Source organism: Shewanella sp. T24-MNA-CIBAN-0130, from assembly GCF_040310185.1.
GTDB lineage: Bacteria > Pseudomonadota > Gammaproteobacteria > Enterobacterales > Shewanellaceae > Shewanella > Shewanella psychromarinicola.
In genome coordinates this window covers 57,672-106,944 of record NZ_JBEOPP010000012.1, presented here as the reverse complement: position 1 = coordinate 106,944, position 49,273 = coordinate 57,672, and the positions used below count along the sequence as shown (strand labels likewise).

General features: G+C 43.3%; 37 protein-coding genes. 14 read left to right on the top strand and 23 right to left on the bottom strand.

Features of this window, described 5'->3' with window-relative positions; translation table 11 throughout:
- Window positions 1-64: 64 nt before the first annotated feature.
- Window positions 65-1,174 (bottom strand): YibE/F family protein, encoded by a 1,110-nt coding sequence (locus AAEZ02_RS07495; RefSeq protein WP_351122492.1) that lies wholly within the window; start codon window positions 1,172-1,174, stop codon window positions 65-67.
- A gap of 213 nt (window positions 1,175-1,387) precedes the next feature.
- Window positions 1,388-3,568: a bifunctional metallophosphatase/5'-nucleotidase gene (locus tag AAEZ02_RS07490; RefSeq protein ID WP_351122489.1), complete on the bottom strand. Its 2,181-nt coding sequence runs from the start codon at window positions 3,566-3,568 to the stop codon at window positions 1,388-1,390.
- A 740-nt stretch (window positions 3,569-4,308) separates the two neighbouring features.
- On the opposite strand from AAEZ02_RS07490, the gene AAEZ02_RS07485 reads away from it, so the two are divergent.
- Window positions 4,309-4,488, top strand: a complete 180-nt coding sequence (locus AAEZ02_RS07485; protein ID WP_351122486.1) for a hypothetical protein — start codon at window positions 4,309-4,311, stop codon at window positions 4,486-4,488.
- A gap of 174 nt (window positions 4,489-4,662) precedes the next feature.
- Here AAEZ02_RS07485 and AAEZ02_RS07480 read toward each other — a convergent pair whose 3' ends face one another.
- Entirely contained in the window at window positions 4,663-5,109 is a 447-nt protein-coding gene (locus AAEZ02_RS07480) for an AAA family ATPase (RefSeq protein WP_101034646.1), read from the bottom strand.
- 31 nt (window positions 5,110-5,140) lie between these two features.
- Window positions 5,141-5,863, bottom strand: coding sequence for a Sir2 family NAD+-dependent deacetylase (cobB, locus tag AAEZ02_RS07475; RefSeq protein WP_101030833.1), 723 nt, complete (start codon window positions 5,861-5,863; stop codon window positions 5,141-5,143).
- A gap of 360 nt (window positions 5,864-6,223) precedes the next feature.
- Here cobB and fur point away from each other — a divergent pair, with 360 nt between their 5' ends.
- A complete protein-coding gene (gene fur, locus AAEZ02_RS07470) occupies window positions 6,224-6,655 on the top strand; it encodes a ferric iron uptake transcriptional regulator (protein ID WP_101034645.1) in 432 nt (143 codons plus the stop codon).
- Window positions 6,656-6,736: 81 nt separating this feature from the next.
- On the opposite strand, the gene AAEZ02_RS07465 is transcribed toward fur, so the two are convergent.
- From AAEZ02_RS07465 to sdhC, 9 genes are all read right to left on the bottom strand, one after another.
- Entirely contained in the window at window positions 6,737-7,663 is a 927-nt protein-coding gene (locus tag AAEZ02_RS07465) for an AEC family transporter (RefSeq protein ID WP_351122482.1), read from the bottom strand.
- Window positions 7,664-7,991: 328 nt separating this feature from the next.
- Entirely contained in the window at window positions 7,992-8,864 is an 873-nt protein-coding gene (gene sucD / locus AAEZ02_RS07460) for a succinate--CoA ligase subunit alpha (protein ID WP_101030829.1), read from the bottom strand.
- The gene (gene sucC / locus AAEZ02_RS07455) at window positions 8,864-10,030 is read right to left on the bottom strand and encodes an ADP-forming succinate--CoA ligase subunit beta (protein ID WP_101030827.1); all 1,167 of its coding nucleotides are present in this window, start codon (window positions 10,028-10,030) and stop codon (window positions 8,864-8,866) included. The genes sucD and sucC overlap by 1 nt, the downstream gene beginning before the upstream one ends.
- A 75-nt stretch (window positions 10,031-10,105) precedes the next feature.
- Complete coding sequence (gene odhB / locus AAEZ02_RS07450) at window positions 10,106-11,308, bottom strand: 2-oxoglutarate dehydrogenase complex dihydrolipoyllysine-residue succinyltransferase (protein ID WP_351122479.1); 1,203 nt, start codon at window positions 11,306-11,308, stop codon at window positions 10,106-10,108.
- A 28-nt stretch (window positions 11,309-11,336) separates the two neighbouring features.
- Window positions 11,337-14,159 (bottom strand): 2-oxoglutarate dehydrogenase E1 component, encoded by a 2,823-nt coding sequence (sucA, locus tag AAEZ02_RS07445; RefSeq protein WP_335686238.1) that lies wholly within the window; start codon window positions 14,157-14,159, stop codon window positions 11,337-11,339.
- A 202-nt stretch (window positions 14,160-14,361) separates the two neighbouring features.
- Window positions 14,362-15,069, bottom strand: coding sequence for a succinate dehydrogenase iron-sulfur subunit (locus AAEZ02_RS07440; RefSeq protein WP_101030821.1), 708 nt, complete (start codon window positions 15,067-15,069; stop codon window positions 14,362-14,364).
- A 15-nt stretch (window positions 15,070-15,084) separates the two neighbouring features.
- A complete protein-coding gene (gene sdhA, locus AAEZ02_RS07435; protein ID WP_101030819.1) occupies window positions 15,085-16,851 on the bottom strand; it encodes a succinate dehydrogenase flavoprotein subunit in 1,767 nt (588 codons plus the stop codon).
- A complete protein-coding gene (sdhD, locus tag AAEZ02_RS07430) occupies window positions 16,852-17,199 on the bottom strand; it encodes a succinate dehydrogenase, hydrophobic membrane anchor protein (protein WP_101030817.1) in 348 nt (115 codons plus the stop codon).
- Window positions 17,193-17,588 carry a succinate dehydrogenase cytochrome b556 subunit gene (gene sdhC, locus AAEZ02_RS07425; RefSeq protein ID WP_101030815.1) on the bottom strand — a complete coding sequence of 132 codons (396 nt, stop codon included), beginning with the start codon at window positions 17,586-17,588 and terminating at the stop codon, window positions 17,193-17,195. The genes sdhD and sdhC overlap by 7 nt, the downstream gene beginning before the upstream one ends.
- Window positions 17,589-17,998: 410 nt before the next feature.
- On the opposite strand from sdhC, the gene AAEZ02_RS07420 reads away from it, so the two are divergent.
- The 6 genes from AAEZ02_RS07420 (at window position 17,999) to AAEZ02_RS07395 (ending at window position 30,029) form a co-directional block, all read left to right on the top strand.
- The gene (locus AAEZ02_RS07420) at window positions 17,999-19,285 is read left to right on the top strand and encodes a citrate synthase (RefSeq protein WP_101030813.1); all 1,287 of its coding nucleotides are present in this window, start codon (window positions 17,999-18,001) and stop codon (window positions 19,283-19,285) included.
- 488 nt (window positions 19,286-19,773) lie between these two features.
- A complete protein-coding gene (locus AAEZ02_RS07415) occupies window positions 19,774-21,201 on the top strand; it encodes an NfeD family protein (protein WP_351122475.1) in 1,428 nt (475 codons plus the stop codon).
- Complete coding sequence (locus AAEZ02_RS07410; RefSeq protein WP_335686240.1) at window positions 21,182-22,000, top strand: slipin family protein; 819 nt, start codon at window positions 21,182-21,184, stop codon at window positions 21,998-22,000. Before AAEZ02_RS07415 ends, AAEZ02_RS07410 begins: the two co-directional genes overlap by 20 nt.
- A gap of 623 nt (window positions 22,001-22,623) precedes the next feature.
- Window positions 22,624-23,697 (top strand): efflux RND transporter periplasmic adaptor subunit, encoded by a 1,074-nt coding sequence (locus tag AAEZ02_RS07405; protein ID WP_351122472.1) that lies wholly within the window; start codon window positions 22,624-22,626, stop codon window positions 23,695-23,697.
- A 12-nt stretch (window positions 23,698-23,709) separates the two neighbouring features.
- Window positions 23,710-26,961 (top strand): efflux RND transporter permease subunit, encoded by a 3,252-nt coding sequence (locus AAEZ02_RS07400; RefSeq protein ID WP_351122469.1) that lies wholly within the window; start codon window positions 23,710-23,712, stop codon window positions 26,959-26,961.
- Window positions 26,958-30,029 carry an efflux RND transporter permease subunit gene (locus AAEZ02_RS07395; RefSeq protein ID WP_351122466.1) on the top strand — a complete coding sequence of 1,024 codons (3,072 nt, stop codon included), beginning with the start codon at window positions 26,958-26,960 and terminating at the stop codon, window positions 30,027-30,029. The genes AAEZ02_RS07400 and AAEZ02_RS07395 overlap by 4 nt, the downstream gene beginning before the upstream one ends.
- A 158-nt stretch (window positions 30,030-30,187) precedes the next feature.
- Here AAEZ02_RS07395 and AAEZ02_RS07390 read toward each other — a convergent pair whose 3' ends face one another.
- Window positions 30,188-30,868, bottom strand: a complete 681-nt coding sequence (locus AAEZ02_RS07390; RefSeq protein WP_351122463.1) for an SDR family oxidoreductase — start codon at window positions 30,866-30,868, stop codon at window positions 30,188-30,190.
- Between the two features lie 313 nt (window positions 30,869-31,181).
- Between AAEZ02_RS07390 and AAEZ02_RS07385 the strand changes: the two genes are divergently transcribed.
- A complete protein-coding gene (locus tag AAEZ02_RS07385) occupies window positions 31,182-32,066 on the top strand; it encodes an MBL fold metallo-hydrolase (protein WP_351122460.1) in 885 nt (294 codons plus the stop codon).
- A gap of 456 nt (window positions 32,067-32,522) precedes the next feature.
- Here the strand turns inward: AAEZ02_RS07385 and AAEZ02_RS07380 are convergent, their stop codons facing one another.
- From AAEZ02_RS07380 to AAEZ02_RS07365, 4 genes are read right to left on the bottom strand one after another with little or no spacing between them, the layout of a single operon-like run.
- Window positions 32,523-32,699 carry a Trm112 family protein gene (locus AAEZ02_RS07380; protein WP_101030794.1) on the bottom strand — a complete coding sequence of 59 codons (177 nt, stop codon included), beginning with the start codon at window positions 32,697-32,699 and terminating at the stop codon, window positions 32,523-32,525.
- On the bottom strand, window positions 32,689-33,696 hold the full coding sequence (gene lpxK, locus AAEZ02_RS07375) for a tetraacyldisaccharide 4'-kinase (RefSeq protein WP_351122457.1): 1,008 nt from the start codon (window positions 33,694-33,696) through the stop codon (window positions 32,689-32,691). The genes AAEZ02_RS07380 and lpxK overlap by 11 nt, the downstream gene beginning before the upstream one ends.
- A gap of 16 nt (window positions 33,697-33,712) precedes the next feature.
- Window positions 33,713-35,515: a lipid A export permease/ATP-binding protein MsbA gene (gene msbA / locus AAEZ02_RS07370; protein ID WP_351122454.1), complete on the bottom strand. Its 1,803-nt coding sequence runs from the start codon at window positions 35,513-35,515 to the stop codon at window positions 33,713-33,715.
- 37 nt (window positions 35,516-35,552) lie between these two features.
- On the bottom strand, window positions 35,553-38,003 hold the full coding sequence (locus AAEZ02_RS07365; RefSeq protein ID WP_351122499.1) for a DNA internalization-related competence protein ComEC/Rec2: 2,451 nt from the start codon (window positions 38,001-38,003) through the stop codon (window positions 35,553-35,555).
- 76 nt (window positions 38,004-38,079) lie between these two features.
- Here AAEZ02_RS07365 and AAEZ02_RS07360 point away from each other — a divergent pair, with 76 nt between their 5' ends.
- Window positions 38,080-38,589 (top strand): DUF2062 domain-containing protein, encoded by a 510-nt coding sequence (locus AAEZ02_RS07360; RefSeq protein WP_101030783.1) that lies wholly within the window; start codon window positions 38,080-38,082, stop codon window positions 38,587-38,589.
- A 286-nt stretch (window positions 38,590-38,875) separates the two neighbouring features.
- Complete coding sequence (locus tag AAEZ02_RS07355; RefSeq protein ID WP_351122496.1) at window positions 38,876-39,067, top strand: siderophore-interacting protein; 192 nt, start codon at window positions 38,876-38,878, stop codon at window positions 39,065-39,067.
- Here AAEZ02_RS07355 and AAEZ02_RS07350 read toward each other — a convergent pair.
- The 4 genes from AAEZ02_RS07350 to AAEZ02_RS07335 all read right to left on the bottom strand — a co-directional run bounded on the left by AAEZ02_RS07350 (window position 39,052) and on the right by AAEZ02_RS07335 (window position 42,590).
- Complete coding sequence (locus AAEZ02_RS07350; protein ID WP_351122451.1) at window positions 39,052-39,294, bottom strand: DUF3624 domain-containing protein; 243 nt, start codon at window positions 39,292-39,294, stop codon at window positions 39,052-39,054. The genes AAEZ02_RS07355 and AAEZ02_RS07350 overlap by 16 nt on opposite strands.
- A gap of 88 nt (window positions 39,295-39,382) precedes the next feature.
- Window positions 39,383-40,624, bottom strand: a complete 1,242-nt coding sequence (gene lolE / locus AAEZ02_RS07345) for a lipoprotein-releasing ABC transporter permease subunit LolE (protein WP_124014283.1) — start codon at window positions 40,622-40,624, stop codon at window positions 39,383-39,385.
- Window positions 40,624-41,346: a lipoprotein-releasing ABC transporter ATP-binding protein LolD gene (gene lolD / locus AAEZ02_RS07340; protein ID WP_124014284.1), complete on the bottom strand. Its 723-nt coding sequence runs from the start codon at window positions 41,344-41,346 to the stop codon at window positions 40,624-40,626. The genes lolE and lolD overlap by 1 nt, the downstream gene beginning before the upstream one ends.
- A complete protein-coding gene (locus AAEZ02_RS07335; RefSeq protein ID WP_124014285.1) occupies window positions 41,346-42,590 on the bottom strand; it encodes a lipoprotein-releasing ABC transporter permease subunit in 1,245 nt (414 codons plus the stop codon). Before AAEZ02_RS07335 ends, lolD begins: the two co-directional genes overlap by 1 nt.
- A 157-nt stretch (window positions 42,591-42,747) precedes the next feature.
- On the opposite strand from AAEZ02_RS07335, the gene AAEZ02_RS07330 reads away from it, so the two are divergent.
- From AAEZ02_RS07330 to AAEZ02_RS07320, 3 genes are read left to right on the top strand one after another with little or no spacing between them, the layout of a single operon-like run.
- Entirely contained in the window at window positions 42,748-43,344 is a 597-nt protein-coding gene (locus AAEZ02_RS07330; RefSeq protein ID WP_101030763.1) for a hypothetical protein, read from the top strand.
- Between the two features lie 52 nt (window positions 43,345-43,396).
- Window positions 43,397-46,933 (top strand): transcription-repair coupling factor, encoded by a 3,537-nt coding sequence (gene mfd, locus AAEZ02_RS07325; RefSeq protein WP_351122448.1) that lies wholly within the window; start codon window positions 43,397-43,399, stop codon window positions 46,931-46,933.
- Window positions 46,923-47,915 carry a peptidoglycan binding protein CsiV gene (locus AAEZ02_RS07320; RefSeq protein WP_351122445.1) on the top strand — a complete coding sequence of 331 codons (993 nt, stop codon included), beginning with the start codon at window positions 46,923-46,925 and terminating at the stop codon, window positions 47,913-47,915. Before mfd ends, AAEZ02_RS07320 begins: the two co-directional genes overlap by 11 nt.
- 128 nt (window positions 47,916-48,043) lie before the next feature.
- Here AAEZ02_RS07320 and nagZ read toward each other — a convergent pair whose 3' ends face one another.
- Window positions 48,044-49,069, bottom strand: coding sequence for a beta-N-acetylhexosaminidase (nagZ, locus tag AAEZ02_RS07315; protein ID WP_351122442.1), 1,026 nt, complete (start codon window positions 49,067-49,069; stop codon window positions 48,044-48,046).
- Between the last annotated feature and the right edge of the window lie 204 nt (window positions 49,070-49,273).

Sequence of the window (49,273 nt, the reverse complement as noted above, 5' to 3'; positions counted from 1 at the left end):
TTGCCGATACACTCGGTGATACAATTAATGATAACTTTCAGAAATTAAAACCTGCAGTTTGAATTCACTTGAGTATATACCTAGCTAACCATGCGGTAAGTGGAATGGTCAGTACAATACCGACGCTGCCCGCGAGTGCATGGATAATTGCCAATGCGATAACCGGGGTATTGATAAACTGAGTCAGAGGCATGTCTAAACCCCAAACCATCATAATCGTGGTGAGAGAGCTGCCTGCAAAAGCCAAGATTAACGTATTCGTCATGGTGCCCATGATATCTCTACCAATATTCATACTGGCCCGCATCAACTGAGTTGGTGAGAGTTTTGGGTCGGTAATCCTAAGCTCGTTGTAAGCAGAGGCAATGGAGATGGCTACGTCCATAACCGCACCTAATGCCGATATCATAATGGCGACGAACATTAACCAGCGCACCTGCAGTACTTGATTGGATATATAGATAACATCCTCACCTTTATCTAGGTATATACCCGACAGGTGGGCAAATTCCCCGAAGACTTGCGCCATGATGCCTGCTGCAATAACCCCCAACAAGGTGCCACCCATAGCGCAAAAACTCTTGCGGTTATAACCTGAAACTAAGATAAAATTAACCACGATTTTGATACCCATCAAAATAATGGTGATAGGCACCGGATTAAATCCTGCGAAGATGCTGGGTATAAGCACCCCTATAATAAGCGCCGCGGTAAAGTAAAGTGACACGATTGAGTGAAATCCCTCTTTCTTACCAAAGGAGAGTAGTAGCAGTACAAAGGAAAATCCCATCCAATAGATGGCCGTTGAGCGCTTGTGGTTGTAAGCCCAATAGACTTTCTCTCGTCCGGTAATACGGATCATCATGATAAAGACATCACCTTGCTCAACCAGCACGTTGTGTTGGCGGCTAAGAGGATTTTGAATTTCGACTATCTTACCGGTTTCTGGACCTTCTAATATTTCCGCATTAAAGACTTGTTTACCCGTTAATATCGAAGGCACCCTGAGATCGGGTGCCAGTTCGTTGCTCACAACATCGGTCACTCTGGCTTCAACAAAACTCTGTTGCAATGATGATTTTGCTTTAAAGTTTTCACTCAAGCTGGGGGAAAAATAAAATATCATAGTTGAGATGAAGGTGATTAGGATGGCAAAGCGGTAGTCTTTTAACATAGGCAGTCTTTCATTAAAAAGCCTCAATAAAGTGAGTATGGTTAATATCAATTCAATTACATTCAAATTTAGCAATAGGCTTTGTTAACAAGGGCGTTCTTTAAAGCTTATTGCTAAACGTTAATATATTTCTGCAACTTCTGAAACGAGTGTTATTTGGAGCTAGAGCGGATAAAGACCCGTTGCCGGGCCTTTATAAATCGCATTTTTAGATTATGGAGCTTCTACGCAACCTTCATATACTTTATCTTGATCTGCATTATCCTTGTTAGGATTAGCAAAGTAGCTAGAAGCATCGTTGAAGTTTACTGAATGAAGGATCCCTGGGTATTTAGGGTTTTCTGGATCAATCTTGACACAGATCTCCTTATTCACAAGCTGAGTCCAAAGTGCTTGACCAGCGCCTTTATCAGTACGAGCGAGTGTAATGGCACCATTGGCTTGGTACTGCTTAAACTCCCAGTTGTTGTTGATGTAATCTCCAGCATTAACCGCCTTATTGGTTAGAACGAATCCAGTTAGCATGTCACGAATGGCGTAAGTAGTTTCGTTGACAGAGTCGTAGAATTTATCTTCTCCAGTGTCAGACACCCAACCATATTTCTTCACTTGAGAACCGTAACGGTAACTGTTAAGTGCTAATTTATAAGTTGCATTAGAATCAAATGGCTCACCATTGATTTCAGAAATATCAATGCGGCTACCTTCATTGGTGACCTTATAATTCTCGTCCATGGTGAGTACATCACCAGTGAGATCGACCACGAAGTTAATCTTGCCATCGAACTGATCATAGTTATATGACTTCGCGCCCTTACGGAATGAGACCGTAATGTCACCATCCTTGTATGGGTTGAAATAGCTGTATGACCATTCCATATAGCGTTTTAGATTTTCACCAGTAATATTGACACCTATTAAGGTGTTATCGTACTTGTACAAACGGGTAGAATCTTTCTTAGCGTAATCTTGATCGTCAATAAGGTTTGAACCATCAGAGAATAGCGATGCTGCCGAAATATCAGCGCCTGATTGTTGTAACTGAATCGCGTTGATGAAATCCATTAGCGGGGTATCTTGTACTTTGGCTGTATGGATAGTGGTATAGAGTCTGCCTACCTCGTTATTGATATCTTCATGAACCGCTTCATCAGCGCCGCCACCAGGGGTAAACACACCGACGACTTTACCAATCACTTCCTGCGCGTCAGTTTTAGCCATATCATCGACATATTGATACTGCGCACTTATATCGGTATCTTGCTCAATATTATATGTAGAAATATTCGCGAGTGTGGTATCCACCATCTCCCACTTGCCAGCAGCGTTCTTTTTAAGTTTGATATCAGCTTTGGCTAACGCAGAGCCCCATTTACCGGGTTCGATAATCTTAACGCTGTTTGTGCGATTAGATTCATCATAAACACCCGCAAGGGTTTTATCTTCAGCGGAGTGTTTTCCTTCTGCAGAAATATCTTGAGTAACAATATCGGCCCCAACCTCACTTTTAGTGATACTTTCAATATAGGTTGCGTGCTCGTGGCCTGCGATAATAACATCAAATTGATCTGCCATTGCAGCGGCAATTTTGTAAACGCCAGTGCCGCCACCAGAAGTTCTGCCTAGGTGGAAAGCACCAACAATAACATCAGGGTGGTGCTTTGCTATCAATGTATCAACAGCCGCTTGGGTTGATGCTAATTCTTCATCAAACTTAAGACCTTTGAAGTGATCCGGAGCAGAAGCTTCCCAATTGGGTATATTTGAAGGTGTTAGACCTACAATAGCCACTTTAGCGCCGTCGACTTCAAATACTTGAAAAGAGCGGATGTAATTAGTGCTGCTCTCTTCCCACTTGATGTTGCTTGATACCACGGCACCGTTGAAGTGAGCAAGGTTACGATCAATAAACTCTCTTTCAAAGTTGAATTCGTGGTTGCCAGGAACCCATAAATCATAATCTAAGGCGTTAAGTGTTGAAACAACCGGATGGGTTGGATGATCATTGAATAGCTGTGCAGAGTTACCTTGAACGGTATCACCGATATCAATCAAGATCATGTTGCTGGTTTTGGCTTTTTCTTCTTTAAGTAGAGTGGCTATACGTGTTAGGCCTGCATCTTTGTCTTCACCATCGATAGCATAGTCATAACCAAAGAGACGCCCGTGTAAATCGGATGTCGCAGCGATGGTAATCGTCACTTCACTAACATCTTGAATTGCACTTTTTACGATGATATCGGGTGTATTTGATAACGTCTTACCTTCAGCAACCGTAGACGAAATAGCACTATCTATCGGTTTATCTACGTAAACAATCTCGTCATCACCATTACAAGCGGTTAGTCCAAGTGCAGCAGAAATCACTACCGCTAATACTTTCTTATTTAACATATACATTACTCTTAAATTTGTCATTTAACCCCAGAAGACAATCCCTTCTGCCCTTTGTCAGCCTATTGTAATTATCCGTTTGACGTATTGTTCGCCATAGCTGACTAGTGTTCGAGTATAAGAACGTCACGTTTAAATAACGTGATATAGTGCAAACACTCTAATTAATGGGAGTGGCTGGATCACAATTCTGCAATCCATTTTGGAATATCGGATAAAAACAAAGCAGTAAATATTTTGAATTAGGCATTGACTTAGTCAAACGCCAAATTGAAGAAAAATTGACCATGATTCATGAAAAATCAAGCACTAAAGCACATCCTACCTGCGACAATGCGAATAAATAAGCCTTCGTTGAAGCTGAAGATAACTTACGTGTCGCGGTTGAAATCGAACACAAGAGCACTATCGAGTCCTTAACCCAACCTATTGGCGTTGTTGTGGCAAGCATGTAATGGTTTTTAACCTTGGTACACGATGACCCAAGAGATCAAGTTCTCTCTAATGCTCAAATAACACGAGCGCAGTTCAAGGCCGGAGGACGTTATGTTGAAGGCGATACAAGCCAATAGGTACAAAAAGAGGAAGGTGATCTGTCTTACAAGAACGTGACTTAGCGACAATATCATTTGTCGTGGCATCAAATAATACTGTGCGTTTAGGGCGGATTTTCTGGTACCCGTTCTGACCACATAGTGCTTGAACTACCAGATACCAACCATGATGCATGATCACATGATATGACTAAGCAATCACAACCAAATGCGATTGGCGGATATGATGCTATGGTTGACCCATCAGCTAATTATAACGGGGGTTTTAACACTATCGACAATGCAACTATTACATTAGACATTCGTTTTGAAACTCAAGACAGCGATGTTGCCGACAAGTTTATTAGTAATAATCAACAAGGCTAAATGGCGAAGTGACCGAAAACGGCTGACGTTTTAGCCAGCTTTGCAATCTATAGGATTGATTTAACCACTGCCTCGGTAGCAAAACGGTCTGTTTAAACCTATAAAAAAGCGCGTTATCCGCCTTTTTATTTTTGTGGCCTCACAACCTAGCCCCAACAACTCTCGTTCAAACAACTATTGTTCAAACAATTTGGCCATTTTTTTAATATGCACTAATGACACTTGATGTTGGTTTCGTTGCGCACAAAGTTGTTGATGCTTATCGTCATTTGGATGTCCCACCAGCACTAGGCTAACCTTATACCCTAACGCTTTCGCAGCCGCCTCGTAAGCCATAAACTCCCACTTCGCGATATTGGTATTATCACAAATAACCATAGGCTCATTACGCGCTAGCGCCTGAATAAATGCCGTTAAATTAGCCTGATGATATTGCGCTAATTTTTGCGGAATAAAGCGATATTTCCCTTGCTGATAAAAATAGCTATCTGTTGAGAACAGGCCATACTGACGGATATGAATCGCCTGTTCAACGCCTTGAGAAACAATAAATTGTTCAACCCAATATGACTTACCACTGCCTGGTAGGCCCCGCATAATAATCACTAACTTGGTTTGGATGGCATCTCCAGCAATCGAATCAATCAACACGTCACTCACTGCCAATCACTTTACCCGCTAAAATATCTTCAACTAGCTGAGGTAAAATCTCACCCGCTTTACCGGTAAAGTGATATTGAAACTGGCTATGACGATCTGCTGGATCTAGATTAACTTCCGCGGTTTGAGCACCTTGATGGTTGGCACTGTCGACAAAGCCTGCCGCCGGATAAACCGTACCAGAGGTGCCAATAGCAATAAATAAATCACAGTGGTCTAACGCATCGTGAATTCTATCCATACCAAAAGGCATTTCCCCAAACCACACAATATGTGGCCGTAAACGTTTAGCAGGAATACAACAAGTGCAACAGTTATCCACACCAAAAGGCTCACGTAATACAAATGTTTGTAATGATTGTGGACAACGGCCTTTTGCTAATTCACCGTGCATATGCAGTAATCGTTTGGACCCAGCTCGCTCATGTAAATCATCAACATTTTGGGTGATCACCAACAGCTCACCCGTAAATTCTGCTTCAAGTTTTACTAATGCCAAATGTGCCGCATTAGGCGCAACCTCGCCACTGTTTAATTGCTGCCTACGGGTATTATAAAACCGCTCGACTAACTCTATATCTCTGGCATAGCCTTCTGGGGTGGCAACATCTTCAATATGATGCTGTTCCCACAAGCCATGTTGATCTCTAAATGTGCTCATACCCGACTCAGCTGAAATACCTGCGCCGGTCAGCACGACAATTTGCCGGTACATTGTTTGTCCTTTATTGTGATGGTGTAACATAGAATGTCATTAACGTTTAATAACCATATCAAAAATACGCTCTCACGTTACAAAATGTTGTCATTCGACGGTCTAAAAATTCACATAAAATTCATTTTGTTGATGCCATAATAATAGCGGATAGCAAAATAGACACAATAATCCCTTAGTATAAGTAAGCTTATTGAGAGATCCTTAACAAATAATATCAACTTAAGTGGGTGTTTTACTAAATAATCTCTATATAGGTTGATAAAGCACCTTAAGAGGTTTATGTTTTTAAACTCAAGACATATAATGATTAGATTATCCACCGATGAACCGATTGGTTCTGCAATCAAGAGATTAGCAATGACAGATGGAAATCAAGCGCTCAAAAAAGCCGGATTAAAAATAACTCTGCCGCGAGTTAAAATTCTAGAACTGATGCAAGAACCAGAAAATCAGCACATCAGTGCAGAAGACTTATATAAAAAGTTACTCGAAATAGGTGAGGAAATTGGCCTTGCTACTGTATACAGAGTATTAAACCAGTTCGATGATGCAGGCATTCTAAATCGTCATCATTTTGAAAGTGGTAAAGCGGTGTTTGAAATGTCAACTCAACAACACCATGACCATTTGGTATGTTTAACATGTGATAAAGTGATTGAGTTTTCTGACGACGTAATTGAACGTCGTCAAGACGAAATCGCCATGCGTCATAATATCAAGCTGACTCACCATAGCTTGTATCTTTATGGTCATTGCACCAATGATACATGTGATCACGCTGACGAATAGTCAATATATAGGCAGCAAAGAAACCAGCAAATTTGCTGGTTTTTTATTGGTTAACATTTATCATAAGCTTCCAAAATTAAGTTAAAGCAACAATGCTAGCCATAAACTAAAACTAAGCACTGATAACAAGGTCGATAATACCACCGTGCTACCTAAGGTTGATTCATGCTGCTTAAGTTCTGTAGCTATCAGATAAGCGTTCACGCCAAGCGGCGAAGCACTCAATAACACCAACATCGCAGTGTTCTGAACCGCTAGCTGAAACACAAAATGCGCCATCATATACACTAACGCTGGCAATAAAATAATTTTCAAGCTGCTTGCCATTAATGCTAAACGCCAATGCTCACCTATTCGATAGAAACTTAAATTAGCGCCTAAAACAAATAATGCACATGCTAATGCAGGTTTGGCTAATAATGCCAAGCCATCATTAAGCTGCTCCCCCAAGTTAAGATTTAAGGCATTCGCTAGAATGCCTAGCCCAATACTCATCACCACCGGATTCAGTGCCATGGAACGAGCGAATCGTCGCCATGAAAACCCTTGGCATTGTGCTCGTGCAGCTAAGATAAAAGTCAGCGCGAACAAGGTGGCGCTATGAAAAGTAATGATCATAAATACCTGCCCTATCATAGCTTCACCTAATGCTGCGGTAATAATCGGCAAGCCGACCAACACAGTATTGGAATAACTGGCGCCTAATGCAAATACCGCACTGGCGTCACGTCCTTGCAGTGCTACAGGGCTAAAGTGGCGATTAATGCGATAGCCTATGGCAAACACCAACAGTACGGGTAAATAAAAAGCCAACAACGCAAATGGATCAATACTTTGTGCTAACGGTGCTGCCAGCATATTGATGAATAAAAACGCCGGAATACTGACATAAAAAGTGAATTTGCTAATCCCCGCAATGTGTTCTCTATTAAAAAAACCCGCACGCGTTAACACATAACCTAGAGCCACCATAGAAATCAATGGAAAAACAATACTAACAATGGTCATAAATAACCTCAGCCCGGGATAATAAACGGTTATCAAACAGTTCTTTGTGCAGCTAACTTCCTTGTATTGAGTTGCAATAGACTCGCTATTGACGCAGCCATTAACAGGTAAATTCATCTTGTTAGCAAACAAATGGCAAGTTTGAGTTGGAATATGTGGAGGTATTCTGCCTTTTAGCCATTCATCCCATCTCTTAACCCGAATTAAGATTAAGCATACTTATAAATTTAACTAACAACCAGATAGAGTTAACAAGATAACCGATCATTCAAGGTTAAAAAAGCAACAAAAAAGGCGCCTAAGCGCCTTTTTTCAGGAAGATAAAATATTACCAGCCTGTTTTAGTTCGTAGTGCTTTACCGATGTCAGCTAAAGAGCGAACCGTCGTTACACCAGCAGCCTCTAAAGCCGCAAACTTATCAGCAGCAGTACCTTTACCGCCAGCGATTATTGCGCCAGCATGCCCCATACGCTTACCTTCTGGTGCAGTGACACCAGCAATGTAAGACACAACAGGCTTAGTGACGTGTGCTTTGATGTATTCAGCCGCTTCTTCTTCAGCCGTGCCACCGATTTCACCGATCATCACAATCGCTTCTGTCTGTGGATCGTTTTGGAACATTTCCAATACGTCGATGAAGTTAGTACCAGGAATAGGGTCTCCACCAATACCGACACAAGTAGATTGGCCGAAACCTTCATCAGTTGTCTGCTTAACCGCTTCGTACGTTAATGTACCAGAGCGAGAAACAATACCAACTTTACCAGGCTTGTGAATGTGACCAGGCATGATACCAATCTTACATTCACCCGGAGTGATAACACCTGGGCAGTTAGGACCGATCATGCGAACGCCAGTTTCTTCTAGCTTCACTTTCACTTGCAGCATATCAAGTGTAGGGATGCCTTCAGTGATACAAACGATTAGCTCAATACCAGCATCGATGGCTTCAAGGATAGCGTCTTTACAAAATGGTGCCGGCACATAGATAACCGTTGCAGTTGCACCTGTTTGAGCGACTGCATCTTTAACAGTGTTAAATACTGGAAGACCTAGGTGAGTTTGACCACCTTTCCCAGGAGAAACACCGCCAACCATTTGTGTGCCATAGTCAATTGCTTGCTCAGAGTGGAAAGTACCCTGACCACCAGTGAAACCTTGACAGATCACCTTGGTATCTTTGTTAATTAAAACAGACATTATTTGCCCTCCGCAGCTTTAACAACTTGCTCAGCCGCGTCAGTTAGACTTGTTGCCGCGATGATATCAAGACCAGACTTAGCTAATACTTCACGACCTAATTGGGCGTTAGTACCTTCAAGACGAACAACCACTGGCACTTTAACGCCAACTTCTTTGACCGCACCGATAATACCTTCAGCGATCATATCGCAACGCACGATACCACCGAAAATGTTAACTAATACCGCTTTAACATTGCTGTCAGAAAGAATGATCTTAAAGGCTTCAGCAACACGTTCTTTGGTTGCTCCACCGCCAACGTCTAAGAAGTTAGCTGGCTTGCCGCCATGTAAGTTTACGATGTCCATTGTACCCATCGCTAGGCCGGCACCGTTAACCATACAACCTACGTTACCGTCTAAAGCAACATAGTTTAATTCAAATTTAGCCGCGTGCGCTTCACGTGCATCATCTTGTGATGGATCGTGCATTGCTTTGACTTTTGGTTGACGGAATAATGCATTACCGTCGATACCAATCTTGCCATCTAAACAATGAAGGTTACCTTCAGAGGTGATCACCAGTGGATTGATTTCTAATAACGCGAAATCATAGTCGTTAAACATGTTTGCTAGACCCATGAAGATCTTAGTAAACTGCTTCATTTGCGTTGGGTTTAACCCTAACTTGAAACCAAGATCACGAGCTTGATAAGCTTGAGGACCGGTTAGCGGATCAATGATAGCTTTATGAATAAGTTCTGGCGTTTCTTCAGCCACTTTTTCAATTTCAACACCACCTTCAGTCGACGCCATAAACACAACGCGACGGCTGCTTCGGTCAACAACTGCACCTAAGTACAATTCATTGGCAATGTCAGTGCAGCTTTCAACGAGAATTTTAGCCACTGGCTGACCTTTAGCGTCAGTCTGGTAAGTAACTAAGTTCTTGCCTAACCAGTTTTCTGCGAATGCTCTGATTTCGTCTTTACTGCTGGTAACTTTAACGCCACCTGCTTTACCACGGCCGCCAGCGTGTACTTGACACTTAACAACCCATAAATTTCCGCCAATGTGGCCTGCTGCTTCTACTGCTTCTTGAGCAGTATCACAAGCAAAGCCTTCAGAGACTGGTAAACCATATTCGGCAAATAAAGATTTTGCCTGATACTCATGCAAATTCATGATGATCTATCCATATACTTCAAATCAAATCCAACTGGCTCAATATGAGCCAGCGACGAGGTTTTATCTACTGACTTATAGATCAAGTAGCAGACGAGTTGGATCTTCTAAGAAGTCTTTAATCGCGACTAAGAAGCCAACTGACTCACGGCCATCAACAATACGATGATCGTAAGAGAGTGCTAGGTACATCATAGGCAGGATTTCAACCTGACCATTGACTGCCATTGGGCGATCTTTAATGGCATGCATGCCCAAGATTGCGCTTTGTGGCAGGTTCAAAATAGGCGTCGACATTAATGAACCAAAAACGCCACCGTTAGTCACAGTGAAGTTACCGCCCGTCATGTCGGCAACAGACAACTTACCGTCACGGCCTTTAATCGCTAACTCACGTACCGCTTTCTCAATTTCAGCTAGGTTCATGGTATCGGTATCACGTAATACTGGTGTCACCAGACCACGAGGTGTCGATACTGCAATGCTGATATCAAAATAGTTGTGATACACAATGTCATCACCGTCCATAGACGCGTTAACTTCAGGGAAACGTTTTAATGCTTCAGTTACGGCTTTGATATAGAAAGACATAAAGCCTAAACGAATACCATGGCGCTTTTCGAAGATTTCTTGGTACTGTTTACGAATATCCATGATTGGCTTCATGTTAACTTCGTTAAACGTGGTTAACATTGCCGTTGAATTTTTCGCTTCTAAAAGACGTTTCGCGATGGTTTTGCGAAGACGTGACATAGGAACACGCTTCTCACTACGACCTTCTAGTGGTGCTACCGGTGCTACCGGGGCAACAGGCGCAGCTTTAGCCGGTGCTGACTTAAGGAATGCATCAACATCGTCCTTAGTCACACGTCCACCCACACCAGAACCTTTAATTTTACTGGCATCAAGATTATGCTCAGCAATAACACGACGAACCGATGGGCTTAATGCATCATTAGACTCATCAGCAGCAGTTGCGGTAGTTGCGGCGGCAACAGGCGCTGATGCTTCAGCTTTAGTCACTTCTTGACCTGACACCACACCAGCGACAAAGTTAGCAATCACTTGTTCACCTAAAACAGTGTCACCTTCTTGAAATAACAATTCAGAGATTGAACCATCTTCTGGCGCAACCACTTCTAACACAACTTTGTCAGTCTCGATATCGACTAAGTTTTGATCGCGAGTCACCTGCTCACCAGGTTTAACATGCCAAGTAGCAATAGTTGCATCAGCAACAGATTCTGGTAATACGGGTACCTTAATTTCGATACTCATGGAAAACTTCCCTTATATAAATTATCTATTACGACAGTTTTAATGCGCTATTTACTAATGATTCTTGCTGATGTATGTGCAACCCTGGATAACCACATGCTGGCGCAGCAGAAGCTTCACGACCGGCATAAGTTAATTGAGCGCCTGCAGGAATATTAGCCCAGAAATGATGCTGACTACAGTACCATGCACCTTGGTTTTGTGGCTCTTCCTGACACCAAACAAAATCAGTAACATGTTGGTATGTAGCTAATGCCGCACGTAATTCCACATCAGGAAACGGATACAACTGCTCAACACGAATGAGGGCAACATTGTTCACATTCTCTTTGCGACGTTTTTCAAGTAACTCGAAATAGACTTTGCCGCTGCAAAATACAACGCGGTCCACTTGGCTGGCGTCTAAGGTATCAATCTCACCAATGATATTTTGGAAAGTGCCTTGTGCAAGCTCTTCTAAGCTAGAGACAGCTAATGGATGACGCAGTAAAGATTTAGGCGACATAACCACTAACGGACGACGCATTGGGCGCACAACCTGACGACGCAACATGTGATAAACCTGAGCCGGTGTTGATGGCACACACACTTGCATGTTGTGGTTAGCACATAATTGCAAGAAACGCTCTAAACGGGCACTCGAGTGCTCTGGACCTTGACCTTCATATCCATGAGGTAACAGCAACGTCAGACCGCATAAACGGCCCCACTTTTGCTCTCCAGATGATAAGAATTGATCTATCACCACTTGGGCACAGTTGACGAAATCGCCAAACTGCGCTTCCCAGATGTTTAATCCACCCGGTTCAGTAGTCGCGTAGCCGTATTCAAATGCCACCACTGATGCTTCAGATAATACCGAGTCAATAATGTCGATTGGCGCTTGTTCATCAGCCACATTACGCAAAGGTAAATAGGTGGTGCCGTCTTTCTGGCTATGTAAAATAGCATGACGATGGAAGAATGTGCCGCGACCAGTGTCTTGACCGGTAATGCGCACACGCTTGTTATCTTCAAGAATCGAGGCATACGCTAAGGTTTCAGCAAACCCCCAATCGAGTAATTTATCACCTTTGGCCATCGCGGTACGATCGGCGTAAATTTTGGCAACACGAGATTGAAGGGTATGGTTTTCAGGAATATCGACTAACTTATTAGCTAAGTTTTGTAGACGTTCCATCGACATAGCAGCCGCGTAATCTTCATCCCATTCACGATTAAGATAAGGCGTCCAGTCAACTGTGTTCAACGTCATTGGACGCCATTCTTTCACTACACAATCACCAGCATCTAATGCATCACGGTAATGATTAATTAACCCCGTCACTTCATCGGCTGGAATACTGTTTTCAGCGATTAACTTATCTGCATAGATTTTACGTGGCGTTGGGTGCTTTTTGATTTTAGCGTACATGAGCGGCTGTGTAGCACTAGGCTCATCCGCTTCGTTATGGCCATGACGGCGATAACACACTAAATCAATAACCACATCACGTTTAAACTCATTACGATAATCCACTGCAAGTTGAGAAATAAACGCAACGGCTTCAGGATCATCAGAGTTGACGTGAAAAATTGGCGCCTGAACCATCTTAGCGATGTCAGTACAGTATTCGGTTGAACGTGTATCAGCGTGGTTAGATGTCGTAAAACCAACTTGGTTATTGATGACAATACGAATGCAGCCACCGACTCTGAAACCACGTGTTTGAGACATATTAAATGTCTCTTGAACAATCCCTTGCCCGGTAATTGCTGCATCACCATGAATGGTGATGGGCATCACCTGTAAACCGTCTTTACAGCCACGGCGATCTTGGCGCGCGCGCACAGAACCAATCACCACTGGGTTAACAATTTCTAAATGAGAGGGGTTAAAGGCTAAGGCTAAATGGACATTGCCGCCGGGTGTTTCAAAATCTGATGAAAAACCTTGGTGATATTTTACGTCACCGGAACCGTTAGTGTCGCCATGCTTACCTGCAAACTCGTCAAACAGTTCAGCAGGACGCTTACCTAACACATTAACGAGCACGTTTAGGCGACCACGGTGAGCCATACCGACAACGATTTCTTTGGTACCCGCTTCACCCGCACGGTAAATGATTTCACGCATCATCGGAACCAGTGCATCACCGCCTTCTAAAGAGAAACGCTTAGCGCCAGGGAATTTAGCCCCAAGGTATTTTTCGATACCTTCTGCCGCATTTAACCCTTCAAGAATACGTTTTTTAACATCGTTATCGTACAGGGCTTTACCTAATGTGGGTTCAAGACGTTGCTGGATCCAACGCTTTTCATCAGTATCAGTGATATGCATGTATTCAGCACCAATCGAGCCACAATAAGTGCTCTTTAATGCATGAATAATATCAGCAAGCTTCATGGTCTCACCGCCCAAGGCGAATGACCCGGTATTAAACTGACGCTGCATGTCTTCAACGGTTAAGCCGTGGTAAGCAGGATCTAACTCTTGTACTTGCTCGCGTTTCCACAATCCTAATGGATCTAAATTGGCATTTTGATGGCCACGGAAACGATGGGCATTGATCAGTTGCAGCACTTTGACTTGCTTCGCATCTAACTCAGGATCGCTGACGCTGGTAGCGTTTTTTAAACGACCTTGTAGAGCTAAACTACGAAAATAGTCACGAACTTTAGAATGGGCTATTTCGGGTACTTCTATTGAGGCACCGTTAACCGGAGGGAGATTATCAAAAACAAGCTGCCAATCAGCAGACACTGATTGCGGATCTTCTTGATAGGTTTCATACATCTCTTCTACGTAGGTCGAGTTCGAACCACTTAAATATGACGACTCGAGCCAGGCTTTCATGATGCCTTGGTGCATTGTTATTCCTTTCAAACTTGATACACGTACTAGCCATAAACATAACAGTGAGTAACTTAAGTTACATCACACGTAGACTGAAATTATCTTAGCAAGATAACGACAGGAGGTATTGCATAAATACACAAAAGAGCCATCCTCAATTTTGAAGATGGCTCTTAACAGAGCTAATAAGTCAGACTATTTTGCTCTTCTTCATGCATTAAACAGCTCGCTTAAGTAACATTGACTTGATATGACCAATCGCTTTAGTTGGGTTTAATCCTTTAGGACAAACATCAACACAGTTCATAATGCCATGGCAACGGAACACACTGTAAGCATCATCTAGTTCAGATAAACGCTCCTCAGTGGCAGTGTCGCGGCTGTCAATCAAGAAACGATAGGCATGCAATAAACCGGCTGGGCCGATAAATTTATCCGGGTTCCACCAGAAAGATGGACACGAGGTTGAACAACATGCACACAAAATACATTCATATAAACCATCTAAATGAGCACGCTCTTCAGGTGATTGTAAATGTTCACGAGCCGGCGCCTTTTCATCATTGATCAGATAAGGCTTAATTTTTTCGTATTGCTTGTAGAACTGAGTCAGGTCAACGACCAAATCTCGCACTACTGGCATGCCTGGTAAAGGACGGATTTCAATTTTCTTCCCTTTAAAGGTCGATAATGGCGTGATACACGCTAATCCATTTTTACCATTCATGTTAACACCGTCAGAACCACACACACCTTCACGGCATGAACGACGGAACGCAAGCGTTGAGTCTTGTTCTTTCAGTTTAATTAACGCATCTAACACCATCATATCAGTGCCCTCAGGCACGTCTAAGGTGTAATCCTTCATGTAAGGCTTGTTATCTACATCAGGATTATAACGATACAATGCAAATGTTAATTTCATCTTTGCAACTCCTGCCTAATAGGTACGTTTTACCGGTGGAAACGCTTCACGTAATTGAGGTGTCATGTTGACATCACGTTTACTCATAGCTTGAGTCATTGGGTCATACAAGCTATGACATAACCAGTTGTCATCATCACGATCTAAATAATCTTCACGAGAATGCGCACCACGACTTTCAGTACGGAAGTTAGCCGCATAAGCAGTTGACAGCGCTGTTGCCATTAAGTTATCTAATTCTAAGCACTCAATACGTTGAGTATTAAATTCTGTTGAATTGTCAGATAACTTGGCATTTTCAAGACGCTTTTGAATTGCTTGCAGCTGTTCTAAACCTTCAGCCATGGCTTCACCACTGCGGAAAACAGAGAAATTTAACTGCATACACAATTGAAGATCTTTACGTATAACCGCAGGGTCTTCACCGTCTTTGTTGCTTTCCCAACGATTAAGACGAGCAAGTGATGCATCAATTTCTACGTCTGTCGCCGCTTTTGGATCAGGAGTGTCGTCTAATGCTTTGCCTAAATGTTGTCCTGCCGCACGACCGAAGACCACTAAATCAAGCAGTGAGTTACCCCCTAAGCGGTTTGCACCGTGAACAGATACACAGGCAATCTCACCTACGGCAAATAAACCTAATACATCTTGCTCTGTGCCATCGTCATTCTGACGAATAACTTGACCACTCACTTTAGTCGGTAAACCGCCCATCATGTAATGACACGTTGGTAACACAGGAATAGGACCATCAGCAGGATCGATATGAGCAAAGGTACGTGATAATTCACACACTCCAGGAAGACGCGCTTCAAGGGTTTCTTTGCCTAAATGATCAAGCTTAAGTAACAAATGCGGGCCTAAAGGACCGTCTAAACCACGACCTTCACGAATTTCAGTCATCATTGAACGTGCAACCACGTCGCGTGAGGCTAAATCTTTCGCGTTTGGCGCATAACGTTCCATGAAACGTTCGCCATCTTTATTTAATAAGTATCCGCCTTCACCGCGACAACCTTCAGTCACCAAAACACCCGCGCCAGCGATACCCGTTGGGTGGAACTGCCACATTTCCATGTCTTGTAATTGAACGCCAGCACGCGCAGCCATACCCACACCGTCACCAGTATTAATATGAGCATTAGTGGTTGAGGCATAAATACGCCCTGCACCACCGGTTGCTAAAATTGTTGCTTTAGCTTTGAAATAAACAATGTTGCCGGTTTCAATTTCAATCGCGGTACAACCGACCACAACACCATCATTATTTTTAACCAAATCTAAGGCATACCACTCAGAATAAACGTCAGTTTTATGCTTAACATTTTGTTGGTATAAACAATGAAGCAGTGCATGACCCGTTCGGTCAGCGGCTGCTGCAGTCCGAGCGGCTTGCTCGCCACCAAAGTTTCTTGATTGGCCACCAAAAGGACGCTGATAGATTGTGCCGTCTTCGAAACGAGAGAAGGGTAAACCCATTTGCTCAAGTTCGATAATCGCTTCAGGACCCGTTTGACACATAAACTCAATGGCTTCTTGGTCGCCGATAAAATCAGAACCCTTAACCGTATCGTACATGTGCTGTTCCCAATGGTCCTCATGAGCATTACCTAATGCTACTGTGATTCCACCTTGAGCAGAAACGGTATGTGAACGAGTTGGGAATACTTTAGATAACAGCGCACAGCTCTTACCTTCTTTAGAAATCTGTAATGCTGCTCGCATACCTGCGCCACCGGCGCCGATTACGATCACATCAAATTCGCGAACTGGAATACTCACTTAAACACCCCACACTATTACAATGCCTGACGCTAAATAACTCAATGCGATCATAACAAAGGTAAACTGTAATACACCACGTAACGCAGTCTGTTTGACGTAATCCGTCAACACTTGCCATACACCAATCCATGCATGGATAAGTAAAGCAATCAGCGTTATAAGGGTAAAGACTTTCATTGGAAGTGAACTAAATAAACCACTCCAAATTTCGAAAGTTAACGGGGCACTACACGCGATAAAACCAACTAAAAAAATAGTATAACAAGCGAGGATCACTGCACTTGCGCGTAATAGAATATAGTCATGAACACCACTGCGTCCAAAACTTGCTGCATTTGTTACCATACCCAAATCCCCGCTATGATAGAAAAGACTACGGCTAACCCAAAAGTAGCCTTAGCTGATGCGACACCCGAAGTTAATTCTTCCCAGCGGCCGGTATCCATGACCAAGTGACGAATGCCACCTAATAAGTGATAACTCAACGCGGTTAGAATGCCCCAAATGATGAACTTCATCACGAAACTATCGAACAAGGATTGTACGCTAGCGAAACCATCTGCTGATGTTAAAGTCGAATTTAACAACCAAAGAAGGATACCAATAGCAAATAGCATGATGACACCGGAAATACGGTGTAGGATTGACGCGATCGCAGTTGCAGGAAAGCGAATCGTCTGCAGGTCTAGATGGACAGGTCTTTGCTTTTTCACGTTCTGCTCACTCCGCTCCATTGAGCATTATTTTTGTTATGTCTCTATTTTTTGCTTAACCATTAATGTTCGCAAAAGATGGAACATTTTTTAAACAAAAAACAGACTACTCTCAAACATCTAATCAATTGAGAAACCACTATTAAGTTAGTAAATTAATCATTCCTAAACTGTGATGTCCGTCGCCCTTAGGGACGCAGGCAAGTATACTCGTGGGGATTGTCAAATACAAACATCACATTATGCAAAATAAGTTTTTTTAATGTTTTTTTAATCTAATCCAAGCACAGAGCGGTTTTCAGCGCATATATACTATGGTCTAACAAATTTAAACGCTTATTTAAATTGATCTGTGATCCCGATCCGCTGTAGAGTAATGACCGCTTAACATGCCGCACTCATATAGAAAAATGAAGTAAGGAGAACGGGGTATGGCTGATAATATAGCCAAATTAGAGTTACCAGGAAACGATTCAATCGACCTACCTATCAAGAAAGGTACTGAAGGTTTTGACGTTATCGACATCAGTACACTTGGGACAAAGGGGTATTTCACCTTCGATCCAGGCTTTTTAGCGACTGCGTCTTGTGAGTCAGCAATTACATACATCGATGGTGAGCAAGGTATCTTGTTACACCGTGGGTATCCAATTGAGCAGCTTGCTACAGAATCGAACTACTTAGATTTATGCTACTTGCTTTTATATGGTGAATTACCGTCTAAAGCTGATTATGAACAATTTGTCTCCACTGTGAAAAATCACACCATGGTGCATGAGCAAATTGCATTCTTTTTCAGAGGCTTCCGCCGTGACGCACACCCAATGGCAATGCTTTGTGGTGTAACTGGTGCATTATCTGCTTTTTATCAAGATTCTCTTGATGTGAACAATCCAAAGCATCGTGAAATTGCTGCTTACCGCTTAGTGTCGAAAATGCCGACAATTGCAGCAATGTGCTACAAGTACTCAATGGGGCAACCTTTTGTTTATCCACGAAACGATTTAAGTTATGCAGGTAACTTCCTGTCGATGATGTTTGCTACGCCTTGTGAAGCATACAAAGTCAACCCTGTGGTTGAACAAGCAATGGACCGTATTTTTGTACTGCATGCTGATCATGAGCAAAATGCATCTACATCGACCGTTCGTTTAGCCGGTTCTTCAGGTGCTAACCCATTTGCATGTATTGCGGCGGGTATTGCTTCGTTGTGGGGCCCCGCTCATGGTGGTGCTAACGAAGCTTGTTTAGACATGTTAGAAGAAATCGGTTCTGTTGATCGCATTCCTGAATTTATCGAGAGAGCAAAAGACAAGAACGATCCATTCCGTCTAATGGGCTTTGGTCATCGTGTTTATAAGAACTTTGACCCACGTGCTAAAGTGATGCGAGATACCTGTCATGACGTCCTTAAAGAACTGAAAGTGGTTGACCCATTATTAGACGTAGCCATGGAACTTGAGCGTATTGCCCTTGAAGATGAATACTTCATCTCTAAGAAGCTATACCCGAACGTCGATTTCTACTCTGGTATCATCATGAAAGCCATTGGTATTCCTAATAGTATGTTTACAGTGCTGTTCGCATTGTCACGTACTGTTGGTTGGATTTCACATTGGAAAGAAATGTTAGATCAACCAGGACACAAAATCAGCCGTCCACGTCAGTTATACACTGGTGAGTCTGCGCGAGAATTTGTGAGTGTTGATAAGCGTTAATTAGCTGACTTTAGTTGTCAGATCAAAAAGGCGCCTCGGCGCCTTTTTTATTGGTTTTTTTTCAGTACCCACTGGGCGCTAACCACCGGTACCTATGTTTATGCCTTCTTGAGTCATATACTCTGCAAGTAGCCTGTCTTGCACTTTTTTACTCAGCTTAACCCAATATGAGTTCCAAGCTAATCGACTGCAGCGCTATGCTGACCCAGTTTTATTTGGCGTTAATATCTGTAGCACTAGTTTAAAGCCCTCTATAATAAAAACCAAACCCACTTTGGTCCATGATATAAACTCTGAAATATCACTAAAAATACCAATAAAAACAATAATAACAATAAGTTAATACCGTTAAAAAATAATTTAATTGCAGAATAAGTTTGTTGTCAGAGCGAGTGTAATGGCACTATTTCAAAGAACATATTGGCCCTTCCTTTCCAGATCATATAATTAGGCTAAAATATAACCAATACTCAAATTAAGGAGCTAGAATGATCTCACTCTACGTGCGCTTAATCATTTGTTGCGGTTTGTTTACTATTTCAACCTTCTGTCATGGTCAAAATGAGACGGACTCATCTCCCGATGCCAGCAATCAAAACGTGCCGATTCTAAGGTTTGAAGGCGCTATGGGTCCTGCTGTGAGTGAATATTTGGTCAAAGAAATCACTGCTGCTAATCAACTGCCTGAACGTCAGCGCCCTCCCCTGATAATGATAATTTTGGACACCCCTGGCGGTTTGGTTTCAAGTCTTAGGGATATCAATCAGGCAATATTGGCTTCAACCATTCCCATCGCTTGCCTCGTTGCGCCAACGGGTGCCAGAGCCATGAGTGCAGGCACCTATTTACTCTATGCCTGCCATATTGCGGCTATGGCGCCGGCTACCACCTTAGGGGCAGCAACCCCAGTGCAAATGGGCATGCCTCAGGCCCCTGCTAAACCAGATGATAACTCAGAAGCTCAGCCAAATGATGGCAGCGCGATGGAGCGAAAAATACTAAACGATGCCATCGCCTATATACGCTCATTAGCTCAGTTAAGGGGGCGAAATCAAGCCTGGGCTGAACTGGCGGTCAAGGACGCTGCCACCCTAACCTCAGAAGAGGCACTAGACAGTCAGGTGATAGACCTTATAGCCAAAGATGCGCCAAGTCTGCTGGCAAAACTCAATGGCTGGCCTTTAAAGCAAGAAGGGCAGACCTTAACACTGAACCTAGACCAAGCCACTCTGGTTGAACATCAAAGAGATTGGCGTAACAAGTTTATTGCCACTATTACTAACCCTAACATTGCCTATATTTTGATGTTAATAGGTATTTATGGCCTGATACTGGAATTTTTTAACCCAGGCATAGGCATCGCGGGAGTGGCGGGCGGGATTGCCTTGCTGGTTGCTCTGTACGCATTTCAGCTCCTGCCTATCAACTATGCAGGACTGGGGCTGATGATTTTGGGGATAGTATTATTAATTGCTGAGTCCATGGTGCCAAGCTTTGGGGTCTTCGGCCTAGGCGGCGCTTTGGCGTTCGCTCTTGGCTCCATATTCTTACTGGATACGGAGAGTGAATTCACTATTTCCTTACCTCTTATCGCTGCGGTCACTGTCACTATTACGCTATTTAGCCTCTGGGTGCTGTCGACACTGTGGAAGAGTCGACATCAAAAACCGGTAAGCGGCGATGACGCCATTTTAGGAGCACAAGCTCACGTTATTGCGGGTTTCGAACGTACAGGATTTGTCCTACTAGAAGGGGAAACTTGGGCGGCAATCTGCGATACCCCCACAAAGGACTCACAGAAAGTACAGGTAATAGCAAGAGATGATCTCACCCTAACAATCAAAGCCCTAAGCGACACAGAGCCTAGCATTGAACCTAAAACAGAGGAAAACACAGATGGAAAATCTAGCCTATAATAGCAACCTTTTTTTCGTTGCCTTGATGTTTCTCATCTTGGTGGTGTTATTTAGTACTTTCAAAATTTTGCTAGAATATCAGCGTGGCGTGATTTTCATGCTAGGACGCTTTTATAAGGTCAAAGGCCCAGGACTTATCATAGTTATACCCTTTATCCAACAGATGGTACGGGTCGATTTACGCACCGTGGTGATGGATGTTCCCACTCAGGATGTGATCAGTCGCGACAACGTCTCGGTTAAGGTCAATGCGGTGATCTATTTCCGGGTTATTGATGCCCAAAAAGCCATCATTAATGTGGAAGATTTCCTGCAAGCCACCTCACAACTGGCTCAGACGACGCTGCGTTCAGTCCTTGGACAACATGAACTCGATGAAATGCTCGCCAACCGAGACATGCTCAACACCGACATTCAGAGTATTTTAGATACTCGCACCGATGGCTGGGGTATAAAAGTCTCCAATGTTGAAATCAAGCACGTAGATCTCAATGAAACTATGGTGCGAGCCATCGCGCGCCAGGCCGAAGCTGAGCGCACCAGACGTGCCAAGGTCATTCATGCATCTGGCGAGATGGAGGCGTCTGCCAAATTGGTCGAAGCCGCTAAGACTTTAGCGATTGAACCTAATGCGATCTTACTGCGTTACCTACAAACTCTGACAGACATTGCCGGAGAAAAGAATTCGACCATACTATTTCCTTTGCCTATGGAACTATTAAAAGGGGTGATGGGTGACGGTAAAACAGAAAAAGCCATCAAGCCAAAGCAGCCAAAGCAGCCAAAGCAGAAAGAATAACTTTTCTCTACCTAGCTAGGACTAAACAATGGCCTAAATAAACAACTCGACACCAATACCAGCGCACCCTGCTTGTGAAACGATTAAAAGGTGTGCTCGGGGACGGTAAGACAGAATAGTCTGTCTTACCTAGCTAGCACTAAACAAATGGCTAAACAAAGGGCTCACCACCAATACAAGTGCATATCCCTATCGATATTACTAAAAACTCAGCAATTCCTCTGTAATGCTTGAATGGCTGCATTGATATCAAATGTAGACGTCGTCATAAGTCATTTCTTATTGTTTATTTTAAAGAAGTGTCACAAAAAGTTGAACACAACCCATAAGGACTCTCGGTATTAGCCTCTGATGTTCAATTTAGCCAATCACACTACTTTATACAGATTTTGACTACAAATGATGGTTAAAAAGTCCACCTCTGACTCAGTGGTTAAGTAAGGTTATGTTATATAACAACTTTAAATAATGGCACACTTCATGCTTTATAACCAGAAATTAACATTAGTTACAAAAGTTAACGTGACGTAAACACAAACACAGGTAAGACTCTAACAATTACGTCTTAAGTTAATTTTTATAATTTAGCTTTATTCACAAATTTTAACACTAGCAGGTACCCCATGGATAGGTTCATCAGCATGAAGAAAATGGCAATTCCTTTACTTTGTATTGCAGTATTGAGTGGTTGCAGCGGCGAAGCAGAACAAGCAAAAGAAGATGAAAAATTTGCGATTCCGGTTGAAACCGCTTTAGTCACCACAGGCAATGTATCCTCTTTCTACAGCACCACCGCTACACTTGAAGCACCTGAAGAGTCCCATGTGATGAGCCGCATTGCTGGGATTATCGAAAAGATTAATGTTGAAGAAGGCGATCGGGTTACCAAAGGACAAATACTTGCGGTCATTGATGCCAAGCGTCAACGTTATGATTTCAATCGCTCTGAAGCCGAAGTGCAAATTATTCAGCAAGAATTAAATCGTTTAAACAAAATGAACAACAAAGAGTTTATTAGCCAAGATCAAATGGCCAAGCTCGAGTTCAATCTACAAGCGGCGAAAGCACAGCGCGACTTAGCCGAGCTGCAAGTCAAAGAAAGCCAAATCACCTCGCCCATTAATGGCGTTATTGCCGAGCGTTATGTTAAAACGGGCAATATGGCGAAAGAGTTCCAAGAGCTATTTTATGTTGTCAATCAAGACCAACTTCACGGCATATTGCACTTACCAGAACAACAACTTGCCAGTTTACGAGTGGGTCAACAAGCCAGTATTATTCAACAAAATCAGGGTATTAAATCCGATATTATCGACGCAAAAGTACTGCGTATTAGTCCCATTGTAGATGCTCAAAGCGGCACCTTTAAAGTGACATTAGCCGTGCCAAATCAAGATGCAAAATTAAAAGCAGGTATGTTTACTCGTGTTGAACTGAAATACGACACTCACCTAGATGTGCTTACAGTGCCTTATAACGCATTAATCAACCAAGACAATACTCAAGCTTTATATGTGATAAAAGACACTAAAGCACAGCGACGCGAAGTCAGCTTGGGCTTTCGTGAAAATAATACTGTTGAAATTTTATTTGGTGTTGAAGCTGGCGAACAAATAGTCATCCGCGGCCAGCAAAATCTTAAAGATCAATCATTGGTAGAGATTATTACCCCACTTAGCTTCGCTGCTATTCGATAACGGAGCTGGATAATGTCGATAATCAATACTTCTGTTAACCGTCCCGTCACGGTGTGGATGTTCATGTTAGCTGTGATGCTGTTTGGTATGGTGGGGTTTTCTCGCCTCGCGGTAAAACTATTACCCGATTTAAGCTATCCCAGCGTGACTATTCGCACTGCCTATGACGGTGCCGCCCCCGTTGAAATTGAACAGCTGGTGTCAAAACCGATTGAAGAAGCCGTTGGTGTGGTTAAAGGCTTACGCAAAATTAGCTCAATTTCTCGTTCAGGCATGTCTGATGTGGTGCTCGAGTTTGAGTGGGGCACCAATATGGACATGGCAAGCCTTGAAGTACGCGAAAAAATCGACACCATTGAGCTGCCATTAGACATAAACAAACCATTACTATTGCGTTTTAACCCCAATCTTGATCCCATCATGCGCTTAGCATTTTCAGTGCCCAATGCAGATGCGGAGCAGTTAAAGCAAATGCGTACCTTTGCAGATGAAGAGTTAAAACGCCGCTTAGAAGCCTTGTCTGGTGTTGCCGCAGTGAGGCTCTCTGGAGGGTTAGAGCAAGAAGTTCACATTGAATTAAATCAACAAAGATTAAGCCAGCTCAATCTTAATGCTGACCACATTAAACGCCGAATTAACGAAGAAAACATTAACCTTTCTGCGGGTAAAGTGATCCAGGGCGATAAAGAATATTTAGTCAGAACCTTAAATCAATTCAATTCATTAGATGAATTAGGTCAGGTCATTGTCTATCGAAATGGCCAAACCTTAGTTAGATTGTCTGATATTGCGGTGATCAGCGATGCCTATAAAGAACGCAGTGATATTACCCGTATTGGCGAAGTTGAATCGATTGAACTCGCTATTTATAAAGAAGGTGATGCCAATACCGTTGCAGTGGCGAACAAGCTTCGAACCGAACTCGACAAAATGAACCAAACGGATGAAAGTAATCAATTAGAAATTATTTATGACCAATCTGAATTTATTGAAAGTGCAGTAAATGAAGTTACCTCAGCCGCATTATTTGGCAGCTTGCTGGCCATGCTGGTTATTTACCTGTTTTTACGTGATATTATTGCCACCCTCATAATTTCTATTTCGATCCCCTTTTCGGTTATCGCCACTTTTAATATGATGTATTTTGCCGATATCAGCTTAAACATCATGTCCCTAGGCGGTATTGCGTTAGCCATTGGTTTATTGGTGGACAATGCCATCGTGGTATTAGAGAACATTGACCGTTATAAATCTCAAGGCATGAGTAAAATTGAGGCTGCCGTCACCGGCTGTAAAGAAGTCTCTGGCGCCATTTTTGCTTCAACCCTGACAACACTTGCGGTATTTGTGCCATTAGTGTTTGTCGACGGGATAGCAGGCGCCTTATTTGCCGATCAAGCGCTCACCGTCACCTTTGCCCTACTCGCCTCATTATTTGTTGCCTTAACCGCCATTCCTATGTTGGCTTCACGTCAAGGTTTTACCAGCCTGCCACAACCGGTTGAAGTGACCGCGATGCCTAAACCGACCACCCGTAAAGGATTAATAGCCTATTACTTATTGGCAGTGTTGCAGTTTCCTTTTAAGTTACTGTTTAGCTATTTACCCGCTGGTTTGTTAACCGCAACGATTGTTATAAGCCGTTTTGTTAGTAGCGTTTTTGGCTTGCTGCTAAAACCCATTTGCGCTGGATTTAACGTCCTATATCGTATAGTGGAATCGTTCTATTACCGCGTACTTCGCCATGCCCTGCGGCACCAAGTGTTAACCCTAGTGATCGCTTTAGTGATGACCTTGGCTTCAAGCAGTTTACTGCCTAAGTTAGGTGTAGAATTAATTCCACCGATGAATCAAGGCGAATTTTATGTTGAAATTTTACTGCCTCCTGGTACTGAAGTCAGTGAAACCGATGCCGTATTACAACAGTTAGCCCTAGCGATTAAAGACCGTGACGATGTTAAACACGCCTATAGTCAAGCGGGTAGCGGTGGCTTAATGACATCGGACACCGCCAGAGGCGGTGAAAACTGGGGCCGATTACAAGTGGTGTTAGCGGATCCTTTAGCCTTTAATACGGTTAGTCAGGTACTGCGCAATACCGCAAGAAATATCCCTGAGCTAGAGGCTCAGATTGAACATCCTGAATTATTCAGCTTTAAAACCCCACTTGAAATTGAGTTGTCGGGCTATGATTTGGTTCAACTTAAACAAACCGCGGACCGACTGGTTAATGCCTTGTCAGAATCAGACCGCTTTAGTGACATCAATACCACTCTTCGTGATGGCCAGCCAGAGATCAGCATTCGCTTTGATCATGCCCGCCTCGCAGCGTTAGGCATGGATGCACCGACTGTCGCTAACCGTATTGCTCAACGAGTAGGCGGCACTATTGCCAGCCAGTTCACGGTGCGCGATCGTAAAGTTGATATATTAGTCCGTAGTGAATTAAGTGAACGCGATCAAATCAGCGACATTGAATCGTTAATCATTAACCCAAATAGTGCGCAGCCTATTCCATTAAGTGCCATCGCCACCATTGACTTACAAATTGGTCCTTCGGCAATTAATCGTATCAGTCAACAACGCGTTGCCATCGTGTCATCTAACTTGGCCTACGGTGATTTAAGCGAAGCCGTGCTCCAAGCCCAGCAGATACTGGCTAAACAGCAATTCCCTAGCTCAATTCAAGCCAGGTTCGGCGGCCAAAATGAAGAAATGGAACAATCTTTTGAATCGTTGAAAATAGCCCTCGTTTTGGCCATTTTCTTAGTGTACTTAGTGATGGCAAGCCAGTTTGAATCCTTGCTACACCCGCTATTAATTTTGATTGCAGTGCCGATGGCCGTTGCAGGTAGCATTATTGGCTTATTTATTACCGGCACCCATTTAAGTGTGGTGGTGTTTATTGGCTTAATTATGTTGGCAGGTATTGTGGTCAATAATGCGATTGTATTGGTCGACCGTATCAATCAATTACGCCGAGAAGGCAAGGATAAGTTGAGCGCCATCAATGAAGCTGCGCAATCTCGCTTGCGCCCTATCATGATGACCACGCTGACAACCACCTTAGGTTTATTGCCGATGGCAATAGGTATTGGCGACGGCAGTGAGGTTCGCGCACCGATGGCCATTACAGTAATTTTCGGCTTAAGCATGTCGACTTTACTCACATTATTGGTGATCCCTACCTTATATGCGTTGTTTGACCGTAAACAATATACCCAAAATGACCTTGAGCTTAATACTGCGGAGACGCTAGCATGAGTATCACTCAACTGGCGATAAAGCGCCCTGTCACCACCTGTATGTTTTTCTTAGCTATTATGCTGTTTGGTATGGCGGCCAGTCGGATGTTGCCACTGGAAATGTTTCCGGGCATTGATATTCCGCAAATCGTGGTGCAAGTGCCTTACAAAGGCTCCAGCCCAGCAGAAGTTGAACGCGATATCACCAAGGTACTGGAAGAATCACTTGCCACCATGAGCGGTATTGAAGAAGTGCGCTCTGATTCAACCCAAGACGGCGCTTTTATTCAGCTCAATATGAAATGGGGTGAAGAAGTGGCCATGAAAAGCCTTGAGGCACGTGAAAAAATAGACTCGGTAAGACATTTATTACCAAAAGATGTTGAACGCGTCATGATCCAACAATTCTCAACCGCCGACATGCCGGTGCTGACAATCCGTATTTCAAGTGATCGCGAGCTCTCTAATGCATTTGATTTGCTTGAAAAACAACTTCGTAAGCCACTTGAGCGGGTTGACGGTGTATCCAAAGTCACCCTTTACGGCGTTGAACAAAAGCAGATTGAAATCCGACTTGATGCCGATAAATTAGCGGCATCAAGCCTCAACAGTGTCGATTTACGCACCCGTTTACTGGCGGAAAACTTCGTCATCAGTGCTGGTACACTCAGAGAAAACGCTCGAGTGTACCAAGTCTCGCCCAAAGGCGAATTTACCAGTATTGATGATATTAACAATCTGGTTATTGTGCCGGGTATCCGTTTGCAAGATATTGCGAAGGTGAACTATGCCCTACCTGAAAAAAGAGAAGGCCGACATTTAGATCAAAAATATGCCGTGGGTATAGATGTCTTTAAAGAGTCAGGCGCCAATTTAGTTGAGGTGTCAGATCGTGTCCTCAAAGTCATCGAGCAAGTTAAGCAAGATCAGCAATTTAATGGTATAAAGCTGTTTATCATGGAAGACCAAGCCTATGGCGTTAAGTCGTCACTGAAAGACTTACTGCTGTCCGGATTAATGGGCGCGGTATTGTCATTTGGCGTGCTGTATCTGTTTTTACGTAACCTTAAAATGACCTTAGTGGTTATTTCATCGGTGCCAATTTCATTGTGTATGACATTGGCGGGTATGTACTTTTTAGGCTACAGCTTGAATATTCTGTCGATGATGGGGTTATTATTGGCGATCGGCATGTTAATTGACAATGCGGTAGTGGTCACCGAAAGCGTGCTACAAGAAAAACAAGCCGCACACATTGACGACACCTGTCAGAGAAAAGCTAACCAACGAGCCGTGTTAACCGGCGTGGAAAAAGTCTCGTTGGCGGTTTTAGCCGGTACATTAACCACAGCGATTGTGTTTTTACCGAATATTTTTGGCGTTAAAGTACAGCTGACCATCTTTTTAGAACATGTTGCTGTGGCCATTTGTATCTCGCTCGCAGCATCATTATTGGTTGCCAAAACTCTTATCCCACTTATGCTCAATCACTTTCATTTTGAAGTGAAGAGCGCTAATGATAATAATCGCTTAGGGCGTTTTTATCAGCGAAGCCTAAGGTGGATTTTAACCCGACCAAAACGTTCTGGGGTTATCGCTTTGGTGATATTAGCTTCAACTGCATTGCCGTTAAGTATGGTGCAACAAGATCAAGGTGATGGTGAAGGTAATGACCGTTTATACATTAATTATCAGTTAGAAGGTCGGCATAATTTAGCGGTCACCGAGGCGATGATTAACAGCATGGAAGCGTATTTATACAGCAACAAAGACGCATTTTACATTGATACTGTTTACAGTTACTACGCCCCACAAGATGCACAATCGACCATTTTATTGCAAAAAGACATTCCCATTGACATGGGCGAGTTAAAGAAAATGATCCGCGAAGGATTTCCTAAGTTTTCGATTGCCACGCCACAATTTGGCTGGGGTAATGAAAATAGCGGCATTCGCGTAACCTTAACCGGACGCTCAACATCAGAACTTATTCTTTTGAGTGAACAAGTGGTGCCATTACTCGACAACATTGAAGGCTTAGTGGATGTGCGTTCTGAAGTGAATAGTGCCCAACAAGAAGTAGTAGTGGTCATTGACCGAGAAATGGCCGCTCGTCTTGATTTAACCTTAAGCGATATCGCTACAAATATTGCCATTGCATTGCGAGGCTCACAGCTACGGTCATTTCGTCATGATCCTAGCGGCGAACTGCGCATCGAATTGGCCTATGATAAAAGCTGGCAAAATTCGTTAGAAAAACTTAAGCAGTTACCGATTATTCGTCAAGGTGACCGAGTCTATACCCTAGACAGCTTAGCCAAAGCAACCGTGGTGCCTCGATTTGATACTATTCGTCATTTTAACCGCCAAACGGCTTTATCTATTGGCGCAAATCTTGAAGATCTCACCACCGAAGAAGCACAAAAAGAAATTACCCAAGTGATGGACTTGGTGAATTTTCCTAATGGCTACGGCTACTCATTACGCGGTGGCTTTGAACGTCAAGATGAAGACCAGTCAATCATGGCTGTGAATATGATTTTGGCTATTGCGATGATCTATATCGTCATGGCGGCATTATTTGAGTCGCTAGTGTTACCGACGGCTATTATTACCTCAATCATGTTCTCCATTACTGGCGTATTTTGGGCGCTTTGGTTAACCGGTACACCCATGTCGGTGATGTCAATGATTGGCATACTCATCTTAATGGGCATAGTGGTCAATAACGGTATTGTTCTGGTAGACCAAATCAACCAAATGACACCCGATTTAGATAAGCTCAGCAACACGATTATAAGTGTGTGCATAACCCGATTACGTCCGGTATTAATGACCGTCGCGACCACGGTACTGGGGTTGGTTCCATTAGCCTTAGGAGACACCCAAATAGGGGGTGGTGGGCCTCCTTATTCCCCAATGGCCATTGCCATTATTGGTGGTCTCACCTTTTCAACGGTCACTAGCCTGTATTTAGTGCCATTGTGTTACCAAGCCTTGTATATAATGCGCCATAAAGCCGCGATCAGATTAGGTGTAGCCAACACCTTGGCTCACAAACTGTTACCTTGGGCTAATAATGAGTAGCATCTAGGCTGAGCGATTAGGCAACAGGGCACAGTATTGAGCCCTGTATCTGCTGCCACATCTTGTTGTGGTCTGGTTATATGGCCACTAACGTGTCTTTTGCTGAGCCGATAGTAAACACCTGTTCGCTTCGATCTGGGCGCGTGATAGCCGCGATATTAATGTGTTGGCATTAAAAATATTTCACGTACATTGCAGCGCTGCTCTGCTTCAATAGCAAAAAGTACCGCTTCGGCTACATCAACCGGGTCTAATTTATCGGGTTTAGGCTCATCAAAAAATGGGGTGTTGACCATACCAGGAGCAATGGTAGTGCAGCGTCCGCCCCATTGAGCCATTTCTTCGGCCAAGTTCTGGCCAAAGCCATAAGCAAACCATTTACTGGCACCGTAAATCGACCCTTTATGTGACGTACGCCCAGCCACTGAGCTGGTTAAAATAAAATGCCCCTTGGTTTCACGTAAGTGGGCCAGCGTTAACTTGGCCGTCCATAACATGGCTTTGATGTTGATATCGATAAGTTTTGACCACTCATCTGGATCCCCCTGTTCGGTACCCGAAGTGGTTACCCCGGTGCCTGCGTTAGCGAAGGCCACATCCAGTCTGCCAAACTTGTTGATGCCAGCTGTCACGACCTTTTCTAATGCATCAAATTGGGTCGCATCGGCGGCAATGGCTAGGGCATTATCTTCCCCTAGCATGGCCACCAAGTTATCCAATTTCTCTTGTCTGCGGGCAGTCAGTATCACCTTGTGACCGCTTTTGACTAACGTTTTGGCTGTGGCTTCACCGATACCACTAGATGCACCTGTGATTAATACTATTTTTTGTTTTATCATCTGACGTTCCTGTTACTGCAAAATAAGTTAACACGCTCAGTGTGGTGATTTTGTTCATAAATACAAGCCCCAAGCACTACAGGAGGGTAAATAGTCACTGTGGTTAACCCCTAACAGAGATTAGTTATGCTACATAATCTCCAGTTCAACTCACGGGGCGCTTCGTCAAATGATAACAAGCGATATTGAAATACACCGTTGACGCAACCTAGGGCCATGGCACAATGAGTGATCAATTTGCTTTGCTAAGCAGTATTAATCACAATAAATAAACACAATAAATAATCACAATGACAGCAATAAAGGGATAGTCATGAAACTAAGATTTCAACGTCAAATTATCGGTCTCAGTGCGTTAACTATGCTCGCGTTAACCCAAACATTAGCCGTTGCTGATGATAAATTCAGTGATGTGATGATTAAATCCCAAAAACTAGACAATAATACTTATATGTTTATCGGCGCCGGTGGCAATATTGGCGTTTCAGCTGGGGAAGACGGCATATTGATCATTGATGACCAATTTGCGCCTTTAGCAGATAAAATTACTGCAGCACTCAAGCAAATTCAACCCGGGGTGCCCAAATACATTGTCAATACTCATTATCATGGCGATCATACTGGCGGCAATGCCCATTTTGGTGAAAAAGGCACTATCTTAGCGCATCACAATGTCCTCAAACGCCTCAAAGCTGATAGCCGTTCACCCGCGTCAGCATTACCTGTTATCACTTATGCAGAAAACATCTCAATTCATTTTAACCAAGATACGTTAGAGGTCATCCACCTAGGTCCTGGTCATACTGATGGTGATAGTGTGGTTATTTGGGAAAAGGCCAATATTATTCACATGGGCGATTTATACTTTAAAGATCGTTTTCCCTACATCGATTTAGCGGCTGGAGGTTCAGTGACCGGTTATCGGGAAAACGTCAGCATGATATTAAATCGTTTGGACAACAAGACCAAAGTGATCCCTGGTCATGGTGCGTTAGGTGATAAAAATGCATTGTTAACATTTAAGCATATGCTTGATGACAGCATTAATTGGATGCGAGGTGAAATAGAAATGGGTCACGATTTAGCCACCATCAAAAAACAGGGTGTACCGCCCAAGTACGCCAATTGGAGCTGGGAGTTTATCTCTGCCGATAAGTGGATTGAGACCTTATACCAAGATTTAGCCACAAAACCTTAAATTTGCATCTTAACTCAGCTTATCAGCAAATATCCCCCTCTGTTTACAAAAAAAGCTTGCACTTATAGGCAAGCTTTTTCTTTTTAGTATCAAGGTCTTCTACGACGAGATATCCATTCTGTAATCGTTAAAGGTGCTGGCCTGAAATGCTAAACCCCCCAATAGACTGGCTTTGCATTTTTGCTGCTAATATTTAGAAAAGGTCTAGCGAAATAATTGAACCATTGCCAGGATGCTAAAACTGCTGCACTTTTTTCATATTGCTTCCCCACCCACTAAGCGATAACAATGAATGGCTTGGTTAACCCCCTCTTATTGGGTCCAATATCGAGATATAAGCTATGTATAAAGACCAACAAATATTGTTGTTTATCGATATTTGCCACCCATTTTAGACAAAAAAAGCGCCCCTGAGGGCGCATTAATGACTGAATACTCAATGACTCAGCTTGTACGTTATTCTGTCACCAAAGCTGTTGCACGATTTTCCAATAATACCGGAATACCTTCGGTAATAGGATAGGCTAACTTATCAAACTTGCAGATCAGTTGTTGCGACTCTTTGTCATATTCTAGCTTACCTTTACATACCGGGCAGGCCACAATTTCGAGTAATTTTTTATCAAATGCCATGAGACAGTCCTTTTTTAGTTTGAGCCACTTGCTGTAATTGGCTCAACAATGCGTGATCAAATTCTGAGTTAAGCTTCGCATTTACAGGTAAATACCACCAGTTTGATTGTGCAAAATCGCGACATTTAACCGCATCTTTTTCAGTCATTAATAATGAATGTTGCACAGATAACTCACTTAATTGCTTTTCATCAAAAGCCTGATGGTCTGAAAACTCAACGGTTTTTACTACTTTATAGCCTAACCGACTAATACTATTAAAGAAGCGTTGCGGATTACCAATACCCGCCATAGCAACAAGACTGTGCTGCTGAGTAAATTCATCATGTAGGCTAGTATCGACCTGACAAAGAGGTGCAGGAGCAAGTGTCATCAACACTTCATCATCTTGAGCTGGCCCGCCATTATTGATCACAAAATCAACCGAGCTTAAACGCCCTAAACCTTCTCGCAAAGGCCCTGCAGGCAACAAACAGTGATTACCATAACGTCGCTCACCATCGACTAAGGCAATTTCGATATCACGCCCTAACGCATAATGCTGTAGGCCGTCGTCACTGATAATAACATCCACATCAAAATCAACTAATAACGTCTGTGCCGCAGCAATTCTGTTGGCGCCTACAACCATAGGCACATAAGTGCGAGCGACTATCATAGCGGGTTCATCACCGACATCACTTGCTTTGGCATTGATGTTAACGGCAACAACACCGTCAATATTAACCCCATAACCTCGGCTTATCACACCTGGTTTATAGCCATGTTGGCGTAATAACTCGATTAAATAAATCACTGTTGGGGTTTTACCGCTGCCTCCAGCAGTAATATTGCCCACCACAATCACAGGCACCGGCAACACTTGCACCTGTTTAAGCCCACACAAAAACAGTCCTCGCCGAATAGAGGATATTAACCCAAATAACCCAGATAACGGCAATAATAACCACTTGGCTGGGTGCCCTTGATACCAAATGCGCTGAATAAGCTGTTGCATCACAAACACCCGATCATTATTGGCTAAACTGCATCTGGTAAAGGTTGGCGTAAATGCCTGCTTGGGCAATTAATTCACTGTGATTACCGCGTTCAACAACTCGACCTTGATCAATAACCAAAATTTCATCGGCGCTTTCAATGGTGGATAAACGATGGGCAATCACAATCGATGTACGGTTATGTCGAAGATTATCGAGGCCTTTTTGAATCGCTTTTTCAGACTCGGTATCCAAAGCCGATGTGGCTTCATCTAAAATTAACACTGGCGCATCACGTAACATAGCACGAGCAATGGCAAGACGTTGACGTTGACCGCCTGAAAGTAACACCCCGTTTTCACCCACTTGGGTGTCTAATCCCAGTGGCAAGGTATCAATAAACTCCATCGCATAAGCCAGTTCAGCGGCATGGACAATCTGCTCTCGAGTCACTTCTCCTGGGTAAGCATAGGCAATATTATTAGCAATAGTGTCATTAAATAAGGTCACTTGTTGCGACACTAAAGCCACTTGATTACGTAATGATTTTAACTGGTAATCGTAAATGCTGGTGTCATCAAGGCGGATATCACCGGTTGACAAGCCACTATAAAAACGGGTAATCAAACTGGCGATGGTCGACTTACCAGAGCCAGAACGTCCGACTAATGCAATGGTTTTACCCGGTTTAACTTCAAAATCAATACTGTTTAAGGCGGACTTTTCTTGGCCTGGATAAGTAAACGTGACATTTTCAAATGTCAGCATACCTTGAACACGATCAATACTAAACTCACCCGTGTCGGGCTCTGGTTCTGTGTCTAATAATTCAAACACTGTAGTGCAGGCGGCAATGCCTCGTTGAAATTCGGCATTAACACGGGTTAAGTTTTTAATCGGTTGAAGCATGGCTAACATGGCACCTAAAATAGCCGCAAACGTTCCAGCGGTTAAATCCGTTCTCATGCTCTCCCAAGTGGCGGCATACAGTACAAAAGCCAGAGCAAAAGATCCAATCACCATAATGAGCGGTTGGCTAATTGATTGAGCCACCGCTAGCTTCATATTTTGATACCGGTTTTGGTCGTTAACTTTATAAAAACGAGCAACCTCTGTTTTTTGGCCACCAAACACCAACACGTTTTTATGGCCTTTAATCATCTGTTCAGTGGTTGCGGTAACGCCGCCCATTGCAGATTGAATTTGCTTAGAAACCTTACGAAAACGCTTACTGACAATACTGATCACAACGCCCATAATTGGGCCTATCACCAATATGCATAATGATAATTTCCACGAATAGTAGAACATAATGCCTAACATACCGATCGCGGTCATGCTGTCACGGACAATTGAAATCAACGCACTACCGGATGCACGAGCAATTTGTTCGGTATCGTACGTGACACGTGAAATCAAATTACCACTATTTTCGCGGTCGATATAACTCACGGGTAAACGCAGATAATGTTCAAAAACTTGTTGGCGCATATCCATGATGAGCTGTGCACTCATGAATGAGACACAATAGGTCGACACAAAGTTAGCCACGCCACGTATGCTGAACATGACAATAACCGCAATAGGAGCCATTAACATAATGTCTTTATTGGCGTTAAACCCACCATGTGTCGGTAAGTCGACACCAGCAGCTATCGCTGGAGTTTGGCTGAAACCTTCATCAATAAAAGGCTTAATAAATGCAATAAACGCCGCATCGACTGCGCCATAGGTAATAAGGCCTAGAACAGCCATAATAAACATGGCTTTCATTGGGACTATATAGGCCATCAAACGTTTGAAAACGATCCATATTTCATTTTTAGGTGATGCTGACATTGAATCCAATACTTAACTAGCAAACATAAGTGATATTCTACTCTGCTTTAAGTGACTCACCAAACCTAAACAAACGGTTATACCAAAATGGGGCCATTTTTTGCCGATAAGTGGTGACGTAGTAATCATTATGAGTGAAATTGATGCTAATTTGGCCCACATGGCCCGTCTGTAATATTTTGCAGTCTCGCTGTTGATACCTGGTTAAAATATCCAATTTAGGAAAGCCATATTGGTTAGAAAAACCAGCAGTAAAAATGGCTAATCGAGGATTAACGTTATCGATAAACGCCGGAGTAGAAGATGTTCGGCTACCATGGTGTGGAACTAATAAGATATCGGCTTGAATATCAACATTCGCGGCGACTAATGCCTGTTCTCTAGGGGCTTCAATGTCTCCAGTTAACAATACCGAAGACTGGCCATCAGACAGCTTAACCACGCATGATTGGTTATTATCATTACTCTTGGTCGTTAAATGATTACTGATGAAAGTTAACTGCACGCCACGCCAATGTAACTCACCTTCACAAGCTTGCACTGCGGGTGATGACTCAGGCAAGGTTGAGGCTGAGGTTAAAAAATCGGCTATTAATGTCGCCTGCGGAAATTTATCTAGCAACACATTCAATCCACCAGCATGATCATTATCATCATGGCTCACCACGATATAATCAATATACCTGATGCCTTTGCTCGCCAGAAAAGGCAATATTGCACGCTGCGCATAGCTAAAATCGCCATATGCTGCCCCAGTGTCATAAATAATCCCATGTTGACCTTGTTGCAAAACCACCGCCATACCTTGAGCCACATCAATGACATGAAGTTGCCATGGTGCTGAACGTGATGATGACGATGGCGGAAACAATATCTGGTGAGTCACCAACTTGCTCACGATGATTGGTAGCATGAGCACGGCAACCAAAAGGCGAAAAGCCAGTTTACGGTTGTTAGGCACATAACCCCGAAACATCAACAAGATAATTGCAAAAAAAACAAACAGTAATCCCGCCAGTTCCTGTTCAGTTAACGCAAGCTGTTTTAACGGCAAATGATCGCTCAGCTGTAATAACCACGCAAATGGCTCAAGACTTATATTAGCCCACTGAAATATCATCAAGCCAAGGCTTTGCAGTGAAACAAGATCTATGCCCAATAACCACATGACACACAATGCCACTAACCAAAGGCAAAAACTCAGTATTGTTAACGGAATAACCACTAGACTAAACCAAGGTACTAGCAACATATTTAACCAAATACTATGAGGTGAAATCCCACCAAATAATATGCCTTGCAAACCACCTAGGAACAGCGCTAAACGCCATTGAATGGACCACAACACACTCAGTCCATGCAGTATCTTATCCTTTACCTGTTTAGCTTTTTGTATGCATCGTTCGGTCATATCAAATTTAGGAACATCGATACTTTGATTAACGTGATCAGAGCCCAACATAGGTTGTTGATCTACAGTGGTGGATTTTACCGCCAATAAAATGATCACCAAAGCCCCAAACGACAACCATAGCCCAGCACCGAGCGACGCAAAGGGATCGACCAACAGCACAAAAAACAATGCATATACGAGCCGATCCCAATGGTGGCTAAATTGTTTAATCAAGCTGAATATGAGTAACAAAAATAGCATTAATAATGCACGTTGCGTGGCAACAGCAAAACCAGATAAGTAGCCATAACCAAAAGTGAATAATGCAGCAATCACCATTGCGAGTTGAATTTTACCTAAATGTTGCCAAGAAAAAGCATAACGACTCAGCCCGATCATTATGGCGTAAAACAAACCAAAAACGACCGATAAGTGTAAGCCCGAAATTGCAACAAGATGCCCTGCTCCCGTCTGACGCAACTGCTGCCATCGTATTGCGCTTAAACCGCTTTTATCTCCAAAAATCAACGCTTGTAAAATATCCCCCTGAGCAAATTGTGCCAAGGTGGGTGACAATGCATCAATAACCTGTTGACGCACAGACATACTGTGACTGAGCAGTTCAGCTCGTTTAACACGACCTTTAGCGATAATATGCTGACTAATGAACTGCTTTTGTTGATTAAAACCACCTTGGTTTTGGATGCTTGAGATCCCTTTGACCTTGGCACTAAATAGCCATGTCTGGCCAATAACAATTTTATCTGGCTTTTGCCATGTTAATCGGTAGTATCGCTGCACATTATTAAGCGCCAACGCCTCAAAAAAAGCGTCTTGATCAGCTTGATTAATAACGCGCACATCGAAACTAATCCAGTCGCGGTTTTGGTTAACTAGTGATACTATCTGCGCCTTAAACTCAATTTGTTGGGATTTTTCAGCATATTGATGCATAAACAAACAATGAAACAACAGGCTTAGCCAAATGACTGCGAATAAGCAACCAGCCATAAGCGGCCCTTTGCGAAGGCAAAGAACCATAGCCAAGAATAAAATAGGTAACCATCCTATAGGTACCAGCGAAGGCCATAACATCGCTGATAAAGAACAGGCGCAAAAGCCATAGATAAATCGATTCATAATGAATTAGTAAAGACATTAATCGACAAATATGCCAAAAAAATTAATACAAAGATTTATGCCAAAAGCAGAAACACTCCGTGAGCATAAGTATTTACGGGTGTTTGGCAAACTATTGCACAAGCCCAACCTATGGGTGTTAAATCGCAAATCGGCCCCAGGGGCCTTTGCTGTAGGGCTATTTGTGGCTTGGCTCCCTTTGCCATTTCAAATGGTAGTCGCTGCAGGGTTTGCCATTCTGTTTAACGTCAACCTTCCCGTTGCTGTCGCCCTAGTGTGGGTGACGAATCCGTTTACTATGCCCATTATGTTTTATGGTGCTTATCTGTTGGGAACCAGAATTCTCGGACATAAAGCGCAGGAATTTCATTTTGAAGCCACCTGGGCATGGATTGAAGCGTCTTTATCGACCATAGGCCCACCTTTTTTAATCGGCAGTTTAGCCTTGGGCATTGTGTCGGCTTTAATTGGCTACGTTGTCATTAAAAGCATGTGGCGCTATTCAATCTTATTTAAATGGCAAAAGCGTAAAGGACAATAGTCTCCAACAGATTGACTAATTTACTATTATTAAGGCCGCTTCTGCGGCCTTAATAATATGCTAAAGGTATTGATTTACATTTTTCGCCATCAACGTTGCCAAATGGGAAAACCCCAATATCTAAAAATTACCAGCCAAATTAACCTCTACAAACAACATCATCCAAGTCAACCCTTATCTACACAGCTGAGTGCTTCATGGCGAGTCGCGGGTCGACGTCCTTGCCGATCAGCAAGGAGGTTATGTAAAAGTGTGACCACTACAAGCCGCAGAAACAGCACTAACGATATCGTTAACCGGCCCTAATGCTGCCATTAAACGTTCATACACCATTAGGGGATTTGATCCAAAACGTGGCCAACTTAGTTTAGATATTGTTATCAATAGACATGGAGGCTCAGCCACTGATTGGACTCAATCAGCTAAAATGGGTGATACTGTGGTGATTAATGGCGGGCTAGCTTATGGTTCCTGTTGAGTCAGGGTACGGTAGGTCCACACAAGCAAGTGCAGTGTAAGTAACCCGCTAAAACTAACCGCAAAAAAAAGTAGCGCGATGGATTCGACTGTTTTGGGCGTATCGGCATAGCAATACCACCAAAGTGGCCACGTAACTAAACTCAGTAGCGTTAACTGCCACATGCAGCGTTTACAACGACCAATTTTTTGTTTAAAAACCGAATCAGTGCATTGGTTACAAGGCATAACCCCCATCCTTATAAGCCATAACTAAGGTGCTTAAACGCGTATTGTGACAATCGAGTTAACCCATGTTTGCTCATCTATGTATAAACTATCTGCCCGCTAATGCGGTGGCAGGCGCTATTTTGGTTGCTTTCCACGCAGGGTAAATGGTTGCCACTAAACTCATCACTAATCCCATCACCAGCACCAAGACCACATCTTGAGCATGCAATTGCGACGGTAAAAAATCAATAAAATAAATATCTGATGCCAAGAGCTGAATACCCAATAACTGCTCTATTCCAGATGCAATATCACTTAAATAATAAGCAACCACAACACCCAACACACCACCAATGCTACATCCCATCAGCCCATTTAAAGCACCTTGCATAATAAAAATGGCCATAATGGCGCCGCGATGAAGCCCCATGGTCATTAAAATGGCAATTTCAGAGGCTTTATCACGTACGGCCATCACTAAGGTAGACACAATATTAAAACAGGCCACGGCTATCACTAAGGCTAATACCAAATACATAACTAAACGAACAAGCTGAATATCTTGATACAAATGCCCTTGGCTACGAGTCCAATCATTAATGTATAAATACTGCTCTTGGGCAAAACCTAAATCACGAGTGATACTCGCCGCATGAAAGACATTATTGACTTGAATTCGTACCCCAGAAACCGCGGAGCCCAGCTCGAGTAAATCGGCTAAATAATCAAGCGACACATAAGCTTGAGTTGACTCAATCTCACCACCCAAGGTGTACACACCTGAGACAACAAAGCGATGACTCTTGGCCGACGTTAACTTACGGTTATTCGCATCTGGCGTATACATCGCCAGAGTATCACCCACTTTTAAGCCCAATTTAGTCAATAAACTGCGGCCAAGGACAATGTTATTTTCATCACCAGCTAATGTCTGCCAAGTCTCGGCAGACATATAATCAGCAATACTCGACACATCGGACTCATACTCAATATCAACACCATTGACAACTAACCCTTGAAAACCATCGGGTTTTTGTACTAAACCTTGTAAACGAACAAACGGAGCCGTACCTGTAATTTGCGGTATTTTGGCCGCACTTTGTGCAATTTCATGCCAATCGGCAATAGGTTGATTAACGCCAACGAGTTCACCATGAGAGACCACGCCTAATAAGCGGTCTTGTAACTCTTTTTCAAAACCATTCATGGCCGATAGCACCACAATCAACACGCCAACACCTAAGGCAATACCCGCAGTAGACGCAAATGAAATAAAGCCGATAAAGCCATTCGACTGCCTGGCGCGAAAAAAACGCCAGCCAATTGTTAACGGTAACCACTTACTCATTAAACTTGTCCTACAGGCACAGTAGTGACTGAACTCGCCACCTGCAACACCCCGTCTTTCATGGTGAGTTGGCGATCCATTTTCGCGGCTAATTTATGATCATGGGTTACCACCACAAACGCGGTACCAAACTGCTGCGCCAACTCGCGGATCATCAGATAAACATTATCACCACTGCTGGCGTCTAAATTCCCCGTGGGTTCATCGGCTAATACCAACTTTGGTTTGTTTATCAATGCTCTTGCTATTGCAACACGTTGACGTTCACCGCCCGATAATTGCGCCGGGATATGGTGTAAACGATGGCCTAGTCCAACACGCTCAAGTAAGTTTTTAGCGTCTATCAAGGCTTGGTTTTTATCCCTGCCTTGAATAAACGCAGGCATCGCGACGTTTTCAATCGCGGTAAACTCAGGCAACAGATGATGAAACTGATAAATAAAACCCAAATCTTGATTACGCACTTGTGCCTGACGAGCACTAGACAATTGGTATAAATCTTCACCGTCTAACAATACAGAACCAGATGAGGGCATATCTAAGGTCCCCATAATGTGTAAAAGGGTACTTTTACCCGAACCGGAACTGCCTACAATGGCCAACTGTTCGCCCTTATAAACGGTTAAATCAACACCCGACAGTACTTGGGTAGTCACTTCACCATCATGATAGTGCTTGCTGACATGTTGAACCTGTAATAACGCTTGTTGTGTCTGACTCATTATTCGTATCTCAAAGCTGTAGCAGGTTGAACCCTTGCGGCGGACAACGCGGGATAAAGGGTGGCAAATAAGGTAATAAATAAGGTGCCTAAAATAATAAAACTCAATTGCGCTAATGACAATTGCACCGGCAGAGTCTGACCTACGCCCAATATAGAAATACCAAAAGTGGTTAATATTTCATTCAAATTAAGCGTTAACACTATGCCCGCAATCGCGCCAAGCATTAAGCCTAACAGCGCATTAAGCGAGCCTTGCACAATAAAAATCGTCATCACCGAGGTGGTGGTTAACCCTTGGGTTTTTAACACCGCAACATCGGTGGTTTTATCGACCACCATCATCACCAATGCTGAGACAATATTAAATGCAGCCACGGCCACAATTAAACTGAGCATCAATGACATCATATTTTTTTCCATCTTGACCGCCGCAAATAAATGGCCAAAATCTTGGCGCCAATCACGCGTTTGAATGTCAATGTTTTGCTTAGCAAATCCAGCAACCACTTTTGGCGCTAACGCAGGTGCAGAAAAAGGATCGTTCAAATACACTCGCAGTTCATTAATGGTATTGCTGTCTTTACGCATCAATTTACGCGCATCTTTATAATGCACATACGCCACGCTAGAATCGACTTGCGAGCCCATTTCAAAAACACCGGCAACGGTAAACTTACGTTGGCTAGGCACGGGGCCCATCGGCGAATACACCACACCATCACCGCTTAACACCCTAACCTTATCACCCGCTCTCACGTCTAGTTTTCGGGCAAGATCAACGCCAAGTACAATTGAATACTGCCCCGCTTGTAACGTTGAAAACGCATCAGAATAAGTATGAGACGCAATACTCGACAAGGATTGCTCAAGTTCAGGATATACCCCATACATTTGAATGGCATGAATGTTACTGCTCGATTGGATCATGGCCTGGGTTGTCGCACTTGGCACAATGCCACGAATATTTTGTAATAAATATTTATCCGCCAACAGACTTTGGGTACTTTGCTGCCAATCTCTAAATCCCATGTCACTGATCAAGGTCATCTGCGGCACCGCACCTAAAATACGGTTTTTTAGCTGGCCTTCTAATCCATTCATCACCGAACTGACGACGATCAATGCCGTCACCCCTAAAAAAATACCCGATACAGCAAAAAAGGTAATAAAAGAGGCAAAAGCATTCGCTTTTCGGGCTCGCCAATAACGGTAGCCGATAAAAAATGAAAATCCTAAATTCATAAAAAAATACTAATCCTGTGCGCCCATTTGGGCGTATTAGTCAGACAATCAGGCTAAATGACACTATGAAAACAACAAGCCAGCGTGTATGACTTGCTAAATCATTAAGTTGGGCACGATAATAGGGCTATTAGTGTGATAAATAAAGAGGCAAACCTTGATACCTGACAGCAATTCTTATTTTAATGTGCCTCACAACTTTAATGTGTACTTAACTTCGTGGGATCCAAGCCACGCTTTACCCACTGATGATGAGCTACGCGACATGCAATCGGTTGGTTTAAAACTGCTCACAGAAGTCAAAAGTCTTGAAGCAAGCTGCCTGTTGCAATTGCGACACCTAGATAATGATGCCAAAGCCGTGGTCGACTTTTTAAAATTACAATCACGCAAGGTCGATTTAGTATTACAACATGTGCTTGAAAAAGAAGTTCAGGATGGTGAGTTATTTACTGGCGATCAATTCGGCGGTAGTGGGATCAGTATTATCTCAACACGACCGTTAACCGCGAATGAGTTCGTTAAAACCCACATCTATTTGCATACTGAGTTAGTCGCATTATTGTGTATTTGCCAAATTAGAACCTGTACAGCAGCAACAAATGACACTGCAGAAACACCTTCTTGGCGTTGTGAACTTGAATTTAGCCAAATACTTGAAGATGATATTGAGCAATTAGTCAGAGCAAGTTTGAATGTACAGCAAAAAATGCTCAAAAAACGTAAGCAGAATATCGATAAACAGCGTAGCTGAAGCCTCGCCTTATTATAAGACTTGATCGCAAACGGAACTGAAAAAGATTTTAATGAATTTATATAGTGTACTCACGCCGCCGAGTGTAAAAAAAGGCCAACAAACGCAAACTTTGGCAACCTTGGGTGGGGTCTCGCAAGCCATCACCCTGGCCAATTTAATTAATAACCATGCTGGCACCAGTATTATCGTCACCCATGACACGCCCAGCGCCTTGTCACTTGAGGTGGAGCTGAGTTATTTGTTAAACCACATCAATGTGAATGTGTGTTTGTTTCCCGACCGTGAAACCTTGCCCTACGATAGCTTCTCGCCACATCAAGACCTGATTTCACAGCGACTTGAAACGTTGGCCAATATCAATCAAAGCCAACATAATGTGGTTATCGTGCCAGTAAACACCTTAATGGTGCGATTACCGCCAAAGTCGTTTATGACCGCCAATGTTATGGTGTTAAAAAAAGGCGACACTTACGGCTTACAACAGGCTAGGCAACATTTAACTGACACAGGTTATCATCTAGTCGACCAAGTATACGAACATGGCGAGTTTGCCATTCGTGGCTCCATTATTGATATTTTCCCGACTGGCTCTTCACAACCATTACGCATAGAACTGTTTGATGATGAAGTAGAATCAATCCGCTTTTTTGATGTTGATACTCAGCGTTCAGGCATGGCACGTGATGCCATCCGTATGTTGCCAGCCAAAGAATTTCCGACCGACAGCCATGCCATTGAAGGCTTTAGGCAACGCTATCGTCGCCGTTTTGAAATCATTTCAAAAGAAGCCGAATCGGTTTATCAACTTGTCAGTCGTAATCTAATGCCTGCAGGCATTGAAAACTATTTACCGCTGTTTTTCGATGACACTGCCAGCCTATTTGATTACTTGCCACAAAACAGTCAACTCATCACCATAGGCGATATTGAAAAAGCCAGCTTATCCCATTTGCATGAAGTCAATGTGCGCTACGAAGACCGACGCGTCGATCCACTAAGACCCTTGTTGGCGCCCAAAGAGCTTTACCTGCTTAATGATGAATTATTTGCGGCATTTAAATCCTTTAATCGTACTCAATTACTGCAGCAATATAGTGCCACCGACACTAATAATGCCGGTGAGCCGCTAGCAGAAGTCGCCCTACCAGCACAGGCCCTTATCGCCAACGTTGAAACGCTGCCCGACATCAATGCCAACCATAAATTAAAGCAGCCACTGATTGCGTTACAAGAATATGGTCAACAACACCCACAGCTCCTATTCAGTGCTGAATCTGAAGGCCGCCGAGAAGCCTTGTTAGACTTGTTTGCTAAGATTGGCATTAACCCCAAACAGTTTGCTCATCTTAACGACTACTTTGCCGCCAAAGACAGTATTGGCTTAATCGTGTCACCTTTAGCGCGGGGTTGTGTGCTAACCGACACCGCAAAAGGTGCTGTGAGTATCATTTGTGAAACCGAACTGTTTGGTCAACGTATTTCGCAACATCGCCGCCGCGAAAAACAAAAGCAAGTTAGCTCAGATGTGTTAGTCAAAAATTTAGCTGAACTTAAAGTCGGCCAACCTATTGTGCATCTTGAACACGGTGTAGCGTTATACCAAGGATTAGAAACCCTCGATACCGGCGGTTTAATCGCTGAATATTTAAAACTGGAATATTCCGGTGGTGACAAGCTGTATGTACCAGTGTCATCACTGCATCTTATCAGCCGCTACAATGCCAGTGGCGACGGTAATACTCATCTCAACAAGCTGGGTAACGAAACGTGGACCAAAGCCAAGAACAAAGCTATAGAGCGCATTAGAGATGTGGCCGCGGAGCTGCTCGATGTTTACGCCCGTCGCCAAGCACGTCCTGGCGAGGCAATGAGCATCGATGAACAAGAATATGCCCAATTCAGTCAAGGCTTCCCATTTGAAGAGACTGTCGACCAAGAAAGCGCCATTCATGCGGTGCTTGAAGACATGCAAGCGCCGTTAGCCATGGACCGCTTAGTCTGTGGTGATGTTGGCTTTGGTAAAACCGAAGTGGCCATGCGCGCAGCATTTGTCGCGGTTAATGCCGGTAAACAAGTGGTGGTGTTAGTACCAACCACCTTGCTTGCCCAACAACACTACGAAAATTTTAAAGACCGTTTTGCCGATTGGCCTATCGTGATTGAAGTGATGTCACGCTTTAGAACCGCCAAAGAGCAAAGCAGTGTGGTCCAGCAACTCGCTGAAGGCAAAGTTGATATTGTTATCGGCACCCATAAGTTACTGTCATCAGAAGCTAACTTCGACAACCTCGGTTTATTGGTTATCGACGAAGAACACCGCTTTGGTGTACGTCAAAAAGAAAAGATTAAATCGCTACGGGCCCATGTCGACATTTTAACCCTCACAGCCACGCCTATCCCGCGGACCTTAAATATGGCCATGTCGGGTATGCGTGATTTATCCATTATCGCCACCCCACCGGCTAAACGTTTAGCCGTAAAAACCTTTGTGCGTGAATATGATAAAGCCACTGCACGAGAAGCTATCTTGCGTGAAATTTTGCGTGGCGGCCAAGTGTATTATCTACACAATAATGTTGAAACCATTGATAAAACGGCGCAAAACATTCGCGACTTAATTCCAGAAGCCCGCGTCGTGGCAGCCCATGGGCAAATGCGCGAACGCGATCTTGAAAAAGTCATGTCCGATTTTTATCATCAACGTTTTAACGTACTGGTCTGTACCACCATTATTGAAACGGGTATCGATGTGCCCAGTGCCAATACCATCATTATCGACCGCGCCGACATGTTAGGTTTAGCGCAGCTTCACCAGCTTCGAGGTCGGGTTGGACGCTCGCACCACCAAGCCTATGCTTATATGATGACACCACATCCTAAGCGTATGACTTCTGATGCACGTAAACGTCTTGAAGCCATTAGTGCGCTTGAAGATCTTGGCGCAGGTTTTTTACTGGCCACCCAAGATTTAGAAATTCGTGGTGCGGGTGAATTACTGGGCGATGAACAAAGTGGCCACATCTCAAAAATTGGTTTCAGCTTGTATATGGAAATGCTTGACTCTGCCGTAAAAGCCCTCAAAGAAGGTAAAGAGCCTTCGTTAGCCTACATGATGAGCGCCAAAGCAGAAATTGATTTACGTATTCCGGCGTTATTGCCAGAAGATTACGTCAGTGATGTCAATATGCGCTTATCATTATATAAGCGTATCGCTAACTGCGAAAGCGACACTATGCTTGATGAGCTTAAAGTCGAATTTATTGACCGCTTTGGTATGTTACCTCAACCCACGCGCAATTTAATGGCGATGACACTGTACAAACATCAAGCAACAGCACTGGGTATTACCAAAATTGAAATGCACGCCAAGGGTGGCAGCGTCGAATTTGGTCAGGAAAATCACGTCGATCCGATGTTTATTATTGGTTTGTTGCAAAACCAACCACAAATCTATCGAATGGACGGGCCAAATAAGTTAAAGTTCAACATTCCTGCTGAGACAAGCAAAGAGCGTCTTGAGTTAATCAACACCTTGCTTGAACAGTTCGCTAAACATCAAATTTTGGAGACAAATAGTGCTTCGTAAAATTGCGATTGCTATCGCCGCTATCATAGCGCTATCCCACAGCGTGTCAGCCCATGCAGAATCATGGTTTGAAGTTGAAGTGTTTGTATTTGAACGCCAACAACCATCAGTTGAAAAATGGCTCAATGCCACGCCGCCCAAACTCAGCAAAGACACTGTGGATATCATTACTCCAGTGATCAGTACCGACATAACTGGGGTTTCAGTTGGCTTAAAGGGTTGTACTTCAACCGACTGGACCAATGACGCCAGTAACTGTAATGATCCTAACATCAGTAAAAGTACGGCAACGCACCCAAGCCAAGTGCCCTTTGATGTCGCAGCAAGCAAGCCACAAACGGCTCACTTAGGTCAAGGACCATTACTGCTGGCTCAGAGCCAAAGTAAATTTAGTGACATAATCCGAACTATCCAACGAGAGCCTTATGTTAAAAGCCTAGTACATTTAACCTGGCAACAAAATATGCAGTCTCGCCGACGTGCTAAGCCAATACGTATTTATGGCGGTAAGGATTTCTCAAAAAGTTTTGAATATCATGGCTTAAGTGTCAAAAAACCATCTCAAACAGAAACTATGCCTAGCACAGACTTAAGTGCCTTAGGTGACTTTTATGAAGCGCCAAAGATTAACCCCGTATGGGAGTTAGACGGCTCGATTAACATTTATCTCAGTCATTACCTTTATATTGAAAGTAATTTGGCTTTGCGTAAACCCACCCAGAAAATGGTTGAATCGAGTCCATTGGCATTTAACGAGTATGCAGCGTTAGATATTGAAGGTAAGAAACAACTGGCACCTTACTTAGAAAGCATTCCGCTGATCCAAAACCGTCGAGTTCGCAGTGGTGAGATCCATTACTTTGATCATCCGCAACTGGGTATTGTGATGCAAATTCGTAAAATGGCCCAACCCACTAATATTAAACCTATTGATTTAACAGAGCGTTCTTCCGCTAGCCAACCGTTACCTTATACCGGTTAATCCATGACGGACTCAAGACTAAAAAACCGGATCATATGATCCGGTTTTTTGATTCATAGCCTAGCTTATTTTATGGTTAACACCCTTTTCTCAGGTTGCTAGTCTTCATGGTGCTCGAGTTCATTATGCTAGGGTAACTGTGCAATTCGAGTGATATCGATCGCCAATTGCTGCGCGGTTTGCCAACGAGTTTGCTGCTCAAGTGCCTGTAAGGTTTGCGCGCTATTACCTGTTAGCGATAATGCGGTATGTGTAGGCTCAGCCATGGGCCAATCAAACTCCGTTAATAGGGCGTTAACGCCAACCGGATCATTGCACACCAAAATCATGTCACAGCCAGCATCCAATGCCGCTTTAGCTCGTCCAAGGTAATCACCAGCAAAACTAGCGCCTTTCATGCCTAAATCATCAGAAAAAATCACCCCATCAAATCCTAATTGTTGGCGTAAAATAGTCTGTAACCAATAGGTCGAAAAACCAGCAGGGTTGGGGTCAATATTGGAATAAACAACATGTGCTGGCATCACGCCTTGCAGGTGCTTTTGGCTTATAAGCTGTTTAAACGGGAGCATATCAAAAGCTTCCACTTGCTCTTTACTGCGCGGATCAACAGGCATCGCAACATGGGAATCGGCGGCAACACTGCCATGACCCGGAAAATGTTTACCCACAGCAGCCATACCGGCCTCATTCATGCCGATAATAAAGTGTTCTGCCAATGCACTAACTTCCTCAGCAAGCGCACTAAAACTGCGTTTACCGATCACTTCACTTATACCATTTACGTCTAAGACAGGTGCAAAACTCAAATCTATATCACAGGCCAACAGCTCTATTGCCATTAGAAAACCACATTCTTTTGCCCATTGTTTAGCTAATGTTAAGTCGCCTTTAGCTGCAGGTAAAATATCACCCATAGCAGGTATTAAGCTAAAGCCCTCACGAAAACGCTGAACCCGGCCACCTTCATGATCAACCGCAATTAATAAACCAGGGCAAATATGGCGAACATCCTTAACCAGCTCAATTAATTGACTTTTATTTTCAAAGTTTCGACTAAAGAGTATAATCCCACCCACCTGTGGATGCTGTAACTGCTCAGCTTCTAGCGCAGATATGGTTAAACCTGCAAGATCCATCATTAAATAGCTCAAACCTTTCCCCTAAATATACAGCTGACTATTGCGTCAAGTTAATCAAGTCACATTACACATCAAGTATAAGGTTGGCTAATGTGAAAATAATGCATAAAAAAATCTAATGAACTGTCATTGATTAATCTGTGGGATACTCTAGTGACAATAAGAGATAAACCGCCAACATTACATTTGACGATTATACTCACTTATAACTAAAAC

Coding starts and splice junctions, on each gene's coding strand:
- AAEZ02_RS07405 (WP_351122472.1), top strand. CDS start 22,624: ATGGATAGGTTCATCAGCATGAAGAAAATGGCAATTCCTTTACTTTGT.
- AAEZ02_RS07490 (WP_351122489.1), bottom strand. CDS start 3,568: ATGTTAAATAAGAAAGTATTAGCGGTAGTGATTTCTGCTGCACTTGGA.
- sucD (WP_101030829.1), bottom strand. CDS start 8,864: ATGTCTGTTTTAATTAACAAAGATACCAAGGTGATCTGTCAAGGTTTC.
- mfd (WP_351122448.1), top strand. CDS start 43,397: ATGAATTTATATAGTGTACTCACGCCGCCGAGTGTAAAAAAAGGCCAA.
- sucA (WP_335686238.1), bottom strand. CDS start 14,159: ATGCACCAAGGCATCATGAAAGCCTGGCTCGAGTCGTCATATTTAAGT.
- AAEZ02_RS07360 (WP_101030783.1), top strand. CDS start 38,080: ATGCCAAAAAAATTAATACAAAGATTTATGCCAAAAGCAGAAACACTC.
- lpxK (WP_351122457.1), bottom strand. CDS start 33,696: ATGCAACAGCTTATTCAGCGCATTTGGTATCAAGGGCACCCAGCCAAG.
- sucC (WP_101030827.1), bottom strand. CDS start 10,030: ATGAATTTGCATGAGTATCAGGCAAAATCTTTATTTGCCGAATATGGT.
- AAEZ02_RS07390 (WP_351122463.1), bottom strand. CDS start 30,868: ATGATAAAACAAAAAATAGTATTAATCACAGGTGCATCTAGTGGTATC.
- AAEZ02_RS07385 (WP_351122460.1), top strand. CDS start 31,182: ATGAAACTAAGATTTCAACGTCAAATTATCGGTCTCAGTGCGTTAACT.
- fur (WP_101034645.1), top strand. CDS start 6,224: ATGACAGATGGAAATCAAGCGCTCAAAAAAGCCGGATTAAAAATAACT.
- lolE (WP_124014283.1), bottom strand. CDS start 40,624: ATGAGTAAGTGGTTACCGTTAACAATTGGCTGGCGTTTTTTTCGCGCC.
- sdhD (WP_101030817.1), bottom strand. CDS start 17,199: ATGGTAACAAATGCAGCAAGTTTTGGACGCAGTGGTGTTCATGACTAT.
- lolD (WP_124014284.1), bottom strand. CDS start 41,346: ATGAGTCAGACACAACAAGCGTTATTACAGGTTCAACATGTCAGCAAG.
- msbA (WP_351122454.1), bottom strand. CDS start 35,515: ATGTCAGCATCACCTAAAAATGAAATATGGATCGTTTTCAAACGTTTG.
- AAEZ02_RS07365 (WP_351122499.1), bottom strand. CDS start 38,003: ATGTTATGGCCTTCGCTGGTACCTATAGGATGGTTACCTATTTTATTC.
- AAEZ02_RS07335 (WP_124014285.1), bottom strand. CDS start 42,590: ATGAATTTAGGATTTTCATTTTTTATCGGCTACCGTTATTGGCGAGCC.
- AAEZ02_RS07465 (WP_351122482.1), bottom strand. CDS start 7,663: ATGACCATTGTTAGTATTGTTTTTCCATTGATTTCTATGGTGGCTCTA.
- AAEZ02_RS07410 (WP_335686240.1), top strand. CDS start 21,182: ATGGAAAATCTAGCCTATAATAGCAACCTTTTTTTCGTTGCCTTGATG.
- AAEZ02_RS07440 (WP_101030821.1), bottom strand. CDS start 15,069: ATGAAATTAACATTTGCATTGTATCGTTATAATCCTGATGTAGATAAC.
- sdhC (WP_101030815.1), bottom strand. CDS start 17,588: ATGGAGCGGAGTGAGCAGAACGTGAAAAAGCAAAGACCTGTCCATCTA.
- AAEZ02_RS07415 (WP_351122475.1), top strand. CDS start 19,774: ATGATCTCACTCTACGTGCGCTTAATCATTTGTTGCGGTTTGTTTACT.
- AAEZ02_RS07400 (WP_351122469.1), top strand. CDS start 23,710: ATGTCGATAATCAATACTTCTGTTAACCGTCCCGTCACGGTGTGGATG.
- AAEZ02_RS07485 (WP_351122486.1), top strand. CDS start 4,309: ATGACTAAGCAATCACAACCAAATGCGATTGGCGGATATGATGCTATG.
- AAEZ02_RS07420 (WP_101030813.1), top strand. CDS start 17,999: ATGGCTGATAATATAGCCAAATTAGAGTTACCAGGAAACGATTCAATC.
- AAEZ02_RS07350 (WP_351122451.1), bottom strand. CDS start 39,294: ATGCCTTGTAACCAATGCACTGATTCGGTTTTTAAACAAAAAATTGGT.
- AAEZ02_RS07495 (WP_351122492.1), bottom strand. CDS start 1,174: ATGTTAAAAGACTACCGCTTTGCCATCCTAATCACCTTCATCTCAACT.
- AAEZ02_RS07380 (WP_101030794.1), bottom strand. CDS start 32,699: ATGGCATTTGATAAAAAATTACTCGAAATTGTGGCCTGCCCGGTATGT.
- cobB (WP_101030833.1), bottom strand. CDS start 5,863: ATGTACCGGCAAATTGTCGTGCTGACCGGCGCAGGTATTTCAGCTGAG.
- odhB (WP_351122479.1), bottom strand. CDS start 11,308: ATGAGTATCGAAATTAAGGTACCCGTATTACCAGAATCTGTTGCTGAT.
- AAEZ02_RS07395 (WP_351122466.1), top strand. CDS start 26,958: ATGAGTATCACTCAACTGGCGATAAAGCGCCCTGTCACCACCTGTATG.